Genomic DNA, 57,671 nt, shown 5'->3' with positions numbered 1-57,671 from the left:
CGCCGTGGAGGAGAATTACAATGCCCATCCCGAAACTGTTTTCGGTCACCCGTCGTCGTTTGCTGACCGGTTCGGTGCAGGCCGCGGCGATGATCGCCGCACTTCATTTTGGTCCGGCCCTTGCCCAGGACACGTCGCGCGCCGTCATCGCCCAGGCCTATGACGCGCAGCCGCGCAATCTGCTCGCCTTTCGCGGCGGCAATTTCCCCTGGATCAAGAACGTATTCGAGACGCTGACCTTTACCGATCCCGAGACCTTCGAGCCCCAGCCCGAACTTGCCACAGACTGGACGCTGTCCGACGACGGCATGACGTTGACGCTCAACCTGCGCGACGATGTCACCTTCCATACCGGCCGCAAGATGACATCGGCAGATGTGAAATACAGCCTCGAGACCGCGGCGCTGCCGGAAACGGCCTCGCAGATCGGCTTCATCGCCCGCAGCTTCAAGGCTATCGACACGCCGAGCGACACGCAGGTGGTAATCACTTTCTCGCAGCCGACATCGAATGTCTGGGACCTGTTCGAGGAAACCCCGATCATCGACAGGGAAACCTATGCCGAGCGCGAGGACGGCTCGAAGGTGATCGGCACCGGTCCCTATAAATTCGTGAGCTGGACGCCGGGCGCCGAACTGCAGCTCAGCCGCTACGACGACTATCGCGACAAGGATGCCGCCCAGATCCGCGATCTCGACTACGCCATCATCGCCGACCCGACGGCGACGATCGCCGCGGTCCGCTCGGGCCGCGCCCAGATCGGCTACGGCATGACGCCGCGCGATGTCATCGAGTTCGATCGCAACCCGATGTACACGATCGTCAGCACCGCCGGCACGATCTATCCATTCGGCGTCAATGTCGAAGAGGGGCCGTTCGATCAGAAAACCGTCCGTCAGGCCGTCGGCTATGCCATCGACCGCCAGCGCATCGTCGACCAGGTATTCGACGGCGCCGGCACGCCGACCGACCTGTTCTGGTCCCCGTCCTCTCCCGGCTATACCGAGGAACAGGCGAACCGCTATTCCTACGACCCCGAAAAGGCCAGCAAGATGCTGGAGGAGGCGGGCGCGAAGGGCGCTAAAGTCACGATCACCATCCCCGCGATCCCCGCCAACCGCTCGATCTTCGAGATCGTGCAGAACAATCTGCGCGAAGTCGGGCTCGAGCCGGAGGCCAGGGTCCTCGATGTCGCCGAATACGACCAGCGGCAGGTGGCCGGCGACCTCGGCGAGGCCTTCATTCTGATCCATGGCCAGGTCGGCTTCCAGACCGCGACGCTGCTCTCCTCGCTGCCCTCGCTACGCAAGGGCAACCCGTCGCATTTCTGGAGCGATGAATATGAGACGCTGCGCAACGCGGTCTCGGCGGCATCGACGACCGACGACCAGGCAAAGGCGGTCGAGGCGCTCTCCGACTACATGCTGGACGAAGCCTTCACGCTCGCCCTTCTTCAGGCACCGTCCCCCAGCGTCGTTTCCGCTGACCTTGAGGGCGTATCGTTCTCCAGGCGGGGCTACATCCTGTTCAAGAACGCCACCTACAGGTAAATCCGATGTTCGGCTTTCTCCTCCGCAAGCTCCCCGCGGTGATCCTCGTCGCCTTCGTGTCGTCGATCATCGCCTTCACCCTGCCGCGCCTTGCGCCCGGCGACCCCGCGATCACGGTCGCCGGCTCGGACGCGACGCCGGAGCAACTCGCCGCCGTGCGCGAAGAGCTCGGCCTCAACGAGCCGATGCCCGTGCAATATGTCCACTGGCTCACGGGTGCGCTGCAGGGCGATTTCGGCCAGTCCTACGTCATGCGCCGGCCGGTTTCCACCGTCATCGCCGACCGGCTGGAAAGCACGCTCGAGCTTGCGGGACTGGCGACGATCATCATGATCGTCATCGGCTTTGGGCTTGGCGTGCTTGCGGGAACGGAGCGAACGCGCTGGGCCAGAGCCGTGCTCGACGTGGCCACGACAGTGCTGCTGGCAACGCCGCCATTCCTGACAGGCCTTATCCTCATTCTCATTTTCGGGATCGCCTTCCAGCTTCTGCCGGTATCGGGTGAAGTCAACCTGTCGAAGGATCCGGTGATGGGCTTCAAGTTCCTGCTCCTCCCCGCAATCGCGCTGGCGCTGCCGCAATCGGCCATGATCGCCCGTTTGCTGCAGACCACGATGAATTCGACCCGCGGCGAGGATTTCGTCGATCTGGCCAAGGCCAAGGGCGTGCCGCGCGGCCGGATCGTGCGCAAGCACGTGCTGCGCAACAGTCTCGGCCCGGCGATTGTCGCCATCGGGCTCAGGATCGGCGATCTGCTCGCCGGGGCCATCATCATCGAGGCGATCTTCGCCCGAAACGGTCTTGGCGCGCTCGCCATCTATGCGGTGCAGAGCCGGGACTACTATGTTCTGCAGGCGCTGATCCTGGGGGCCGTTATCGTCGCGGTCCTGATCCAGCTCCTCTCCGAAATTCTCATCGCCGCGCTTGATCCGCGCATCCGGCTGGAGGGCTGAAACCATGTCCAAAACATCCCTCGATGAAACCGCAGCCGATCATCACAACGACCACAGATGGTCTTTGCACCCGGCCCTTCGCCGCTACGCAGAGGCGCTAACGACGCCGAAGGGCATCATCGCCGTCGCCATCATCGTTCTCCTGACGGGCGGCGCGCTGCTTGCGCCGGTGCTGTTTCCGGGCGGCTACGACCAGCAATCGCGCGATTCGCTGCTCGGCGTCAGCCTCGCCCATCCCTTCGGCACCGATGAACTCGGGCGCGATATCTTTGTGCGCAGTATCTACGGGCTCAGGACCGACCTAAGCCTTGTCTACACCGCCGTGCCGCTTTCCATGGTGATCGGAACGCTGCTCGGCCTGTTCGGCGTGATCTCCGCCCGGCTCGGCACCTTCGTCCAGCGGGGACTGGATGTGATCGCCGGCTTTCCGGGCCTCATCCTCGGCATCTCCGTTGTGATCATTTTCAGTGCCGGCTGGCAGGCGCTGGTGATCGCCATCACCATTCTCGGCCTGCCGGCATTCGGCCGTCTGGCGCGCGCGACGATGCTGTCGCAGATGCAGCGCGAATACGTCACCGCGGCGCGCACGCTCGGCGCCACGAAATGGCAGATCATGGTCCGCCACGTGCTGCCCAACGCGGTCGAGCCGATCATCGTCCAGGGCGCGATGTTCGTCGTCGCCGCAGTGTTCATCGAAGCGGCGCTCTCGATCGTCGGCCTTGGCCTGCAGCCGCCCGAGCCTTCGCTCGGCACGCTCCTCAATGTCGGCATGCGCTACATCTCGCGCGCGCCAACCTATGTGATCGGGCCGACCGCCATCCTGATCCTGCTCGCGCTCGGTTTCAGCCTTCTCGCCGATGCGCTGAACGCCGCCGTCAACCGCTCGGAATAGATCATGACCGATATTTCAACCGATCCCTTGCTCCGGGTCGATAACCTCACCACTGCCTTTGGCAGCCGCGATGCCGGCATTACCGCCGTGCGTAATGTGTCGTTCGAGGTCGGACGCGGACGCGTGCTCGGCATCGTGGGCGAGAGCGGGTCGGGCAAATCCGTCACCGCACGCTCAATCCTGCGCCTTCTTCGCAGACCCGGCCATGTCCGCGAAGGCTCAGTAAAGCTCGCCGGTCGCGAACTGCTGACGCTTCCCGAAGAGGAGATGCGCAAGATCCGGGGCAAGGACATCGCCATGGTGTTCCAGGATCCCCAGTCCGCGCTCAATCCGGTGATGCGTGTCGGGGACCAGATCGTCGAGGCGCTGGAGGTCCATGGCGTCAAGGGCCCGGCCGCACGCGAGCGGGCCAAGGAACTCTTGCGCCAGGTCGGCATCCCCGACGTCGAGCGCAATATAGACAATTATCCGCACGAATTCTCCGGCGGCATGCGCCAGCGCGTGGTCATCTCGATTGCGCTCGCCAACCACCCGAGCGTGCTGCTCGCCGATGAGCCGACGACCGCGCTCGACGTCACCATCCAGGCGCAGATCCTGCGGCTCCTCGTGAAACTGCGCGACGAACTCGGCGTCTCCATTGTCATGATCACCCACGACATGGGCGTGGTCGCCGAGCTCTGCGACGATCTCGTGGTGATGTATGGCGGCCGGGTGGTCGAAACCGGGCTCGTCAGCGATGTGCTGACGGCGCCGCGTCACCCCTATACGGCCGCGCTGCTGCGCTCCGTGCCGCGCCTTGACGCCGACGACACGCATGAGCTTCCCGCCATTCCCGGCCAGCCCCCGATCCCGGCCTTCCTGCCGACGGGATGCGCGTTTCATCCGCGCTGCTCGCATGCCATCGAAATCTGCCGGGAACAGGTTCCGCCGCTTTCGCTGTTGCAGCCCGGCCATCGTTCAGCCTGCCACGTGGCGCAGGCGGGTAAAACCGACCTCGCCCCGCCGCCGTCCGCAGCCCTCCCCGCGCGGGCGGCGGTGCCCGATAACGCGAAGCCCTTCCTGAAAGTCATCGACCTCAAAACCGATGTCGCCGCCGGTTCCGGCGGCATGTTCCGCAAGCATACCCCGGTCTACGCTGTCGACGGCATCTCCTTCGATGTCTATCTCGGCCAGACCTTCGGTCTCGTCGGCGAATCGGGCTGCGGCAAATCGAGCCTGTCGCGCTCGCTGGTCGGCATCAACCAGCCGACCTCCGGCTCGATCGAACTCGATGGTCGCGACGTGACCGCCATGTCCGCCGAGGACCGCCACTTCATCAATCGCCGCGTCCAGTATGTCTACCAGGACCCCTCCGCCTCGCTCAATCCGCGTCGCACGATCTCGCAATCGCTGGAAGAGGCGCTCGCCGTGGTCGGGCTGAAGGGTCGCGCCGCCAGAGCGCGCGCCGCCGACCTGATGAACACGGTCGGTCTCGCGCCGCATTTCCTCAGCCGCTATCCGTTCGAGATTTCGGGCGGCCAGCGCCAGCGCGTCGGCATCGCCCGCGCGCTCGCCGTCAAGCCGAAGCTCCTGATCTGCGACGAGCCGGTTTCCGCCCTCGATGTCTCGATCCAGGCACAGATCATCAATCTTCTCGATGACCTGAAGAGCGAACTCGGACTTGGCTACCTGTTCATCGCCCACGACCTTGCGGTGGTCAAGCATATCTCCGACATGGTCGCGGTGATGTATCTCGGCCGGCTGGTGGAAACCGGAACCACGGACGATGTCTACCACCATCCCCGCCACCCCTATACCCAGGCCTTGCTCTCGGCGACACCCGAGGCCGATGTCGCCCGCCGGGACCGCGAACGCATCTATCTTGGCGGCGAGCTGCCCTCGCCCGCCAACCCGCCCTCCGGCTGCCGCTTCCGCACCCGCTGTCCGATCGGGCCGCTTTATCGTTCCGACCGTCAGATCTGCAAGGACAGCGATCCCGCACTTGCCGAACGGGACGGGCGCTCAAAGGTTGCCTGCCATTTTGCCGCCGAGCGTGATGCCCTTATGCTCGCGCAAGCGCAAGAACCGGAGGGTGCAGAGCAAGGATGAAGCAAAACGCCGAACCACGCCGCCGCCGCAGCCTCAAGGGCGAGAGCCGGCGCCAGGAAATCCTCGATGCCGCGACCAGGCTGTTTTCCCATGGCGGCTTCCACACCGCGAGCCTTGCCGATATCGCCGAGGCCGTGGGTCTGACGCAGGCCGGCCTGCTGCATTATTTCCCCTCCAAGGCGGAATTGCTGCTTGCCGTGCTGCGCCAGCGCGAGGAACGCGTTCTGATCGACGAGAACGCCGATGCCGCCAACAAGAACATCGCCTATGCCGAGGCCTTCGTTGAGACGTTGCGGCGGAACGAGAAAAACCCGGTGATGGTTCAGCTCTTCGCCATTCTGTCGCATGAGGCGATCTTCACCGACCATCCGGCCCATCCCTGGTTCAAGGAGCGCTATGCCGCCGTGGTCGCCAAGGCGACCGACCAGCTTGCGGCGACGATCGACGAAACCAGGCTGCCGCCCGGCACGAGCGTGGAAAGCATCGCTCGGCTGATGATCGCCGCCGCCGACGGGCTGAGACTGCAATGGCTGCTCGACCCGAAAGCGCTCGAACGGCCGAAGGTGATGAACGAGTTCTTCGCCCTCCTCGCCCCCTATATCAAGAAACCGGGCTGACGGCCCTCACGACCGATCCTCTCAAGGAGACAATCATGCGCGCCGTCATGGTGATGTTCGACAGCCTCAACCGCCTGTTCCTGCCGGCCTATGGCGCCACCGACGTGGACCTTCCCAATTTCCGCCGGCTGGCCGAGCGGAGCGTGACCTTCGACCGCTGCTATGCCGGCTCCATGCCCTGCATGCCGGCACGGCGCGAGATGCATACGGGCCGCTACAATTTCCTGCATCGCGGCTGGGGGCCAATCGAACCCTTCGACGACAGCGTGCCGGAAATGCTGAAACAGGCCGGCATCTACACCCATCTCGTCACCGACCACCAGCACTACTGGGAGGACGGCGGCGCGACCTATCACAACCGCTATTCCAGCTACGAATTCTTCCGCGGCCAGGAGGGCGATGCCTGGAAGGGCGAGGTCGCGGATCCCGTGATCCCGGAAACCGTGACCTGGCGCAAGGGCCGGCTCTGGCGGCAGGACTGGATCAACCGCAAGTACCTGAAGACCGCCGCCGACTTTCCGCAGACGCAGACCTTCGATGCCGGCCTCGGTTTCATGCGCACCAATGCCGGTGACGACAACTGGTTCCTGCAGATCGAATGCTTCGACCCGCATGAGCCGTTTTTCACCGACGACGCCCACAAGGCCCGCGTCGGCGCGGAAGAGGCCGGGCTTCATTACGACTGGCCGGACTATCGTCCCGTCCTCGAGGACGCGGAAACGCTCGCCCGCCTGCGCAAGTCCTATGCGGCGCTGCTGACCATGTGCGACGACAATCTAGGCAGGGTGATGGACCTGATGGATGAACAGGACATGTGGAAGGATACGATGCTGATCGTATGCACCGACCATGGTTTCCTGCTCGGCGAACACGGCTGGTTCGGCAAGAACATCCAGCCCTGGTTCGAGGAAAACATCCACACGCCGCTGTTCATCTGGGACCCGCGCGCCAAAACGGCGGGGACGCGCTCGGATGCGCTGGTGCAGACGGTGGATTTCGGCCCGACCCTGCTCGAATATTTCGGCGTCGAACGCACGCCCGACATGGAGGGACGTCCGATCGCGCCGGTTCTTTCCGGCAGCGCGCCGCCACGACCGCATGCGCTATTCGGCGTTTTCGGCGGCCATGTCAGCATCACCGACGGCCGCTACGTCTACATGCGCGCGCCGAAGAGCCCGTCCAACAGCCCGCTCCATGAATACACGCTGATGCCGACGCGCATCGACCATCGCTTTGCCGTCGCGGACCTCAAGGAGGCTGCTCTCTCCGCCCCGTTCGGGTTTTCCAAGGGGGTTCCGCTGCTCAAGGTTCGGGGCATGGCAATGGGCAATCCCTATGCTTTCGGCAGCCTGCTCTACGATCTTGAGACCGATCCCGAACAGCGCAATCCGCTCATCGATGACGACCGTGAACGGATGATGGCGCAATGGCTTGTGGAAGCAATGCGCGAGGCCGAAGCACCGCCAGAACAATATGAACGCCTCGGCCTGCCGCAGACCGGCAATGTCGGGCCCGAACACCTGCTTGTCCGAAAACAGCGGACGCTCTCGCTCGAAACCCTTGAACAAGACTGGAAATCCGCACCGGAAACCGATTTTTCACCGAAACTGCGGCAACCGCTGAACACGCTCGACGAGGCCCTTCTGGAGCAGGCCGCCACAGCCCTCGGCCTCCCCTCTTCCGGGCCGTTTATCGAACGCTTCGGCTATCTTTCCCTCTGGCAGATCTCCGTCATGCTGCCGAGCGTCTCACCGGAACGACTGAAGGCGTTTGAACGGACACGCAGCCAAGGCGCAAGACAACTGTCAAGTTGAAAACCGAAACCCAATTTTGGACCGGCTCTCCTCGGCTAGAGAATACATTCGTGGCGCGTTTCGACGGCTTGCCGGTCGACGCCCATGCCATCGCCGCCAGCCCGGCAGGGCTGACCGCCGCAGCGCAGCCAAAATTGCGTTGGGCCAGAACACCTCACCATCAGGCCGCTTCGGACCACTCGGCCTGGAGATCCACGGCCAGACGCTGGCAGAGTTCGCCGGCATCGGCAGCCATGAGAAGCGCATAGCGACCGGCGGGCGCGACCCAAGTTTGACGTGCGGCATTGTAATAGGCGAGATCGCGCGGCACGCTGAGGTTGGCCACGGACCGGGCTGCGGATGCTGTTCCGGCGGAGGCAAAAAACGCGAAAACGGTCTACCGGGCCGACCTGGATTGAACTGACGAAGGTTTGCGAGAAGTTCACCACATAGGGTTCGGTTCCTTGCTTCGCTGTGAGCAAAAAGGGCGGGTGATATCGCAAATCAGGATGCATGCCGATGTTCGGCCCTTTGCAAGTTCCGCGAGCGCCTGTGACGAAACCGGATGGCTCAGGGCGGGCCGTTTCGGGCAGGATCACATCCAGATGACCGCGACAATAAGCGAGCGCAATCACGTTCATCCCGACAACTCCATCGTTTCACGCAGCCGTACGATCCGCCCGACGGTTCACGCGGCGTCGACCGTAAGCTGCGTCTGCGTGCCCAGGCTCTCAATTCCGAGCCTGATCGTCTGGCCGGCCTTAAGATAGGTCGGCGGCTTCATGCCAAGGCCAACGCCCGGAGGGGTGCCCGTGGAAATGATGTCGCCGGGTTGAAGGCTCATGAACTGCGATATGTAATGCACGAGGAATACCACGTCGAAGATCATCGTCCGGGTCGAGCCGTTCTGGCGCACCACGTCATCGACCGAAAGCCACATCTTGAGGTCCTGCGGATCGGCGACTTCATCCCGCGTGACCAGCCAGGGACCGATCGGGCCAAAACTGTCGGCGGACTTGCCCTTGGTCCATTGACCGCCGCGCTCGGCCTGGAATTCCCGCTCCGAAACGTCGTTGATCACGCAATAGCCAGCAATGTGATTGATTGCGTCCTCCCGCGAGACATAGCGCGCCTCATCGCCGATGACCACGCCGAGCTCCACCTCCCAATCCGTCTTCACGGATTTGCGCGGGATGATGACATTGTCGTTGGGGCCGGTGATCGCGCTCGTCGCCTTCATGAACAGGATCGGTTCTTCCGGGATCTCGGCGTTCGTCTCGGCAGCGTGATCGGCGTAATTCAAACCGACGCAAATAAACTTGCCTGTGCCGGCCACACATGGTCCGTAGCGCTCCGGGTTTGCGACCAGCGGCAGGCTCTCGGGGGTGATAGCCTGCAATTTTGCAATACCTGCATTCGTCAGGTTTGCGCCGGCGACGTCGTCTATCTCGGCGCTGAGATCGCGCACCTGACCATCTTTATCGATAACGCCGGGCTTTTCGGCGCCGGGCGTTCCGTATCGTACCAGTTTCATATCAAGCCCTTCGACAGGTTGAAGCGGGCGGGGCTGCTGTTGTGAAATGCACCCAAGCCAAACGGTTGCGATCTCCGGCGAGAGTCGGCGTGAACCGACCGGAGAATAATCAATCAGGCATTCGCCCAGCCTCCGTCGATGACGATCGCATTGCCAGTCATGAAAGCGGATTCGCCGCTGGCAAGATAGACGACCAGTTCAGCGACCTCTTCGGCCGTCCCCAACCGCCCCATCGGCTGACGCGCGACAAAGGCGGCGCGGGCGGTTTCGTAATCGCCTTGGGCGCGCATGCGATCCTGCAGGGACGGGCTTTCAATGGTGCCTGGGCAGATGGCGTTGGCGCGAATGCCGTCGCCGATATAGTCAAGCGCCACCGATTTCGTCAGGCCGATCACGGCCGCTTTCGTGGTGCCGTAGATAAAGCGGTTCGGTGCCGCCAGCACGGTCGAGGCCACCGACGCCATGTTGATGATCGAACCGCCCCCCTTCGCGATCATCCCCGGCAGGAAGGCCCGGATCATGCGATACATCGCCCGGACGTTCAGATTGACGGAGAAGTCGAAGGCGTCCTCGTCGCAATCCAGGATCGCGCCGTGATGGACGTAGCCCGCGCAGTTGAACAGGATATCCGGTGGAGGGGTCTCGGCGGCGAAAGCTTTGATCTGCGCCGGGTCCAGCACATCGAGCCTGGCCGTCCGGACATTGGCATAACCGGCCAGGCTCTCGAGCTTGGCGTCATCGATATCCGTCGCAAAGACCTGGGCGCCCTCGCGCACGAAGGCAAGCGCCGTGGCGCGCCCCATTCCCTGCCCTGCGGCGGTGACGACCGCAGTCTTGCCCTGCAGCCTGCCGGCCCGACCGTTTTCGATAGACATGATTTTCCTTTCCTCCGCGCGCCGCCGAACGAATCCGGCCCAATTGCTTTATATATTACCGTTGATCCGACGACACTCAGCCGAACACGGGCATCCTTGGATTATGTGGAGCAGCGCCCAATTCGGAGCGCTGAAGACGGCACGGCCGCGCCCATGTTCTGCGGGCGTCTTCGGACAGAACCAGCCCATGTCCCGGGCGGTCAGGCGCATAGATATAGCCGTCGCGGATTTCGATCGGCTGCTCGACAAGATGATCGAAATTCTGGAACGAATACTCCAGCCATTCAACTTCCGGCAGCGCGACAGCCATATGAACCCCGATTTCGAGGAAGGTGTTACCGATTGTAACGGGCACGCCGATTTCGGCGGCGAGCCAGCCGATCCGCATGACATCGGTGACATGCGCATGGACATTTAACAGATCGGCGGCGAAGGCATCAAGCAGCAGACGTTTGCCCGAGACATCAAGATATTCCCCGGAATTGATCTGTGTCCAGGTTACGGCATGCCGCAAGGTCCGCAGCCCTTCGTAATCATGGCGAAGGATAGGATCCTCTACCCAAAGAAGGTTGTGTCCGGCGGCGCGTATGGCCTCGAGCTTCACCAAAGCTTCCTTTGAATTCCACGCCTCGTTCGGATCGATCATGATCTGCGCATGCGCCGGCACGCATTCTTTCAAAAGCTCAAGCCGCCTCAGGTCGCGGTCGAAATCCTGGTGCCCGACCTTGATCTTGAAAGCTTCGTAACCGAGCGATGCCGCATGTGAAAACAACCCCACGAAATCGTCGTCGCTGAGATGGAAGTCGAGTCCCGATGCATAGGCGCGAACGCGATCGCGCCGGCTACCGAGCAGGATGTGAAGCGGCAGGCCGGCTTCCTTGGCCGCCAAATCCCATAAGGAAACCTGTATCGCCTCGTTGAACGGCAGCGAGTACGCCCGCTGATTACCGCCGCGCGGGCGGTTGACGCGGTGCACCAGCGAAAGCGCGCTCTGCCCCATGAGCGTCGGCCAGACTTCATTGGTGAAGATCGTCTCGATTTCCTGCTGATCGGGAAGCGTCGAGAAAAGAACCTGAATGAAGCCGAGGCCGACATGGCCGTTCTCCGATATCAGTTCGAGCGCGGCCACGTTGACATCGTCGGCACGTACCTGACTGTCGCCGATAACTCTATCGCGGGCGAACTGAAAACGGGTTATACGGAAATCTATAATTACCATCTCGAAGCTTTCTGATCGCTTTATATACAACACTGATCTATCAGAGAACAACTGATACCAAACACGAGGAGGTGCTGCAAGTGGCCCAGACCGCAAAAACAAAGCCATCCGCGCCCACCGCCCGGGCGCGTCTGAGCGATATTGCCTATGACCGTATTCTCGAAGGTCTGTTTGATCGCCGCGTTCCGGTGGGCGCCTTTGTGTCTCAGGGAGAACTGTCCTCGATCATCGACGTTCCCATCGCGCCGCTTCGCGATGCGTTAAGAGTCCTGGAGTCGGAGGGAATTCTGACCATTCATCCGCGTTCAGGCATCCAGTTCGTCAGGCCCGGCCTTGAACTGACGCGAGCGACCTTCCAGTTCCGCGCCATTATAGAGCGTTCGGCCGTGCGGGAATTCGCGGAAACCGGAGACGAAGAGGTGATGCAGAGTCTGGAACTGCAACATTCAAGGCTCATTCGGCAGATCGAGCGCCACGGCGTCAATGAAGATATCGTGTCCGAAATTGACAGGCTTGAAAACGCATTCCATAGCGCGATTGTCGAAGCGCTGCGCAATCCCCTGATTGAAACGACCTATCGCAGAATTCACAACTATCTGCGCCTGCTGCGCCTTGAGAGAAAGATGACCGCGCCGCTTCTTCTTCGTACATTGAGCGAGCATCTCGATATTCTCGACGCCTGCACCAAACGCGATGCGGACGCGGCCGAAGCTGCGATCCAGGCTCATTTCCGGGCGGCTATCCATAGAAATGTCGGCCTCATATAGCTGACGTTTCGAGCCTCAACACTGGCGCGTAGAAGCCCGACGGTTACTCCTCAAACGCGCCTGGAGGCTCGGCAGCGGTTAATCCTTCTCGCAACCGCAGCCACCCTTCGGCTAAAGCGTGTAATTCCCCTTCCTCCTGCATTGAATTACGCGGGAGGCCGGATTTACGCTGCCCGTAGCGCAATCAAGCCGGCGGGCCTGCGACCGGCCTTTGTAGTCCTTACAGATTTTTGTCGGCGTCAGCATGCCTGACGTAAGGTAGAACATGCGAAAGCCTGACCATGCACTTAGATCCGCCAAACTAATCTATCAGGCGCAGGCCTGTTAATGACCTTGAGGTTCTCGCTCACGAGATGGCCCCGCCGGATGAACCGGTTAAAGTTCAACGATTTGTTCTAAGAAATCGGCACACCGCGTCGCTCCAAGCGAGCAACAATGTAACCTCGTGAGCAAAATCATCTGGTCGATCCAGATTTCCAAAGCTTGTATTGATCTATCAGATTGTATATTAGATCGATGATTGATGTTCGAAGGAGGAGGAAAACATGGCTCTCGAACTGAAGCGTCGCAAATTTCTTGAAATGACGGGCGCACTGGTCGGCACTACCGCGCTCGCGCCGCGGTTTGCCGCGGCCCAGACTGCCGCGATCAGCTACTGGCACCATTTTGCAAGCCAGACGGAGATCGCCGGTCTCGACAAGGTGCTGGCGCTTTACAAGGAGCAGGGCGGCGGCCCGGTTCGACCGGAAAGCATCCCGAACGTCGAATACATGGCCAAGATGACAACGGCGGTGATTGCCAACAGCCGTCCCGATACAGGGCAGGTGATCGCCGAGCGCTTCGCCGATCTCTACGCCATGGGCGCGCTGGTGGATCTCACCGACCGCATCGACACCTGGCCGCTGAAGGACGACTTCCCGGACAATCGCTGGGACGGCGTGCGCAAGGATGGAAAGCTATACGGCGTTCCGGCCTTCGCCTTCGTCGACTGGATCTACTACCGCAAGGACTGGTTCGACGAAGCCGGGATCGCGCCGCCGACAACCTTCGCCGAGTTCCGCGATGCCGCGATCGCCATGACCGATCCGTCAAAGAACCGCTACGGCTTCGGTATGCGCGGCGGACCGCTCGGGCAGAAGTTCGTGATCGATCTGATGGAAGCTTATGGCTCGCCGGTGATGACCGATGGCGAGATTAGCATGAACCGCGAGGCCGCGATCGAGGCGTTGCAGTTCTGGGCAGGTCTTTACACCCGCGATCATGCGGTTCCGCCAAGCGCGCCAAACGATGCCTACCGCCAGTTGATCGAGGGCTTCACCACCGGGCAGACGGCGATGGTCTGGCACCACACCGGTTCGCTGCAGGAAATCTCGGCGGCGCTCGAGCCCGGCGTCGAATTCGGCACCTTCCCCGTGCCGCGCGGCCCAGCCGCTCATGTCTCGCGCGTGGCCTATGCCTATAACGGCATCATGAGCGAGGAACATATGGACGCTGCCTGGGACTGGATCTCCTTCTGGGGCCATCCCGATGCGGCCGTCGCGTTCATGGAAGAGACCGGCTACTTCCCCGCATCGCGCTCGGCCACCGCTGACCCGCGCATCGCCGACAATCCGATCTATCAGGCCGCGACCGAAACGCTTGAATTCGGCACGCTTCCGCCGAGCTTCCCCGGTTTTGCCGGCTGGGGCGAAAACACCGTTCTGCCCGATTTTCAGGCGGTGCTCGTCGGCAACATGACGGAAGAACAGGCGGTCGATGACATGATCGACAAGCTCCAGCAGGCCGTTCAGTAAAATCCGACGCATTCCGGCCTCGCTGCCTTCCCGGCTGGCGGGGCCGCACGGCCCCAACGCGGCCTGATGCCAAGAAGAACAAGATGAGGGGCGGCGCCATGCGACGTCTGCGCCCCTTAGAATCCCATTGAGCGGAGGCGAAAGATGTTGGCCAGCGGCCCGTCCCGAATTCTAGGCAATCTTTCAGAAACCCGTTTCTGGATGTATCTGCTGCTCGTGCCGAGCCTCGTGCTCATCCTCGCAGTGGTCATCTATCCGACCGTCTTCGGCATCGAACTCAGCTTCCGCGAATACCGCTTGACCCGGCCCGATCTCGGAACCGGTTTCGTCGGTTTCAAGCATTTCATCCGAATGTGGAACGATCCGGTGTTCTGGGTCGCGCTGAAGAATACCGCGATCTGGACCACCGCGGCGATCATGCTGGAATTCATTCTCGGCCTTTCGGCAGCGCTGGCGCTCAACCGCAACCTGCCGGGCACCAAGGTGATCGCGGTGCTCATCCTGCTGCCATATTTTCTGCCGAATGTGGTGGCCGGGCATATGTGGTCGCTGCTGCTCGACCCGCGCCTCGGCGTCATCAACGACATACTGGTGAAGATCGGCCTGCTCGACAGCTACAAGGCCTGGTTCGCCGATCCCTCGACGGCACTTGGAGCCGTGATCCTGGTGGAGGCGTGGCACGGCTTTCCGTTCTTCGCCCTGCTGCTGCTCGCCGGCATGAAGGGTATTCCGGACGATCTCTACCGCGCCGCCGGCATCGATGGCGCCGGCGCCTTCGCCCAGCTTCGCCTGATCACCTTGCCGATGCTGCGCACCATCATCGCCGCCGCCGTCATCCTCCGGGTCATCACCCTGATCAACTCGCCGGACCTGCTGCTGATCCTCACCGGCGGCGGTCCCGGGCGTTCCACCGAGGTGTTGTCGCTCTATGCCTTTCAGACGGCCTACAAGGCCTTCGACTTCGGCTATGCCGGCGCGCTGTCGGTGGTCATGTTCATCCTGCTCATGGTGTTCGCCTGGGCTTATGTGCGCATCTCCAAAGTGAACGAGGACTGATCATGCGCAATATCGATACTCAAAAGCGCGTCTGGGACATCCTCGCCTATGCGGTGATGGGCGTGCTCACGGTCTTCTGCCTCGGCCCCATCGTCTGGACGGTGCTGACCTCGCTGAAACCGGAATCCGACATCGTCACCAGCCAGATGATCTATATCCCGAAAAGGATCACCTTCGAGCACTATCGTGACCTCTGGACCCAGTCGAGCTATCCGACGCTGGTGTTCAACAGCTTCGTGGTCACGGTCTCGACCGTGCTGATCAGCCTCGTCACTGGAACGCTCGCGGCCTATGCGTTCTCGCGCTTCAATTTCCCCGGCCGCACCAAGCTGATGCTCGGCTATCTGGTGATCCGGATGTTCCCGGCGGTGCTGATGATCATCCCGCTGTTCATCCTGTTCCGCAATTTCGGCATCCTCGACACCAAGTTCGCGCTCGCCATCGCCTATACCAGCTTCCTGCTGCCGCTGTTCGTGTGGATGATGAAGGGCTTCTTCGACGCCGCCCCCCGCGAACTGGAGAACGCCGCGCGCATCGATGGCTCGACAAGGCTCGGCGCGATGATCCGCATCGTCATGCCGCTCGCCCGCAACGGGCTGGTCGCGACCTCGGTGTTCGTCGCGATCGCGGCGTGGAACGAATATCTGTTCGCGCTGATGCTGACCAGCGGCCAGGGCGCGCGCACTTGGCCTGTCGGCCTGCAGCTCATGGTCGGCGAGTTCCAGCTCCCATGGGGGATGCTCGCCGCCGGCGGCGTCATCAGCATCATCCCCGTCATCATCATGTTCGCCATCGTCCAGCGCGCGATGGTCTCCGGTATCACCGCCGGCGCAGTGAAAGGATAAGTCATGGCTGGTCTCGAACTCAAAGGGGTCCGCAAGAGCTTCGGCGCATTGGAGGTTCTCCAGAGCATCGACATCGACCTGCCGGATGGCGGCTTCCTGGTGCTGCTGGGCCCGTCCGGCTGCGGCAAGTCCACGCTGCTCAACATCATCGCAGGCCTCGAGCCGGCAAGCGGCGGCGACATCAACATCAACGGACGGCGCGTCAACGACGTGATGCCGAAGGATCGCAACATTGCCATGGTGTTCCAGTCCTACGCGCTCTATCCGACCATGACGGTCGAACGCAACATGGGCTTCGGGCTGGAAATGCGCGGTGCCGATCCGAAGGCCCGCGAGGCTGCGGTGAAGGCGGCCGCGGAGCTTCTGCAGGTCGATCATCTCCTGTCGCGAAAACCCTCGCAGCTTTCCGGCGGCCAGCGCCAGCGCGTCGCTATGGGCCGCGCAATCGTGCGCGAGCCGGAACTGTTCCTGTTCGACGAACCGCTGTCGAACCTCGACGCCAAGCTCCGCGTCGAAATGCGCACCGAGATCAAGCGTCTGCACGACAAGCTGAAATCCACCATCGTCTACGTCACCCACGACCAGGTCGAGGCGATGACGCTCGGCACGCTGGTGGCGGTGATGAAGGATGGCGTGCTGCAGCAATGCGCCGATCCCCAGACCGTCTATGACCGGCCGGCCAACCGCTATGTCGCAAGCTTTATCGGCTCGCCCTCGATGAACTTCCTGCCGGGCGTGATCGAGACGACCGCCGGCGGCGCGCGGTTTGCGCCCGAGGGCTATTCCGGCGCGGCGATTCCGGCCGTCGATCCGGCGATGGCCGGATGGGATGGCAAGCCGGTGATTGCGGGCATCCGCCCCGAGGCATTCTCCGCCGCCACCCGGCCGAACGGGGTTCAGATCGAGGCGCTGGTCGAAGTGGTCGAGCCGACCGGACCAGACACGATGGTAGTGGCTCGCGTCGGCGAAACGGAACTGACGGCACGGCTCGAAGCCCGCCAGCGGCCGCCGACCGGCAGCGCGATCACGCTTAACGTCGATCCCGCCGACATCCGCTTCTTCGATCCAAAAACCGACGCGTTGATCGCCTGAACGGTGCCGTCACGGCCTATCGCGGCGTGAACGGCACGGACAGGGTCTTGAGAGCTTCGCCTTTGCCCTATTCCAGCAAGGCATCGGCGGCTGGCGGCCATGGCGCTTCCGCCGCGTCGAGATTGCGATCGAGCGATGTGAGCTTCGCCGTGCCGATCAGCGCGGACGCTGCCTGCGGATGGGCAAGCGCGAAACGCAGGGCAGCCTGGGGCAACGATACGCCTGCGGCCTTGGCGCGGCGCTCCAGTTCGCCGACCCTGGCGAGGACATCGTCCGGCGCGGGGCCGTAGTCGTAATGCGCGCCCGGCACGGGTCCTGTCGCCAGAATGCCGGAGTTGAAGATGCCGCCCAGCACGAGGCTGACCTGCTTTTCGCGGCAGAGCGGCACCAGTTCGTCTTCCGCCGACCGGTCGAGCAGCGTCAGCCGGCCCGCCAGCAGGATCACATCGATCTCCGTCTCGGCCATGACATCGAGACAGACGCGGTTTTCGTTGACGCCGAGGCCGAAAGCGCCGATGCGACCGGCCGCCTTGAGCTTTTGCAGCCGGTCGATGCCCGAGCCCATCAGGTCCGCCATGTGCCGGCCATTGTCATCGCCATGGGTGTAGGCGCCGATGTCGTGGACGTAGATGATATCGATGCGCGCGGTGCCAAGCCGTTCGCAGCTCTGCTCGAAGGCCGCCTCGATGCCGTCGCCGGAATAGTCGTAGCGCACGGTATTGGGCAGCGGTTCGATGAAGCCGTCGGCCTCCGCCAGCGCCTGCCCCGGCGAGAGCAACCGCCCGACCTTGGTGGACAACACGTAATCGGCCCGCTCGCGGGTCTTGAGGAACCGGCCAAGCCGCTCTTCGGAAAGGCCACGCCCGTAATGCGGCGCGGTGTCGAAATAGCGAATGCCGCGTTCCCAGGCGCGGGCGAGAACGGCCTCGGCCGCCTCATCCTCGACTTTGCGGAACAGATTGCCGAGGCCCGCGCAGCCAAAGGAAATGTCGGTGACCTCCACCGCCGTGCGCCCGATCCGGTTGGTTTTCATGTGCGTGCCTCCTCTTCGACAATCCGTCTCAGCCGCGGCTGATCGCCGGTGACGCCGAGCGCCCTGCCCCAGTCGATGAAAGCGCCAATGCGGCGTTGGGTCTTCTCGCCATGGTTCTGCGCGATATCCGAAAGCCGGTGCACCAGAAACGGATTGGCGAAACGTTCCAGCGTGGTTTCGACATAGTCGCGCGCCTCGTCGCCATAGCCGGCGGCATGGAAGGTCGGCAGAACTTCCTGCTCATAAAGATCGGCCAGATCGGCGCGGATGGCCGCATCGGCGATTTCGTCACGCACCAGCCTCCCCTCTTCGCCCCCGCGCGCAAGCCAATTTGCGACCAGATAGGTGTGGCCGAGGTTGAGAACATGCAGTTTCAGCGTCTCGATCTGCTTGAGATCGGGCACCACCCGGATGGCGGGGTGTGTGCAGGGCACGATCAGGTTCGGCGCGTCTTCGATCGCCCAGAGCGCATAGGGTTCGGCCACCGCGCCCGCCGGCTCCAGCGGCTCGGAGACGATGCGATCAACCAGCGAATTGGCGAAAACGACCTTTTCGGCCACCCACGCCGCAAAATCGCCAGAAAGCGGAGCGGAAAGCTCGAGAACCCGCGCGCGCAGCCTCTCGCCGTTGCGGGCGATCAGTTCGGCGGGCATGACCGTCAGCGGCCGACCGCCGGCCAGAAAGCGCGCGAACAAAAGCTGCGTCAATTTCGCGGGATAGGACATGGCCTGATCGAAATACGGCAGTTCGTCTGCGGCCTGCGGCTTCCAGCCGGAATCGCCCGTATTCGAGAAAATGATCTCGGCCTCCTCCACGGCGACGCGGACAATCTCCGGCCAATCCGTTTCCGTGGTGAGCGCGCGGGCGATTGCCGTGACGCGCACCTCCCGCTCGACCGGCGCGCCATTCTCGATCCCCTTGATGAGCACCGGATAGCCGCCGGGCGCGGCGAGCGCCTCAAGCCGTTTGCGCCGCGCCGGGTCGCCGCTTGATTGCACCACAGTCACCGGTCCCAGCGCCTGCCCCTCAGCCATCGCCTCGGAGATGAACAGATCGGCATGGGCTTGCAGAAACCGGCTGGTGCCGAATTGCAGAATAGGGGTGATTGACATGAACTCCTCCGCGTCGCTATTGTTCTTAATCATAACATACAATCTGTCAAGCGGCAGATCTGGGAGGACGGCATGATCGACGCGCACCAACATTTCTGGACCCTCGGCCGGGGCGACTATCCATGGCCGAATGAAACGGTCGCGCCGATCTTCCGCGACTTTTCACCTGACGATCTTCAACCGCTTCTGGTGCGGGCAGGCGTGAAGCAGACCGTGCTGGTGCAGGCCACTGATACGGTGGCGGAGACCGAGTTCCTCCTCGATCTGGCGGAAAGACATGACTTCATTGCCGGCGTCGTTGGCTGGGTGGACCTGTCCGCCGCCGATGCAATCGCCGAAATCGACCGGTTGCGGGCCAATCCCCGACTCAAGGGCTTCCGGCCGATGTTGCAGAATATCGAAGACACCGACTGGATTGTGAGGGCCGATGTCCAGCCCGCCCTTGCCCATATGGCCGAAACCGACCTGCGCTTCGACGCGCTGATCCAGCCTCGTCACCTGCCGGTCCTCTCCGAGATCGCGCGCCGCCATCCCGGCCTGCAGATCGTGATCGACCACATCGCCAAGCCAAAGATGGGCGATGGTCGGACGCCGGATATCGATTGGACGGAGGGCATGCGGCGGCTTTCCGACTACCCCAATGTCTGGTGCAAATTGTCCGGCATGATCACCGAAATCGGCCCCGAGTGGCAGCGCGCCGACATCGCCCCCTTTGCCGCGACCGTGCTCGACGCTTTCGGCCCGGAGCGGGTCATGTGGGGATCGGACTGGCCGGTGGTCAATCTGGCGGGTGAATACCAGCGCTGGCTGGAAACAGCATATGCATTGACCGCCGACAGAAGCGAGGCGGAGCGCGCCCAGATATTCGCCGAAACGGCGACCCAGTTCTACGGATTATAGCGCCTGGCCGCTTGTGCCTGCACCATACCGAAGCGCATCTTAGCGCCGAAGCACGCGCCAGGGGCGAGCATGATCGCCTGGCCATTTGCAAGGCCCGCCTTCCGGCCATCGGGCGGCGCGCTTGCCGGCAGCGAGAAACCGAGCGCCTGCCGATCAGCGCTGCGCGTCATCCAGCGCACCGAATAGGGCAGCTCACTGGGCCGATGACGGACGAAATCGGCCGATCCGTCTTCATGAATTTGCCGGGCCTCGGCCCAGCCGTCCGCGTCTGCGGGCGGACGCATCGTCATCACCATTTCCGGCTCCACCCGCTGATCTTGCCCGATATGCCGGTGGTAGACCGGATGGGCCGCTATCGCGTCGTGAAAAGCGCGCACATCCTCCGGCGCGTCCGGCGCGAGTACGGCTTGGCGAAGGGCGATTTTGCCGCGATCATCGATCAGCCCGTCGGTAATCACCGCGCCATTAGCGGGCCGGAAATTGATGTGGCCGAGATAAAAGAAGGGCAGAACCGATCCGCCCTTGTTTTCGACCTCGAAACCGACATCAAAGGCGCTTTCGCCGGCAGCAAGCCGCAAACGCGGCCGCATTTCGAAATAATGGCTGAAGGCGCGGCGCTCGGTTGCAAGGCCGCTCAGTTCCACCCAGTCGCCCTCAGCGCCAGAGCCCAAGGCAAGTTGCGCGCGCTCATAGGGCATGTTGGGCAACTCGCCATGCAGCGGGTGATCGTCTTCGGGACCGGGATTGCCCATGGCCGTGCCGCCGCAGTGAAGAAAGAACGCGCCATAAGTGGCAAGATAGTCCCGCGTCGGCAGGGGTTGATCGAACCATGTCTGCATGGTCAGCCGGCGGCCACCGAACTCCGCATCCCATATCTGCTGGCCCTGAAAGGGCAAAAGCACGGTCCGGCCCGCGCCGTTTTCAATCTCGAGCGCGGCAACACCAGCGGGATAGCGAAAGGCATGAACGACAATGTCGCCGTGTCGCGCCAGGAGCCTCCGCGCGGGAGCGAACATATCGTCGTAGAGCTCGAACACGGGCATGCTACATCACCGCCCCGATCTGCCAGGGAATGAACTCGACCCGGCCGAAGCCCTGCGCCTCGCTCTTGGTCGGGCGTCCGGAGGCGACGTCGAGCATCATGCGGTAGATTTCCGCGCCCTTTTCGGCCAGCGGCACGCCGTCGATCACATCGCCGCAATTGATATCCATATCCTCGCCCATGCGCGCCCAAAGGTCGTTATTGGTGGCGATCTTGATGCAGGGCACCGGGCGATAGCCCGAAACAGAGCCGCGCCCGGTGGTGAAGACGATAAGATTGGCGCCCGAGGCCACCTGGCCCGTCACCGAACAGGGGTCGTAGCCGGGGCTGTCCATGAACACGAAGCCGTGCCTGTCGACGGGCTCCGCATATTTGTAGACCGCCTCCAGCGGGGCCGATCCGCCCTTGGCGACCGCGCCGAGGGATTTTTCCAGAATGGTGGTGAGCCCGCCGCGCTTGTTGCCCGGCGAAGGATTGTTGTCCATCTCGCCGCCATTGCGGGCGCAGTAATCCTCCCACCAGGCGATGCGCTCCATCAGCGCGGCCGCCACCTCCGGCCTTGCCCTTCGGGTCAGCAGATGTTCCGCGCCATAGATTTCCGAGGTTTCCGACAGGATCGAAGTGCCGCCCTGCGCCACCACCATGTCCGAGGCGATGCCGAGCGCCGGGTTGGCGGTGATGCCCGAAAGCCCGTCCGAACCGCCGCATTGCATGCCGATGACCAGATGCTCTGCGGACACCGGCTCGCGGCAGGTCGCGTTTGCCGTTTCGGCAAGCTTGCGCAGCGCGGGCAGCGCCGCCTCGACGGTCTTGCGCGTGCCGCCGGAGTTCTGGATCGTCAGAAACTGGAAGCGGCTCGGGTCGCGCAACTCCTTCCTCGCCGCCAGCACGGGCAGCTGCATGACTTCGCAGCCGAGCCCCACCAGCAGGATCGCGCCGAAATTCGGATGCTGCGCGTATCCGGCAAGCGTGCGCATCAGCGTCTCGTAGCCCTCGCCCTGCCCGGCCATGCCGCAGCCCGATCCATGCGCGATCGGCACCACGCCGTCGACATTTTCGAGGTCGGCCAGAAGGCCCGAGCGCTCGGCCTCCTCGGCAATGAAATGGGCGACCGAGCCTGAACAGTTCACCGTGGTCAGGATGCCGATGAAATTGCGCGTACCGACCCGTCCATCCGGGCGCTTGTAGCCCATGAAGGTGTCGCGCACGGATGCAGGCGCGATTGGCTGAATCTCCGAGGTGCCCGCATCGCCGCCGCGCTCCGTGCCGACGCCGAGATTTTGGGTATGCACATGGGCGCCCGCTGCGATATCGACTGTCGCGACGCCGATGATCTGGCCATATTTGCGCACGAACGCGCCTTGCGGAATGGCCTCAAGCGCCATTTTGTGGCCGCGCGGAATGGCTTCGCTCGCCCCCGTCTCGCCGGGTTTCAGATCGACGAGCGCGATGCCGACATTGTCCTCGGCGTGGAGCCGGAGAATGCTGGACTGTTCTCCGCTCATGGCCGCACCACGGCCTTGATCAGCCCGCTGCGGTCGGAGGCGAGCGCGGCGAAGCGCTCCGGCAGGTCGGCCAGCGGCAGTTCGGCCGAAAGAAGCGCATCGGTGTCTATCTTTCCGCTGCGGATCGCCTCCATGACCCGCATGAAGTCGGCTTTCAGCGCATTGCGGCTGCCGATGATGCGGGTTTCGCGCTTGTGAAACTCCGCGTCATTGAAGGTGATGTCATCCTTGACCACGGAGACGAGCACATAGGTCGAGCCGTGGGCGAGAAGCGGAAACCCGGCCTCGATCGCGCGGGCCGAACCCGTGGCGTCGAATACGATGTCGAAGCCCGAGGCCAGGTCCCCCGTCAGAATGCTGGCCGGGTCGCTGTCACTGTGCAAATGTTCGAAGCCGAATTTATCAGCCGCCATGGTCAGACGCTCCTTGCTCAGGTCGAGCAGATGCACGTCTGCGCCCGCAAGCCGGGCGAACAGCGCAGCACCAATGCCGATCGGCCCAGCGCCGGTGACCAGTACCCGGTCGCCTTCTGCAATCCCGGAGCGCGCCACCGCATGTGCGCCGATGGACAGGAATTCCACCATCGCCGCCTGTATCTCGGTCAGCCCCTCGGCGGGATAGAGATTGCCTTCCGGCACGGCGATGCGCGCGCCCATGCCGCCATCGCGATGAACACCGAGCACCTCGATCTTCTCGCAGCAATTCGGCTTGCCGCGTTTGCAGGCGTGGCAGGACCCGCAGGAGACATAAGGATTGACGACGACGAGATCGCCCATCGCGAGCCCGGCGGCATCGGCAACAAGCCTGCCGCTCAGCTCATGGCCGATGACGCGCGGATAATTGAGATAGGGATGCTTGCCCTCGAAGATATGATAATCCGTGCCGCAAATGCCGACCGCGCAGATATCCACGAGTGCCCAGCCTTCAGGCGCTTCCACCGGCAGCGGCGTCTCGCGCAGTTCGAAAAGGCCGGGTTCGACGCAGACGCCGCAGGTCATGACGTCGGTTTGCATTTTCTCGGGGCGGTTCATTGCAATTGTCCTTGGTTCCGGGGTGTCCAGTCCAGCGGAAGTTCGCCCTTGATGATCAGGCTCAGAATATCGTCCTTGGTGACTTCTTCGATGCCGTGTGCGCCGACCTGCTCGCCCCGGTTCATCACGATAACGCGGTCGCACAGATCGAACACGTCATGCATGTCGTGGCTGACGAGGAAAATGCCGATGCCCTCATCACGCAATTGTCGGATGAGATCGGCAACCATGGCGGATTCGGAAGGGCCAAGCGCGGCGGTGGGCTCGTCCATGATCAGGATCTTGGCATTGAAATAAAGCGCGCGGCCGATGGCGATCACCTGCCGCTGGCCGCCGGAAAGGCGCGCGACGGGATCACCGAGATTGCGGAAATTCGGGTTGAGCCGAGCCAGCACCTGTTTCGCCTCCGCCATCATCCGCCGGTCGTCCAGATTACCCCAGCGGGTTTTCAGCTCGCGCCCCAGGAAAAGGTTGGCCGGCGCGTCGAGATGGTCGGCCAACGCCAGCGTCTGGTAGATGGTTTCGATGCCATGGCGGCGCGCATCATGCGGCGTCTCCAGCCTCACATCCTTTCCCTTGACGCGGATTGTCCCGCTGCTCGGCACCATGGCGCCCGAAAGGATGCGCATCAGGCAGGATTTGCCTGCCCCGTTATGCCCGAGAACGCCGACCACCTCGCCGGGGTAAAGATTGAGCGACACACCATTGACGGCGTTGATGCCGCCGAAATGCTTTTCGATGTCAATCATCTCAACAAGCGGGGTCATGGGACTTGTCCTGCATCATCGTACATTGGTTGATCGCGCGGGGCGCTAGCGCCCCGCGCGAGATTGCTGCCTCAGTAGAGAACGTTCTGGGCTTCGTCGCTATCGATATTGTCCTTAGTGACAAGCACGACGCCGGTATCGATCTGGGGCTCGACGGACTTGCCGTCCATCAGCTCCATGATCGCCTGAACGCCCTTTTCGCCCATCTGGAACGAGCCCTGCACCAGAATGGCGTTGAGCGTGCCGTCCTTGACGAAGTCCTGCAGGTCCTTGTTGCCGTCAAAACCGATGGCGGCCACCTGTCCGGCCTTGCCGGCCTGCTTGATGGCCCGGCCCATGCCGACGGCGGTCGGTTCATTGGCGCCGAAAATGCCCTTAAGGTCCGGATTGGCAGCGAGAACGTCAGTGGTCTGGTTCAGCGCCGTCGCCATTTGCGACTGCGAGTAATAGGGACCGACGATCTCGATCTTGGAATCCGCCTTGATCTTGTCGACGAAGCAGCCGACGCGGCCGATTTCAGAACCGACGCCCGCCACATAGGACATCACGGCAACCTTACCTTCGCCGCCCGTCAGTTCGATCATCTTGTCGGCGGCAAGCTCGCCGGCGGCGCAATTGTCGGTCGACAGGAAGGTCTGGTAGGTGCCCTTGCCGGCGTCCGAGAGAGCCGAGTCGATGATCGCGACCGGGATGCCGGATTCATTCGCGCGCTTGACGGCGGGCACCAGTGCATCCGGGTCGGACGGTGCCAGCACGATGCCGGCAACGCCCTTGTTGACGGCATTGTCGACCATGTTCACTTCCGCCGCAATATCGGATTCGGCAGCCGGACCGTCGAAGGTCATGGTGATGTCCGACTGGCCCTCAACGGCGGCGGTTGCGCCCTTGTTGACGTTCTGCCAGAAATTGGAATTGGTCGTCTTGACGATGACCGCGATTTCCGTCGCGCTCGCCGTGGCGAACGGCACGGCGGCGATGGCACTGGCTGCAAGCACTGCTTTCAAAATCGTCTTCATGGTTTCTCCTCCCTTTAAAGACATGATTTGACTGGTTTATCGGCGGTTGCTGCGCAACTGGTCGATGAAGACGGCCAGAATGACGACAAAACCGATGATGATCTGCTGGATGAAGGCCGATACGCCGGACATGTTGAGCCCGTTGCGCAGCACGCCGATGATGAAGGCGCCGATCATGGTGCCCGAAATGCCGCCGACGCCGCCCATCAGCGAGGCCCCGCCGATCACCGCGGCGGCGATGGCGTCAAGTTCGTACATCACGCCCTCATTGGGCTGGGCGGTGACGAGACGCGACATCAGGACGTTGCCGGCAAGACCAGCGAGCGCACCGGACAGGGCATAGGCTGCGATCTTGGTCGCGTCGACATTGACGCCGGACAGCCTTGCCGCCTCCTCGTTGGAGCCGGTGGCATAGATATGGCGGCCGAGCGCGCGCCGGCGCAACAGATAGGCAGCGCCAATGGCAACGACCAGAAGCAGGATCGCCGGATAGGGAATCCCCGGAAACACGACCTTGGAAAGACCGTTCTGCAGCTTCTCCACATGGCGGAACAGCGCGCCGTTGCCGAGAACGCCGAAAGCCTCGCCAAGCTGGGAAATCGGCGCAGCACCCGTCAGCTGCAGGGCCGTTCCGCGGGCGATCATCATCATGCCGAGCGTTGCGACGAAGGGCGTGATCCGCATCTTGGTGATGACGACGCCATTCACAAAACCGCAGAACGCGCCCACCAGCACCGCCGCCGACATGGCAACCGGCACCGGCATACCCGCCTTGACCATCAGCCCCGCAGCCGTGCCGGACAGCGCCAGCACGGAACCGACGGACAGATCGATACCGCCGGTGATGATCACCATCGTCATGCCGATGCCGAGAAGACCGATCACGGATGTCTGCAACAGCACCGTCAGCCCGTTGTTGACGGACAGGAAGGCCGAATTGCCGAAGGCGAAAATCGCGATCAGCATCGCCAGCGTCATCAGGGCGGATAGCTGGTGAAACGTACCGGCGCTGATCCTGCCAATTCTTCCCAGGGGATGCGGCTCCTCCGCTGCCACCGACATAGGCTCCTCCGAATTCGGTGCAATATAATTAAGTACAAAACTATCCATGGAAACGCGGTTGTCAATTGTTTTTTATCATTGTCGACAAAACAAACCGCGTGCTAGAGCGGAAAAACGCGGAGAAACAGGCATGGCAAGAACCGACGAGCGTTTCCGGGAAGCCTATAACCAGCTTCTGGATTATTGCGCCGGCAGGCAGACGGGCGATCAGTTGCCGGCCGAGCTGGCACTGGCGCAACAGCTCGATGTCAGCCGCACGGTCGTGCGCTCCGCCCTCGAGCGGCTCAATGCGGAAGGCCTCATCAGCTGGGAGGGCCGCTCCAAAACCCTGCTCCGGCTTCCCGAGGAGGCAGACAAGCTTGCCGTGCAGTCCACACAGCCGTCGGAGGATGAGCTGGAGCGCCAGTTTCTCGACTGGGTCCTGCGCTTCGACGTGCCGCCCGGCACGGCGCTGAACGTGACGGAACTGTCGCGCAAGTTCGGCGTGCAGGCCTATGGGCTGCAAGAGTTTCTCGCCTCGCTAAGCCGTTTCGGGCTAGTGCGCCGGCGGCCCAGGGGCGGATGGGAACTGGTCGGCTTCACTCGCGACTTCGCGATCGAGCTTTCCGACTTCCGCACTATACTCGAACTCAACGCCGTCTCGCATCTCGTCGCCCTGCCGCCGACCCATGGTATATGGAAGCAGCTGGACGACCTTAGAAACGACCACATCCGGCTCGCCGAGGATATCGATCGGCGCTATCACGATTTCTCGTTGCTCGATGAACGCTTCCACGCCGCGATCGGCAGCGTCGTGAAGAACCGTTTCGTCACCGAGTTCCAGAAAGTGATCACGCTCGTCTTCCACTACCACTATCAATGGGACAAGAAGGACGAGCGCGACCGCAACCTCGCGGCCATCGGCGAGCATCTGAGAATTATCGATGCGCTGAAAGCGCGCAAGGAACAGGCCGCCCTGGCGGCGGCCCGCGACCACCTCAAGACGTCGAAACAGACACTCCTATCCTCACTGCGCATTCACGCCTTGAGTTGAGAAGCGCTACTTCCTGGGGGCAGAGCACCTTTTGGTACGATGCCGTCCTGTGTGGTCGGCGCATACCTGGCACTCGGCGCCAAACCGGCTGCCCCCGTTGCCAATCGCCTCATGATGCCGGCGAGAAGAGCCGACGGCCACTTATCTTTCCTGTTCAGTTTCCCCAGCCATTTCGCCGTCTTGCGGGACCGATGCGCGATCGCACAGGGACCGCCACTGCGTGGCATATGCGGCCCATGGCTCGGCCAGGAAAAGACCGCGCTTGACAGCACCCCCATGTTGTGAAAACCTAGTTGCGCAAACGATAAACCAATCAAGAGCAAACGATTGCTCAACGGAGTTCGCCCGTTTGCGCCGGGAGGATAAATTTGACGGAACGTGTCTCCAAGCTGCAATCGACGGGCGCGTATCAGCGCAGCACGATCCGCGATGTCGCGGCGAAGGCAGATGTCAGCGTGACCACCGCCTCGCGGGCTCTGAACGGCACGGGGCGCATGTCTGATGAGACGCGTGAGCGTGTGCGCGCTGCCGCTGCCGCGCTTGACTACCGGCCAAATTCGATTGCGCGTGGGCTTGTCCAACAGCGCTCGTTCACGCTTGGTCTTCTGACCAATGACACGTACGGCCGCTTTACGCTGCCTGTTGCCGCCGGGCTTTCGGCAGCGATGGCCGACCGCGGCGTATCGGTTTTCCTGAGTGCGGGGGAATATGAGCCGGAGAGCCTGAAGCTTAATCTCGGCGCCATGGAGGAGAAGCGCGTCGATGGTCTTGTGATTACCGGAAAACGTATCGATCGCGGTCTTCCGATCGACCTGCCGCCGCTCGGCATGCCAGTGGTTTACGTCTATGCTTCTGCGCCTGAGGGGGCGGTCAGTTTCGTACCCGATGACCTCAATGCGGCGAAGAATGCCGTCGACCATCTGATCGGGCTTGGACGGCGAAAAATCGCGCATATTACCGGACCACGGTCTTTCAAGGCTGCTAACCTGCGAGAGGCCGGATGGCGTTCGGCCCTTGCTGGAGCGGGGCTCGAGCCCTTTGGCGATGCGATTTTCTCCGCCTGGACGGAGGCCCATGGCTACGACATGGCACATGCGCTGATCGAGGCCGGCGAGCGGCCGGATGCGATCTTCTGCGGCAATGATCAGATCGCGCGCGGCGTCATCGATGCCTTTGCGCTGATGGGTATCCGTGTGCCGGACGATATTGCCATTGTCGGTTTCGACAATTGGGAGGTTTTTGCAAAGGCCACGCGCCCGCCGTTGACGACGGTCGATATGGGCCTTCCCGACCTTGGAAGAAGCGCAGGGCTTGCACTTCTGGACATGATCGACGGCAAGCCGGTGGAGCCTGGCATTCGCGAGACGCCCTGCACCCTTGTCGTCAGACAATCTTGCGGCGCCAAGACCGACTGAGCTTTGCGCCGGGAAACCGCCCCGACGGTGCGGATTACCGGTTTGAAGGGGAGGAACGCGCATTTTGCGCAAACGTTAGCTCAACCCAACTCGGGCTGCTGCGTGAGATCAAATGGGAGGTAATTGGAATGAGACTCAAGGTTTTACTCGGCGGCATAGCCATCGCTGCCATCGCCCTGCCGGGGCTTGCCCAGGCGGAGACATTTTCGCTCTGGACGCGTGCCGACAGCTCGGTGTTCATGCCGAAGCTTGTCGAGGCCTTCAATGCCAAGGGGGGCGATCAGGCCGAACTCCAGATCGTGCCGACGGCCGAACTGGTGCAGAAATATGCCGTCGCCTCGGCCGGCGGCTCGCAGCCGGACGCGCTGTCGCTCGACCTGATCTACACGCCAGCCTTCGCCGAGGCTGGGCAGTTGAAGGACATGACCGCGTTCACCAAATCGCTGCCATTCTACGACAGCCTGTCGAAGGCTCATCTGAGCGTCGGCACCTATGACGACAAGATCTATGGCCTGCCATTCTCGGCGGATGCCTCGGTGCTGATCTGGAACAAGAACCTGTTCAAGGAAGCCGGTCTCGACCCTGAAAAGGGACCGCAAAACTGGGCAGATATCCTCGCTGACGCCGAGGCGGTCAACGCGCTTGGCGATGACACCTATGGCTATTACTTCTCCGGCAACTGCGGCGGCTGCAACATCTTCACCTTTACCCCGCTGATCTGGGCGTCGGGTGGTGACATCCTGCAGGACGACGGCACCGAGGCGACGCTCGATTCGCCGCAAGTGAAAGAGGCGATTGATTTCTATCGCGGCATGGTGATGGACGGCCTGGTGCCGGCCGGTTCGCAGACCGACGGCGGCATGAATTTCTTCGCCGCATTTGCCGGCGGCAATATTGGCATCACGCCCTCGGGTTCGTTCGCAATCGGCGCGCTCAACAGCCAGTATCCGGATCTCGACTATGGCGTTACCTACCTGCCGGGGAAGGACGGAGGCTGGTCGTCATTCGCGGGCGGCGACAATTTCGTGGTCTCCGCCAAAACCAGCGACGCGAAGCTCGCGGCCGTCGAATCCTTCCTTGAATTCGCCTATTCCCTGGAAGGACAGAAGATCCTCGCCCAGAACGGTTCTCTGCCCGTGCGCGACGATATCGCCGAACAGGCGCTCGAGGGGCTCGATGCGCGCTACCTGACGGCGGCGAAGGCGATGGCCAAGGGCAAGACCCCGTACTCCACGGTGTTCAACGACATCATCAATTCGACCCAGAGCCCCTGGACCACGATGCTCAACAAGGCGTTCTTCGCCAACAGCGAGGAGGCGGTGCAGGCCGCGATCGATGAGGGTCAAGAAGAGATGCAGTCGATCATCGACGCATCGCGCTGACGCCAGCCTCACGGGCGGTCTCAGCCGGCAGCGGCGGAGACCGCCCGCTCTTTCGCTTTGAGAGGAATTCCCCATGTCTGACATCGCAATGGCGGAGGCGGTTCAGCCGACACCAAAGAAGCGACGGCGGCGAAACCGGCAATGGGCCGGCCTTCTCTACGTGCTCCCGGCGCTGGCCCTGGTCGCCATGTTCTTCATCGTGCCGCTCTGCATGACGATCTGGATGTCGCTGCACAAATGGCCACTGATGGGCGTTCCCCGCTTTATCGGCCTTGCCAATTACGAGCGGCTGTTGTCCGACAAGAACTTCTGGTCCTCAATGTGGTTCACCGCCGAATATACAGTTGTGGTGACCGTGGCCCTGCTCGGCATCGCCCTCGGCCTGGCGTTCATCGTCCAGGGACAGGGGCGGTCGATCTCGGCGTACCGGACCATCTATTTCCTGCCGGTGGTCACCGGCTTCGCGTCGGCGGCACTGCTCTGGTCCTGGCTCTCCAATGTCGACACCGGCCTGTTTTCACCGCTGCTTGAAGATTTAGGCCTGACCGAGGGACGGATCAACATCCTGGCCAATTTCACGCCCGCCTTCTGGTCCGTCATCATCATGGTCGTCTGGAAGATGTCCGGCTTCTTCATGGTCATCCTGATGAGCGGCCTGCAGTCGATCCCGAGCGACTATCAGGAGGCCGCGCGGATCGACGGCGCGAAATGGATGCAGCGGTTCCGCTACATTACCATGCCGCTGATCCGCAAACCCTTCGCTCTGGCGCTGATCCTCTGCGTCTCCGGCTCGATGCTCGCCTTCGACCAGTTCTACATCATCTTGAATGGCGGCCCGCACGGGCAGACCGTGACGGCCGTCTACGAAATCTTCAATGAAAGCTTCGTGTCCTTCCGCCTTGGCTATGGCGCGGCGCTCTCCATGGTCCTGCTGGCTGTGCTGCTGGTGTTGAGCGTGCTGCAGCTTGTGCTCCTGAGCGACAGGGGAGATAAGCGATGACCGCAGCCACGTTCGATCCAACCATGGCTGCGGCACCGACGCGCCGGGGCCGGTTCCGCATTCATCGGCTGATCTTTCATGTGACGGCCGTGCTCGTTGCCGCGTTGTTTCTGGCGCCCCTGGTCTGGTGCATCCTCGCCAGCTTCCGCTCGCCCGCCGAATCCGGAAAGCCACCGCTGCCGCCATGGCCGACCGATGGCTTCAGCCTGTCGAGCTATGCCCGGCTCGATGGTTATGGCCAATCGGTGCTGCACTATATCGGCAATTCGCTGTTCGTCGCGCTCGGAACCGCGAGCCTGACCATCCTGGTCGCGATCCTCGCGGGATACGGGTTTTCGCGCTTCCGCTTTCCGCTGCGCGGTGTGGTCTTCATCCTGATCCTGTCAACGATGATGGTCCCGTTCCAGTCGATCCTGACGCCACTGTTCCTGCTTCTCGCCAAACTCGGCCTGCAGAACAAGCTCGTCGGGCTGGTGCTGATCTACACCACGCTCCAGCTTCCCTTCTCGGTGTTCATGATGCGCAATGCATTCGATGCCGTGCCGAAGGAAATCGAGGAGGCCGGACGCATGGACGGCGTCAAGGGCGTGCGGATGCTGATCCAGGTCATGGGGCCGCTGGTTCTGCCGGGTGTCGTCACTGTCGGCCTGTTTGCCTTCCTCAACGCCTGGAACGAGTTCCTGGCCGCGCTGGTACTGCTCACCGACCAGACCAAATTCACCCTGCCGGTGCTGATGACGTCGGTCCGCAGCGGCCGGTTCGGCTCGATAGACTGGGGCACGGTTCAGGCCGGCGTCACGGTGATGATGATCCCCTGCATGATCCTGTTTCTCATTCTTCAACGCTCTTACATCCGCGGCCTGACGGCTGGCGCGGTCAAGTAACCCTATCGCTTCAGGAAAGGCTTTTCCGATGAACGAAAGTGCTCCAACCCAGATGATTGACGTATTGGCGCCGAAGTCCAAGTTCCGTCCGCCCGCAGTAAACCAGATTAACGTCGGAGGCTTCTTTGGCCCGCAGATCGACATGATCGCCACCAAAACGGCCAGGCTTCTGTTCGACCGCTGTATCGAAGCCGGCATGCTCGATCAGGTCGATCCCGACCGGCCCAATCCAGGTCTGAAGATTCCCTATCAGGACGGAAATACGGTCACGACGCAGATGTTCTGGGATTCCGATTTCGGCAAGAGCATTGAAACGGCAGCCTATGCGCTCAACCGGAAACGCGATGCGGAACTTGAAGCCCGGATCGACGAAGTCGTTAATGCCTACGCCCGCTTGCAGGCCGATGACGGCTATCTCAATTCGTTCTTCCTGCGCATTGAACCTGGCTCACGCTGGGCAAATCTGCGCGATCAGCACGAGCTCTACAATGCCGGTCATCTGATCGAAGGCGCCGTCGCCTATTATCAGGCGACGGGAAAGCGGAAGCTCCTCGACATCATGTGCCGCTACGCGGATCTGATCGACCGGACTTTCGGTCCGAAGGCCGACCAGAAGCATGGCTATCCCGGCCACCCGGAACTGGAGCTGGCACTTGTAAGGCTTGGCCGCGCCACCGGCGAGCAGCGCTATCTTGATCTTGCCAAATACTTCGTCGACGCGCGTGGTCAGCAGCCGCATTATTTTGATGCGGAGGCTGTGGCCCGCGGTGGATCGCCGGGTGACTTCCACTTTGGGAATTACGAATATTGCCAGGCGCACAAGCCGGTGCGCGACCAGCGTGAGGTCGTTGGCCATGCGGTCAGGGCGGCCTATCTTTATGCCGGAATGGCCGATGTCGCCACCGAGTTTTCCGACGACAGCCTCGACCCGGCCCTTGAGGCTCTATGGTCGCATCTGACCGACCGCAACCTCTATGTCACCGGCGGCTTCGGTCCTTCCAAAGACAATGAGGGGCTTACCTTCGATTATGACCTGCCGAATGAAACGGCCTACGCGGAGACCTGTGCTTCCGTTGCGCTGGTGTTCTGGGCAAGCCGCATGCTGGGCCGCGCGCCTGATGCCCGATTTGCCGATGTTATGGAGCGGGCGCTTTACAACGGTGCGTTAGCGGGCCTGTCCGCGGACGGCACGCATTTCTTCTACGATAACCCGCTGGAAAGCTACGGCGACCACCATCGCTGGCGCTGGCACCGCTGCCCCTGCTGCCCGCCCAACATCTCCCGCCTGATCGCCTCGATCGGCACCTATTTCTATGGCGTGGCCGAGGATGAACTGGCGCTGCACCTTTATTGCCAAAATACCGCCGAGTTCGAAATTGCCGGCGCCAGAATTGGCGTAGCGCAGGAAACGGTTTATCCGAAGGATGGCCGGATCACGGTGACGCTGACACCGGAGACACCCGTTGAGTTCACCCTTTCCCTGCGCGTGCCGGGATGGGCCAAGGGCTTTTCACTCGCTGTCAACGGCGAAGCGTCCGATGCAAAGCCCGAAAACGGCTATCTGCGCCTCCAGCGTCGCTGGACGGCGGGCGACAGGGTTGAACTGGACCTGCAGATGGAGCCGGAAATGCTCTACGCCCATCAGAAGGTCGCGCCCGACCAGGGTCGCGTTGCACTTCTGCGTGGCCCTCTGGTCTATTGCGTGGAGGAGACCGACAACAACGCTCCGCTCAACGCCTATGTGCTGAAGGACGACGCTCGCATGCGCCTTGATCATGCCGAAGGGCTTGGCGATGCTGTCGCGCTCGAGATCGAGGCTATTTTCGAAAGTCAGCCAACCGATGCGCTATACGTCACAACGCCGCCGGAGCGGAAATCCGCCAGCTTGAAAGCCATACCCTATTATCTGTGGGACAATCGCGCGCCGGGCGCAATGCTGGTCTGGCTGCGAAGGGAGGCGTGACCATGAGCCAGGCAGAACGACTGAAGCCGGATCGCAATCCATCGGGGCTGGCGCTCAGACGGGTTTCCAAGTCCTTCGGGGCGGTGCAGGTCATCCATGATGTCAACCTGGACATAGAAGGCGGCGAGTTCGTCGTCTTCGTCGGCCCATCAGGATGTGGAAAGTCGACCCTTCTGCGGCTGATCGCCGGCCTTGAGGATGTCACAAGCGGGGACGTGCTGATCGCAGGCACGGATGTGACCGATGAAGACCCGTCAGACCGCGGCATCGCAATGGTCTTCCAGACCTATGCGCTCTATCCACACATGAGCGTGGCCCAGAATATGGGTTTTGGCCTCAAGGTCGCCGGGCGACCGAAGGCGGAGGTCGAGGCCAAGGTGCGACAGGCTGCCGATATCCTGAAATTGACGGACTATCTCGACCGCCGGCCCGGCCAGCTTTCCGGCGGCCAGCGCCAGCGTGTTGCCATCGGCCGGGCGATCGTGCGCGATCCGGAGATTTTCCTGTTTGACGAACCGCTCTCCAATCTCGATGCGGAGCTCAGGGTCGGCATGCGCATCGAAATCGCCCGGCTGCACCGTGAACTCGGCAATACGATGATCTATGTCACCCATGACCAGACCGAAGCGATGACGCTTGCCGACAAGATCGTCGTGCTGCGCGGCGGCTATATCGAGCAGGTCGGCTCACCGGCGACGCTTTATGATGACCCCGACAACATGTTTGTCGGCGGTTTCATCGGCTCGCCAAAGATGAATTTTCTCGCCGGCGTCATCAAGGGCGACCATATTGAAGTCGCCGGCGCCACGCTGCCCTGCCCGAAGCTTGAAGCCAAACCTCGGGACGGAACCCGCGTTTCAGTTGGCATTCGGCCGGAGCACTGGCAGCCAGCAAGGGATGACGAAGACGGACTGCCGTTCACGGTTGACTTCGCTGAATTTCTCGGCGGCTCAAGCTATCTCTACGGCACAATCGGCGGCACAGCTTGCACGGTAGAGGTGGAGCGAACCGAAATCGTTGACGCTGGTTCCATCCTGCCACTGCTTGTCCAGGCCGAGCATGTATATGTTTTCGGTGAAAACGAGGCCCGGATACGATAGATGAACTGATGCGCGGCCTTGGTGAAGGGGGCAGAAACGGCGAACAGAACGTCAGCGCGTTTCAGTTTTTAATGGAAGCGTATCCAGCATTTGCAAGGTAATTTGCGCACTCTTGCGGTTTGATGGTCGTAACAAGGCCTCCTATGGCACGCCATGTTTCCTCGACGGTTCGCTTCTGGCCCATACGCATCCAGTGTTTGATCTTGGCGAATGCCTGTTCAATCGGATTGAGATCGGGCGAATAGGGCGGCAGGAACCATAGCCTTGCGGATCGCGGCTGACTTGTGGCTGCCGAGATTGTCTATGACGACGATATACCGGGCTTGAGAGCGGGCACGAGGATCTGCTCGACATAGGCTTGGAAGCACTGGCCGTTGATCGGACCGTCGAAGACGCAAGGGGCCGTCAGCCGGTCGCAGCGCAACGCGCCGATCACGGTCAGGGTTCGCCAATGGCCATACGGCGCAAAGCCGCGAAGGTGTTTGCCGCGTTTGCCCCATCCCCGGAGCGGGGCCATATTGGTCTTGATCCAGGTTTCATCGATGAACACCAGCCTGCCGGGGTCGAGGCCAACCTGCAAAGTCTGCCAGCGTTGACGCCGTCTGGCGATGTCGGCGCGCGCCTGCTCAAGGACGAACAGTATCTTTCTTGAAGCTGAGGCCCTCGCGCCGCAGGAACTTCCAGATCGTATCGTGCGAGACCTTTACCCCACGCGCAGCCAGTTCATCCTTTAACCCATGCAGCGTCAGATGCGAGGTCTGGTTGATGCGCTCGATGATGAAGGCCCGGTGCGGCTCCAGAATGCGCTTGCGATGGCCGCCCATCTTGCCGGGCGCCACCGAACCTGTGGCACGGTAGCGCTGCGACCACTTCACCGCAGCAGACACGGAAACCCCAAAGCGGGAAGCGACCGCGCGGCAGCTCTCGCCATCCTCAATGGCAAGAACCACGCGCTTTCGAAGATTATCGGAAAGAGGTGCCATCATCAGATGCTGGCCTCCTGCCCAGCCAGCATCTTGAATCACAAGATCAGCAAAAAGGGGAATCCCTTTGATTTCGTCAAACACAGAATCGCTCTAATAGGCTTCGCGATAAAGCCTTGCTGCATCGGCTTCGTTGAGATCGGCGGGATTGTTGATCAGCAGGCGAGTCTGCTTCATCGCGTCACGCGCGAGCATCGACAGATCCTGCTCGGGGACATCGACATCCCGTAATCTGAGCGGCGCTCCCGACTGCTCCATCAGCGCCTGCATTGTCGTGACGAATTGTGCCGCGCGCGCCTGGATGCCCTCGTCCTTTGGCTTACAGATCACGTCGGCCAGTTCTGCGTAAAGCGGCGCAGCCGCCCTCATGTTGAAACGGAGCACCGGGCCCAGCATCAGGGCATTGGTCAAACCGTGCGGCAGATGGTAGCGGCCACCCAGGGGATAGGCCAGTGCATGCACCGCGCCGACAGGACTGTTGGCGAACGCCTGTCCCGCAAGCGTCGAGCCCAGCAGCATGGCCTCGCGGGCGGCGCGGTCCTTACCGTCCGTGCAGGCCCTGATAAGATTGGCAGACATCAACCGAAGCGCTTCCCTTGCAAGAAGGTCGGAAACGGGGTTTTTCTTGTGCCTTCCGGTATAGGCCTCGATCGCGTGAACCATGGCATCGATCCCGGTCGCCGCCGTTTGCGGACGGGGCAGTCCAACCGTCAGTTCGGCATCAAGAAGAACGCGGTCGGCGTAAAGCTGGGGCGCCACGATCCCCATTTTCTCGCTCTCGCCGGTGGTCAGGATGCTGATATTGGTCACCTCCGATCCGGTCCCCGCAGTCGTCGGTATCTGCACCAGCGGAACGCGACCGCCAGCAATTTTGCCGATGCCGTAGAGCTCCCCCAGCCGCTGTTCGCTCGCAAGCATCACGGCTGCAAGTTTCGCTACATCCATGGACGAACCGCCGCCCAAGCCGACGACGATATCCGCCTCTGCTTCCCGACCTTGGGCAACACCGTCCATCAACACGCTTTCAGGCGGATCGGCTATCACCGCATCGAATATCGTTACCTTGAAGCCGGCTTCGTCCAGCGATTTCAGGGCGGGCGCGAGAAGGCCGGACTCCCTCAGAAACCGGTCGGTGACGAGAAGCAGAGACCGTTGTGAAAACCAGTCGCCCAGAAGCGTCCCCAGGCGTGACGCACCGCCCCATTCGAAGTGGAGCGCCGCAGGCATATGAAAGGTGAAGGATGCAGGTTCCATGACTGTCTCTTGCGGGTGCGGGACTTGTTCACAGCGCGAGCCGCCGACGCTGAAGGCCGAATATGTCGCGGCCTATTGGTTTTTATCGTCAAGCGCCCCGATATCGGGCGGGTCCAGCGCTCTGACGGGAGCCGGATCGGCGACAGGCCCGGAAAGCCTCACGAGGCAGGTTTGCGCCGAACATCCCTGTGTCAGCGAAGATGTGCCTCGATCCAGCGTCAAAACATTCGGGTTGCCGTGTCGCTCGCCCCCTGCCCCGTCCGGATCGTACCAGGCGCCGGTCGAAAGCTTGACCACGCCCGGCATGATATCCGCCGAAACCCGGGCACCGGCGAGCGCCCGCCCGCGTTCATTGCTGAGTTCCACCAGATCGCCAGTCACGATGCCGCGCGCGGCGGCGTCGGCTTCGCTGATCATGACCGGCTCGCGACCGGCGATCTTGCCTGCCCGGCTGTGCGCGCTGGCATCAAGCTGGGAGTGAAGTCGGCGAGAAGGCTGATCGGACAGCAGGTGAAGCTGGTCGGCTTCGGCCTCGCCAAGCCATTCCGCCGGCGGAAACCAGCTGGCATGGCCGCGGCAGTCCGACAGGTCGAAGCCTGCGATCTGCTTGCTGAAAAGCTCGATTTTGCCTGACGGCGTCGGCCTTTTATGGGTTACCGGATCGTCCCGGAAGGCTTCCATCATGACCGTCGGCCGCGCCTCGCGCGCGAGCAGCACCAGCCCCTCCTCCCAGAAATCATCAAACGCCGGAAGTTGGCAGCCTTTGCCGGCAAGCCGTTGGCGCGTTTGCTCGTAGATGTGGTGCAGCCAGTCGATTTCGGTGCGTCCTTCGGTGAACGCTTCAGTGATATCAAGCCTCTCGGCCAGCCCGCAGAAGATTTCGTAATCGCTGCGCGATTGCCCAAGACTTTGCGCGGCCTGTCGCATGGCCACGAGATGGCCCTCGCGCGTGGCAAAGCCGATATCATTGCGCTCCAGAACGGTATTGGCCGGAAACACGATGTCGGCGCGGCGGGCCGTCGGCGTCCAATACTGTTCATGGACGATGATCGTCTCGGGTCGCGCCCAGGCCCGCTCCAGCCGTTTGAGATCCTGATGATGATGGTAGGGATTGCCGCCAACCCAGTAGATCAGCCTGATATCGGGATAGCTGTGGGTTTGCCCCCCGTATTGAAACGGGCCGCCGGGATTTTCCAGCATTTCGGTGATCCGCGCGACCGGGATGAAGTCGCGGACCGGGTTCTTTCCCTGATCGAGCGTCGGACCGGGAACGGCCGCAAACGGGCTGCCGAGCGCATTTGTCGTGCCGTAGCCGAAACCAAATCCGCCGCCCGGCAAGCCGATCTGGCCGACAATGGCGGCCAGCGTGACCAGCATCCAGCAGGGCTGTTCGCCATGGCTTGCCCTTTGCAGCGACCATGCCATGTTCAACATCGTGCGCGTGCCCGCCATCTCGCGGGCGAGCGATTCGATGCGTTCGGCCGGAACGCCCGAAATCGCCTCGGCCCACGCCGGCGCGCAGGGCTCGCTTCCGTCACGCCCCATCAGATGGGCCTCCACCCGATCAAAACCGGTGCAGTGGCTTTGCAGGAAAGCCCGGTCATGCAAGCCTTCACGGACAATGACATAGGCGAGCGCCAGCATCACGGCCGTGTCGGTGTTGGGGCGTATCGGTATCCACTCGGCCTCGGGCACATCGAGATTATCGCGCACCGGGCTGAAATTGACGAATCTCACCCCGCGCTCGCGCATCGCCTGAACGCCGCTGCGGGTGAAGTGCGTGCGCACCCCGCCGGGCGAGACCTGGGTATTCTTGCGCGGAATGCCGCCGAAGGTCACGAACAGTTTCGTATGTTCGGCCATCACGTCCCAGGTCGTATGTTCCGCCATCAACCCCTTCATCGGCCCGATGATATAGGGCATCAGCGCATGGGCGGCGCCAAGGCTGTAAGTGTTCACATGCGGCACATAACCGCCGAGACAGTTCATGAATCGGTGTACCTGGCTCTGTCCGTGATGGAACCGCCCCGCGCTGGCCCAGCCATAGGAGCCGGCGAATATCGAGGCATTGCCGTGTTCATCGATCACGCGACTTATCTCGGCGGAAGCGAGATCGAGAGCCTCGTCCCACGGAACCTCGACCATCCGCTCGCCGCCGCGTTCGCCGGGCTCTGCGCCCGGTCCATTCTTCAGCCAGCCTTCGCGCACCGCCGGACGCTTCACCCGCAGAGCGCGCAGCTCGGGCTGGTCAAGATCGAGACCGATGCCCGCCGGATCCTCATCGTCGGCGAGCGGCCGGGCGCGCACCGAGCCCGAAGCGTCGGTGTCGACCTCGAAAATCCCCCAATGCGATGAGGTATAGCGTGGCATCGCGCCTTTCCTTTTCTGACACTCTCAGGCCTTGTTTCAGGCCGTAACCTCAAGTTTCGGCGAACGCTTCAGGACATCATCGTTGAGCGCAATGCCGAGCCCCGGCGTGTCGGGAACATCGAAATAGCCGTCGCGGGGCTGAAGGTCGATATCGCAGAGTTCGACATTATAGGCCTTCATGGCATGGCTGTGATGCTCATGGATCAGAAAGTTCGGGATTGCCGCCTCAAGATGCAGCGAGGCCGCCGTCGCCACCGGGCTGCCGCAGACGTGAACCTGCACGGTCACGTCATAGATATGCGCGTAGTCGCACATCTTCTTGGCTTCGGTAAGGCCGCCAACCAATCCGATGTCGGGCTGCAATACCTCCAGGCTCTGCTCTTCGAGATAGGGCCGCACGCCCCAGCGGGAGAAGATGCGTTCACCGGCCGCAAGCGGGATCGTCGTGCGCCCGGCCACATAAGACTGCATGCGCGAATTGGTATAGCTGACCGGTTCCTCGAAATAGTAGATGCCGAACTCCTCAAGCGCTTCGATGAGTTGCACAGCGGCAGGGCCGCTTGTCAGACTGTGCACCTCGAGAATGATCTCCCCTTCCGGTCCCAGCGCCTCGCGCACGGCCGCCATGCGGTCGCGGAACAGATCAAGCTGGGAGCGCGTGAAATAGGTGACATGGCGGTCGAGGCGGTTGCCTTCTGCATCCATGTTGATCGGGTCCACCTTGACGCAGGTGAAGCCTTGCGCGCGGGCGGCGCTTGCCGAGCGGCCATAGTCCTCGGCCGAACCAAGCTGCAGATAGGTGTCGCCCCAGCCAAGCTGGAGCTGGCTGGCATAGGTGCGCAGGCGATCGCGCGTCTTGCCGCCCAGAAGCTGGTGGCACGGCACGCCGAGCGCCTTGCCCTGAATGTCCCACAGCGCGGTGTCGATACCGCTCAATCCGGCGAGGACATGAGTGTTTGCGGACTGTCCCCAGAAACTGCCGCGATAGACATTCTCCCACAGGGCCTCGCGCCGCATCGGATCGGCGCCGATGAAGAAACGTTCGGCAATTTCCCGTGCCGCCTGCGCTCCGGCCGCATGTCCGATGCCATAGGCCAGTCCCACCTCGCCGACGCCGGTCAGGCCTTCATCGGTATGGACGCGCACCAGAACCGGGTGCCACGGGATCGCGATCCCGTCGGGCATCTGGACGTCGAATATTTCCACCTTGCTGATTTTCATGGGCGGACACCTTTTCTGGAAGAATTGAAGGAACGCAGATAGCGCAGGAGCGGGACCACGATGGCGACGAGCGTCAGGGCTAGGATCACCGCGGAGAAGGGTCGGGTCACAAACGGCAGATAGGAGCCTCGGCCGTATTCGAGGGCGAGGCGCAACTGCTCTTCGGCCATGGGGCCGAGGATAATGCCCAGGATCAAAGGCAGGATCGGAAAGCGCGCCACCCTCAAACCGTAGCCGAGAACCCCGAACGCCAGCAGCGTGTAGACGTCGAACATGCGGTTGTTCAGGACATAGCTGCCAATGACGCAGAGCACGAAAATGACGGACACGATATACTGCGTGGGGATCGTCAGCACCCGGATGATCGTGCCGATCAGCAGGTGATAGAATATGGTGCAAAACGCGAAGGACACGAAGAAGGCGACAAAGATGAATGCGACATAGTCGCCGTTCATCACGAACAGCAACGGTCCGGGTTCGACATTGTGCAGCATCAGCGCCGATAGCAGCATGAGCGTCGAGGCATCGCCCGGAATGCCCAGCGTCAGCATGGGAATGAGCGAACCACCCATCGAAGCGTTGTTGGCCGCCTCCGGCGAGACAATTGCCTCGGGCAATTCTCCTGTTCCAAACTTCTCGGGCGTCTTCGAACTCGCCCGCGCCTGACTATAGGCCAGTATGTTGGACAGACCCGGCCCGACGCCCGGCAGAATTCCGATCCCAATGCCGATCAGCGTGGAGCGCAGCAGCGCCCATTTCACGCTCAGAACCTCTGTAAAGGCGCGCGCGAACTCCGGGAGCTTGAAAGCGGTCTGCAGCCGGTTCACCGTCGCGCCGATGCGGTCCGTATCGAGAACGAGCTGCGGCAGTGCGAAGGCGCCGACCAGAGCGGGCAGCACATTGATGCCGCCTTCGAAAGCGGCGACGCCAAAGCTGAAACGCGATGCGCCGACGCCAGTCGAATAGCCGATCATCGAAAGACAGACACCGAACATTGCAATGGCCACCGCCTTGAGCGTGTCGCCCTCCGAAAGGCTGGCAATGGTGAGAAACGTGAAAATAACGATGGCGAAATATTCCCACGGGCCGAACTGCATCGCAAAACGCGACAGCGCGGGCGCAATCAGCACCAGCGCCAGACCGCTGATGACGCCGCCGATCATCGAGGCGTAGACGCCGAGACCGAGGGCGCGGGAAAGCTGCCCCTTCTTGGCCATCGGATAACCGTCGAGACAGGTCGCGGCCGCGGCCGGCGTGCCCGGAATGTTGAGCACGATCGCCCCGACCAGCCCGCCCGAGATGGCGCCACAATAAACGCCCATCAGCAATCCGATGGAGCTCTCGAAATCCATCGTGAATGTCAGCGGCACCAGCAGCGCCAGCGCCATGGTGGATGTGAGGCCCGGAATGGAACCGATGACGAGACCCGCCGCCACGCCGGCCGCGATCATCACCAGCAGCATGGGGTTTGCCGCCAGATCGCCGAGGGCCGAAAAGATATAACCGCTCATGATCCTTGCCTCATCCGCCCAATGTCATTTCAGGGAGAAAACTCTCCAGCCCGTAGACGACCACGAGATAGACGAACGCCGTCACCGCAACCGCGACCAATGCGGAGATCGCCAGGGATCGCGCATCGCGCTTGCCCAGAAGAAATGCGGTCGCCGTCATGAAAATGACCGAGGAGAGCATGAAACCGAGCGATCCGAAGGCCAGAACGAAAAGGACGGCGGCGATAAGGAACAGTACGCGCCGGCGACTGAAAATTTCGCCCCAGGCGGGGATGTACTGATCGGCGAACCGCTTGCTCCAGACGACGGAACGGATCAGCAGAACCGCGAACAGGACCAGCGTCGCCACGATGAAGACCATCGGAATTGTGCGCGGCGAATAGAACTGGCTGACATTCGTGGCGCTCTGGATCTGCGGCAGTTGCGCCGCCAGCCCGAGCACGAGCAGGGTAAGCCCGCCCGTTATCAACAGGTCGATGGATTTCATGAGTTCTTCCCGAGTGATCTGACGACCGCCGCCGTATGGCCACGGCGGCGGTGAGAGAGCCGCTGAGAGCGCGGCTCGCGCTTCACGCTCGCGTCACTGGACCGAGTACTTCTTTATCAGATCCTTGTAGACCTTCATCTCGGCCTCGTTATAGGCTTCCACTTCGGCGGCATCCTTGTACATCGCCTGAAAGCCCTTTTCCTCGAGCGCCGCGGCACACTCCTCGTCGGTGGCGGCCTTCTCCCAGGCGTCTCGCAAGACGTTCAGCGCTTCTTCAGGCGTGCCCTTGGGCGCCCAGGTAATGATGTTGACGCCGTAGGACACGTCGACGCCCTGCTCCTTGGCGGTCGTCGCGTCAGGCATCTGCTCGACGCGTTCGTCGGCAAGTATGGCGATGGGCTTGAGCTGGCCGGCCTCGATGTAAGGCTTGGCGGTCGCGAGATCCATCGTGGCAAGGTCGAGATTGCCCTGAAGGATGGCCACCACGCGGTTCTTCGATCCGGCGAGACCGATGATCTGTGTCTGAGCGATATCCATGTCGTCGGCTTCCATCACGATCAGGGACGCGAAATGCGAAAGCCCGCCGAGCGCTGCGCCGACCTTCAGCTCGCCCGGATTTTCCGCGATATAGGCCTTCATGCCGGCAAGGTCGTCGAACGGAACGTTGGCGTTTGCGAACACACCCCATGGACCAAAGGCCGCCTGGGCAACCACGTCGTAATCGGAAGGCGCGTGCTCGGTCACGCCGCGCGCCGACAGCGCATGCAGCGACTGATGCTGCCACAGCAGCTTGTAGCCCGTCGGACGCTCCTTGACGACGGTATCCTCGGCCACGGCGCCGGCACCGCCCGTAATGTTGCGGACGAGCACTTTTTCCGGAAGCACCTTGTCGAGGCAGCCAGCGAAAACGCGCGCGGAGATGTCGGACCCGCCGCCCGGGGCATAGGCTGCGATCAGTTCGATCGGCTTGCCGGGGAATGTCTGTGCACCGGCCATCGGCGCCGTCATGGCTACCGCCGCCACCGCAACCGTGGCACTCAGAGTTTTCGCTTTATTAAACATGGTTCTCCTCCCTTTGTTGTTTTGATTGAACTGCTCCCTCAGTCCGAAACATCGGCGTCCTAGCGCTTCACTTCTCCCGTTTCGGACTGAATGACTCCGGTCTCGTAAGCCGTCTCGAAAGCCCGCGAGGTGTGCTGCATCAGGGCCTGCGCCAGCCGCGCGCCATCGCCGGCGCGGATGATGTCGATGATTTCGCCATGCTCGGCGTTGGATCGCTCCTGACGCTCCCGCGTGCGCTGGCCGATGGCAAAACACAGATAGATTCGCATCTGCAGGTTCATCGCGATCTCGCAGAGCACGGCGTTGTTGCTCGCTTCGATGATGGCCTCATGGAAACGGCGGTTGATCTTGGCCCATCCAAGCATGTCGCCGGCTTCGCACAGACGGCCCATTTCCTCGTGATAGCGCTGGATCTCCGCTAGTTGCGCCTGCGTGATCCGCTCCACAACCTGCACGGCCATCTTGTCCCACAGCCACCCCATGACCTCGACAAGCTCTCCGGCCTCGCGCGCGTCAGGCAGGCTCAGAACAGCCCCGGCATTCGGGCGGGTTCTCACGAGACCGCGGGCGGCAAGCATCTTTATCGCCTCGCGCAACGGCGTGCGCGATACGCCCAACACGTCGCTCAACGCCTTTTCGGTCAACCGGTCGCCGCCGCGAAGCTCGCCCGTGGCGATCAGGTCATTGATCATCTCGACCACCCGTTCCGGGAAGGGTGTCACCTGCATTTCAGCCAGTGTGGAAAGCCCGTTATTGCCACTCATCACCATGATCGCCTGTCCGTCTTTCAATCGCATATTGCATACAATATACGTAAATGGTAATGGATTGCATACAATATGCAACAGCTTTTTTGAGTGGAGGACAAAATGACTGTGGAACAGAACCGTCATGCTGCGGTAGCCGAGACGATCGACAGGGTCCGCGCGATCTGCGGATCCGGCGACATGAGCCGCGACAAACTGGGGCGGATTGAAGAGGTGCTGCTGGAGCTCGCCGCGCAGGAAGACCTTTTCCCCGACAGGGAATTCGGAATTCCGGCGGACGAGAAAATTCGTCTCTATCGCCTGGCAGAGGACCCGGACGGCGGCTTCGCGCTTTACCTTCACGCGGCCAATGTGCCTGCCGAAGTCGCTCCGCATAATCACGCGACCTGGGCCGCCATCGCGGGCATCGGCGGCGAGGAGACAAACTTTCTCTATCAGCGGAAGAATGGCGACGCACCGGTTCTCACCGGCCAAAAGCCAATCCGGAAAGGCGAGTCGATCTCACTCATGCCCGACGACGTCCATTCCATTCGCGCTGGGGGAAAGGAACCGCTGAAGAACCTGCATCTTTATGGCCTCGCCATGGAGAAGCTTCACGACCGGGAATTCTGGGACGCCGGGCGCGCAGTCTGGACCCAGGTGCCGCCGACCTCCGGCATCATCGAACGGAGGTCCGCATGACGCAGCGTCTGACCGCTACAGAGGTCCGCAATCTGGCCGCAAAGGGCGGAGAATATGCATTGCTGGATATGCGTGAGGAAGGCGATTTCAGCGAGAAGCGTCTTATGCTGGCCTCCTGCCTGCCGCTCAGCCAGCTGGAGCTGCGCGCCCGCTTGCTGGTTCCGCGCCTCTCCACGCCTGTCGTCATCATGGATGGTGCCGGCGAGGGACTCGCGGAAGTCGGCGCCGATCGGCTTTCCGCGCTCGGCTACGAAGACATCGCCATCCTCGACGGCGGGGTTTCGGCCTGGGAGGCTGCGGGACTACCGGTCTACAGCGGCGTCAATGTTCTGACGAAGGCCTTCGGAGAGGTCGTTCACCGTCAGTGCGGCACGCCGGACATATCCGCCAGTGAACTCAAGGACTGGATTGATGACGGCCGGGATCTCGTCATTCTGGATGCGCGCCCCTATGCCGAATATCACGAGCACACCATTCCCGGTTCGATCTCCGTTCCGGGCGCGGAGCTGGCGGCCCGCGCGGCGGAACTTGCCCCCTCGCCGGATACCACCATTGTCGTCAATTGCGCAGGCAGGACCCGCTCCATCATCGGCTGCCAGTCATTGATCAATGCGGGCATCCCCAACAGGGTGCACGCCCTGCGCAACGGCACGATGGGGTGGAAGCTGGCGGGTTTCATCCCGGAAACCGGGGCAACGCGCAATGCGGCCGCAAGCGAAACGCTCGACGCCGACGCGCTGCGCCTTCGCGCGCGCAATCTTGCGGAAAAATTCGGCGTCGCGATGCTCAACCCGCAAGACCTCGAAGCATTGAAGGCACCTGGAGACCGCAATGTCTATCTGTTCGATGTACGCACGCCCGACGCGTTTTATGCCGGGCATGTGGCGGGCAGCGTAAACGCCCCCGGCGGACAACTGGTGCAGGCCATGGATGACTATGTCGCCGTGAGAAACGGCATTGTTGTGCTGGTCGACCCACTGCTCATGCGGGCGGTCATGACCGCCTCCTGGCTCAATCAGGTGTCCCAATGCGAGACTTATGTCCTCGATCCTTGTCCTCCGCTTGGCGAAACCGGCAAGCCAAAATCGGCCGTCCGCAACTTGCCGGCGATACCCCCCATGACAGTTGCCGATCTGGCGGAACAACGGCGCACGAATGCGACAACGGCAGTCGTTGACTATTCCGTTTCTGTTCGCCATCGCGAGGGCCACATTCCGGGCGCCTTCTGGGCGGTACGCGGACGCGAAGCCGCGCTCGCCGAAGCCCTGGGACCCATCGACCAGATCGTGCTGACCGCTGAGGACACGGACCTGTTACGGCTGGTTGCTCCAGAGATCGTCAAGGCAACAGGCGCGGTTGTCTCCTGCCTCGCGGGAGGCATCGAAGCCTGGAAGGACGCGGGCTACCCGCTCGAAACCGGCATGACAAAGCCAATCGGTCCGGTGAATGACGTCTGGTACAAGCCTTTCGAGCTGGACGACCCGCAAGCCGAGAGAAAGGCGGCCGAAGCCTATCTGAACTGGGAGGTCGAGCTGACCGAAAAGGTTGCCCGCGACCTTGTCGATTTTCGTCCAATGACCGCTGCAGGAAAGCATGAAGGATGAGCGCAACCCGGGTTCCGCTTCTGTGCTTGATCGACCTGCCCGCCGAGGCGGTCTCGGCCCTGCGGGAGCGCTATGAACTGCTGCAGCCCGAAGACGGCGCCTTCGATCGCTGTCGAGGCATTGTTACCGGCTATGGCGGAAAGGTGGACGCGGCCCTGCTGACGCGCTGCCCGAGCATCGAGATCATCGCATGCTTCACCTCCGGTCGTGATATGGTCGATACCGGGGCAGCTTCCCGGAAGGGTATCGATGTCGTCTCGAACGGGGCGGCGCTGGCAGGCTCGGTCGCCGATCTGGCCCTTGCCTTGATGCTTGCAAGCGCGCGTGAACTGCCCGCGCTTGATGCCCATGTCAGATCCGGCCGGTGGCGCGAGAAGCGCTACCGCCCGGGCATACTTCTGTCCGGGCAGCGGCTCGGGGTCGCGGGCTACGGCGCTATCGGCCAGGGTATCGTCAACCGCGCGATGGCCTTCGGCATGAAGACGGCGACGTTCACGCGCCGACCGCCGTGCGACAATGCTGTCCGGCATTTCAGCGACCTCAAGGTTATGGCCTCCTGGGCAGACTGGCTGGTGCTGGCCTTGCCCGGCGGCCCCTCGACCGACGGCATCGTGAACGAGGACGTGCTGAAGGCGCTGGGAACCGATGGCACGCTCATCAATGTCGGTCGCGGTTCCCTGGTGGACGAAGCGGCCCTCATCGGGATGCTCGAGACCGGCCAGATCAGAGGCGCCGCGCTCGATGTCTTCGAAGATGAACCGACGCCGAATCCCGCCTTCGCCAAGCTTGAGAACGTCATCCTTTCTCCGCATCAAGGCGCAAACACCTCCGCCGCGCTTTCGCTCAGGAGCCAAGCCCTGCGTGAGATGCTCGATAACAAGTTCCATGATGCGGCGGGCAAGCAGAACGATTGAATGCGAGCCGCCGCAAAGCAGGAATATCGGGGTCCGATAGCCGCGCTGGAGATAAACCATGGCGACGAAGCGTAGGCGCAAGACCGATGCCTTCGAGGCGATCCACAGTGCGGTCGCAGGCATGGCAGCGGTGCCCCGGAACTACTGCGCCAGAGTGTGATCAGATCGGGGCCCGCTTTCTTGCAGCGTTTTGAGGAGCACTCCATACGCGCTGTCAATATCCTCCCGCAGGGCAGAGACGGCGCCCACGGCATCGCCCGCGCAGATTCGCTCATACAGAGCGCGGTGCTGCCGGTTCGAGGCCTTGTAGTGACCATGGCGTTGCAGCAGGTGGAACTGCGGATTGATCCGGAGCCAGAGCGTGCCGATGATCTCAAGCATGAGCGCGGAGCCCGCCTGCGTGTAGATCGCGAAGTGGAATTCGTAGTTGCGGTGGATGAAGTCGCGCACCTGCCCCTTGGCTTCCGCATCTTCCATGCTTTCCAGCAGGGCCTCTAGTTTAGCCTCGAACGCCGGCGTCCGGTTCGCGACAGCCCAGGTGACGGCCGAGGCCTCGATCTCGGAGCGGACTTTACGCAGGTCCTCAAGCTGTCGCACACCGAGCAAAGGCACGCCGATCGACCGACCGGACACGACCGTCAGCGCTCCGAGCGCCATTAGCCGGGAAATCGCCTCGCGCACCGGCATCGGGCTGACATTCAGCGCCTTGGCGATGCTCGCCACGGTGACCGATTCTCCCGGAGCGATCTCGCCCTGGAGGATCAGGTCGCACAGGCGCTGGTGCACCAGCGCCTGAAGCGTCTCCTTTTTCAACGGCGTCACGTTTTCGAGCATGGTGAATCCTCTTGTTCCACAAACAAGGCTACGAAATTTCCCATCAAAGAGAAAGAGGTTTTGACTTTTGATCAAAGATATTTAATCTCTAGTCCTGTCGGGTGACCTGGAGAGTCGCCTATCAAGGGAGGAAGCCATGATTGGACGTTTATTAGCCGGCGCAGCCTGCGCCATCGGTCTTGCAGGGGCAGTGCAGGCGCAGGACGCCGAGCCCTATAAGATATTTCTGTCGATGAGCTACATCGGCAATGACTGGCAGGCCGAAGCCTCGAACATGATCAAGGCGCTGGCCGCATCCGAGGATTACAAGGACCGCGTCGACCTTGAGGTGCAGGTTGCCGGCCCCAATGCCCAGCGCCAGATCCAGCAGATCAATGCCATGGTGCAAGCCGGCGCCGATGCGATCGTGGTCTACCCGATCTCGCCCACGGCATTGAACAGCGTGGTGCGCAGCGCCTGCTCGCGCGGTGTGACGATCATCGCCTACGATGCCGAGATCACCGAGCCCTGCGCCTACAACGTCACCATCGATCAGGCCGAAGCGGGTCGCAAGACCGCCGAATGGCTGGTCGACGAGATGGGCGGCAAAGGCGACGTGGTGATGGTAACCGGCGTTCCCGGAACATCGGTCGACACCGCCCGCACCTCGGCAGCCAAGGAAGTGTTCGCTGAACACGAGGGCATCAATGTCGTCGGCGAGGCCGTGGGCATGTGGAGCCAGGCGGTGGCGCGGACAGAGCTCAACAAGCTGATGGCGACCCGCGACTGGTCCGATATCGACGGGCTGTGGATGCAGGTCGGCTGCTACACCGCCAACGCCATGCAGCTCGAGGCGGGCCAGGCGCGCGAAGACCTTCTGCCTTGCGCGGGCGAGGGTTCGAACGGCGGGCGCATCCAGATGCTGCCGGTCGATGCCGCAGTTGACGGCGCCGCAACGCCCTATGCGCCGATGGGCGCGGCGCGGATTTCCTATGCCTCGCCGCCTTATTCCGGCGCGCTGGCGCTGAAGCTGGCGGTCGACAAGCTCGACGGGGCGGATATCCCGCAGCACACCACCCTGCCGCTGCCGCTGGTCACCAACGATACGGTCGAGTTGTGCGAAACCGGTAGCTGGGAAGAACAGAAGGCAGGCTGCAACGCCTTCCAGCCAAGTCTGGTTTCAAACCCGGGTTGGTTCGCCTCGATCTTCTCGGAAGAGCTGCCGCAACTCGGGTTGAATGCCGCGCTTGTGGGCCAGCCTGAGCGCTGAATCTGCGCCCCGATCCGGCGGCAGTTTGCCGCCGGACCCCTTCACAGCATTCTCGAGGACGCCATGTCATCCGCACCCGCTGTCGCGGTCTCCGGCCTGACCAAGGCCTACGGGCCGACCGTTGCCAATGACCAAGTCGAATTTTCCGTTGCCAAGGGCCACGTTCATGCGTTGCTGGGCGAAAACGGCGCGGGCAAGTCGACCACGATGAAGCTGCTGTCGGGCCTCGTGCGGCCGGACGCCGGCAGCATCCGCATCGACGGGCGGGAGGTCACGTTGCGCTCGCCGCGCGACGCCCATGCGGCGGGCGTGCAGACCGCCTTCCAGGAACTGACCCTGGTGCCCGACCTGACAGTGCTCGATAACATGCTTCTGCCGCGCGCGCCCTGGACGCCGCTCGGCACGCTGAACCGCGGCCGCACCCGCCGCGCCGTATCCGCCCATTTCGAAGCGCTTGATCTCGCCGTTGACCTTGATGCGCATGCCAGCGAACTGACCCTCGCTGCGCGCCAGAAAATCGAGATCGCCCGGACACTCTATCGCAAGCCACAGATCCTGTTGCTGGACGAACCGACCTCGGCCCTTTCGGGCAGCGACGTCGACTGGCTGGGGCGCATCATCGCCGATGCGGCGGCGCGAGGGATCACGGTGCTGTTCATCTCGCACCGCCTGCCCGAAGTTAGGGCTTTTTGCGACACGCTCACCATCCTGCGCAATGGCCACTCGGTGCATTCGGCGAAGGTCGCCGATGTCACCGATGCCGAAGTGGTCGAGATGATCATTGGACGTTCGGTCGAGAACGCCTTCCCGCCGCGGCGCGACCCGCGCGACAGGCATGGTGAAACGCCAGTCCTGGCGACGCGCGGCCTGTCGGCCGGGCCAAAGCTCAAGGAGGCAGATATCGCACTTCACCAAGGCGAGATCCTCGGCATCGCCGGGCTGCAGGGCATGGGCCAGGAAGCGTTGTTCTCTGCTCTTTTTGGACAGGAACACCTAAATGCGGGTCATGTGGAACTGGATGGCGCTCCCCTGCACCTGCGCTCGCCCGCCGACGCGATGCACCCGTCCGTCGCCATCGGGCTCGTGCCCGAGGAACGCAAGACACAGGGCCTGTTTCTCAAGCTTTCCGGACGGCAGAACGCCAGCCTGCCGGTGCTGGACCGCTTCCGTCGCGGCCCGCTGCTGGATGATGCAGCCGAGGCGCGCGCCGCCGCCGGCGCCTTTACCGCCGTCGAGGTCGACGGACGTGCGCATTACCTGCCCGCCGGCGCGTTTTCGGGCGGCAACCAGCAGAAGATCGTGCTGGCGAAGTGGCTGGTGGCGCAAAGCCGCATCCTGCTGCTCTTCGACCCCACGCGCGGCATCGATGTCGGCACCAAGGAACAGCTTTACGCGCTTCTGCGCGCCTATTCCGACGCGGGCGGCTCCATTCTGCTGCATTCGACCGAGATTCCCGAACTGGTGCACCTCTGCGACCGGGTCGGCGTGCTTTACGAGGGCCGCGTGAGTCGTTGGCTTGAAGGCGACGGCCTGACCGAGAAGGCCATTATGGAAGCAACGCTTGGGGGCAGCGATCCGCTGCATGCCGATATGCACCGCCCCCGTAAGGAGATCCCGGCATGACCGATCATCCTGTTGACTCTGTCCGGCATACCACTCGGTGGCCGGGCCTGCGCAGCCTGAAACGCAGCCAGGCGGTCATCGTCGCGGCCCTGGTGTTTGCCGGGCTCATGATGCTGAACAGCTTTCTCAGTCCCTACCCGCTGAGCTATTTCGACATTTCCTTTCTGGCAAGCGGCGGGGCCACCACCGCCATTGCCGCCGCCGGGCAAACGCTGGTGATCCTTTCCGGCGGCTTCGACCTTTCTGCAGGCGCCGTGGTATCGCTGGTCAACGCGGTCCTTGCGACCTCGATGGACCCAACCAACGCTGCGGCATCCGTGCCGCTTTGGACGGCCATCGGCATTGCGATCGGCATGGGCGTCGGCGCGGTGAACGGTTTTTTCGTCGCGTTCATGCGGTTGCAGCCGATCGTGGTGACGCTGGCGGTCATGTTCATCGTTCAGGGCGTGACCCTTCTGGTGATGGCAATGCCCGGCGGCTTCATTGCACCTTCCCTGGCAACCGTCTATCTCGGTGACACGCTGCCGGGCCTTTTACCCGCGCCGCTGACGCTGCTTGGCATTCTGATCCTGCTATGGCTCTGGCTCAAGCGCACAGCCTTCGGCGTGACACTTTATGCGGTGGGGAGTGATCCCGAGGCCGCCCGCGCGACAGGCCTTCATACCCGCGCAGTGATTTTCTTTACATACATGCTTGCAGGCGGACTCTACGGTCTGGCCGGCGTGTTTGTCAGCGCCCAGACCGGCAGCGGTGATCCGCTGGTCGGCAACGCGCTGCTGCTGCCGACCTTTGCCGCCGTCGTCATTGGCGGAACCCGGCTCGGCGGCGGCAAGGGCGGCATTCCCGGCACGATTCTCGGGGCCTATATCCTGATGATCGTGGTGAACCTGCTGCTGTCGCTCAACGTCTCGGCCTATTACGCCACCATCGCGGAAAGCGCCGTGTTATTGATCGCGGTTCTGGCGGGTTCGATGAGCAAGGACAGCCCGCTATCGCAGCGCTTGCGTGAGCTGAAGGACGCGCTCGCCGCACGCCGTAGGGGCTGGCTGGTGTCGCAACGACCGAAGGCGGATCGCAGGCTCGCCTTCACGCAGCCTGCAGACGCCGCGCTCAAGCTGAGCTTCTTGCAACGCCACGGCGCGACGCTGCGGCATGCTCTCCCCGCATGGATCTGCCTCGTCCTGGTACTGATCGCGACGCATCTGGTTCTCGGAGGCGTGTTTACCGGATGGCGCTACTGGGACTCGCTGCTGGTACTTTCAAGTTTCCTCGCCATTCTGGCGCTGGGACAGGGCGCTGTGATCCTGACCGGCGGGCTCGATCTGTCGCTGCCATGGTGCATCGCGCTGTCGGGCGTGTTGATGACCGGGCTTGTCGGCGGTCAGGACGCAGGTCTTCTGATCGCGCTGCCGGTGGTCTTTGCCGTGGCGGCGCTGATCGGGCTGGCGAACGGGCTCGGCGTGGTGGCGCTGGGGCTTTCGCCGATCGTGGTGACGCTGGCGATGAACGGCATTCTGCAGGGCGCAGCGCTGATCTGGTCCGGCGGCACGCCGGCGGGCTTTGCCCCGCCCGCGCTGCGCTGGCTAATGACCGGGAAGATCCTTGGCGTGACCCCGGTTATCCTGTTCATGATCGCCTTTGCCGCGCTGGCGATCCTGCTTCTGGGACGTACTGTCTTTGGTCGCCACGTTTATGCCGTCGGCAATAGTGCGCTCGCCGCGCGTCTGTCGGGCGTGCGAAGCGGGCGGGTGATCGTCTCGGTCTATATCCTGTCGGCGCTTTGCGCTGCGCTGGTCGGCATATTACTTGCAGGCTTTTCCGGACAGGCGAGCCTGGGCATGGGCGACGACTATCTGCTGCCCTCCATCGCCGTCGTGGTTGTCGGCGGCGCGCTGATCACCGGCGGACGCGGGCATTACGCCGGCATGCTGGGCGGCGCGCTGCTGCTCACAGCGATGCAGACGCTGCTTGCGGGCACTGCGCTGCCCTTTGCCTTCCGATCCGTGTTCTTCGGCCTCGTCATCCTGATGGCCGTTATCGCACTGCGCGAATGAAGGAGATTGCCATGAACGACACCCCCCGCATGATTTTGCCCGGCCTTTCCGGAAAACGCATCGCGATCAGCGCAGGCGCAGGCGGAATCGGCCTCTGCATCGCCCGCGAGCTCGCCCGCCAGGGCGCCCGGCTGGCGATCTGTGACGTCGATCCAGCGGCGCTGGAGGCTGCCGCCGCCGCACTTGGCACCGAAGTCGCGATGCTGGCCGACGTCTCGGACGAGGATCAAGTCGCGGCATTCTTCAAGGCCATAGAGACCGGCATGGGCGGGCTCGATGCGCTGGTGAACAATGCCGGGATCGCCGGCCCGACCGGCGGCGTCGATACGATATCAACCGCCGACTGGCGACGCTGCATCGATATCTGCCTGACCGGGCAGTTCCTCTGCACCCATTATGCCGTGCCGATGCTGCGCGCGGCGGGTGGTGGGGCCATCGTCAATATGTCCTCCTCCGCAGGCAGGTTCGGCTACGCCTTTCGCACCCCCTACGCCTCGGCCAAATGGGGCGTCGTGGGCTTCACCCAGAGCCTTGCCAAGGAGCTGGGCCCCGACAATATCCGCGCCAATGCAATCCTGCCCGGCATCGTCGCCGGGCCGCGCATCGAAAAGGTGATCGCCGCCCGTGCCGAGCAGACCGGCATCAGCCACGAGGCGATGACCGAGCGCTATCTTTCCAATGTCTCGCTGCGGCGCATGACCCCGCCGGCGGATGTCGCCGACATGGCCGCCTTCCTGATCGCCGATACCGGCCGCAACCTGTCGGGGCAGAGCTTTCCCGTCGACGGCAATGTGGAGACGCTGTCATGACCACCCCCGTCGCCTGCGTCGGCACCGGCCTGATCGGCCGCGCCTGGTCCATCGTCTTCGCCCGCGCCGGCCACGAGGTGCGGCTCTGGGACGAGAACGCCGAAGCGCCGCATGCCGCGCGCGCCTTTGCTGCGGAGATGCTGCCCGAGCTGGAACGGCTCGGCCTCATCGATTGTGACCCCGAGGAGGCGCTTGCGCGCATCCGCCCCGTCGCCACGCTCGAAGAGGCGCTGGAGGGGGCGGAACACGTGCAGGAAAGCACGTTCGAGGAGATCGGCGTGAAGCGTGCCATCTTCGCGCGGCTCGACGCGATCGCAGGGCCGGAAACGGTTCTGGCCTCGTCGTCCTCCGCTTTGCTGCCGTCGGCGATCTCCGAGGGACTTGCGGGGCGTCGCCGGGTCATGGTCAACCACCCGATCAATCCCGCCTATCTGGTGCCGGCGGCGGAGCTGGTGCCCGCGCCATGGACCGATCCGGCGCTGGTCGAGCGCACAGCGACCATGCTGCGCGCTGCGGGAATGCGCCCCATCGTCATGCAAAAGGAGATCGATGGCTTCGTCATGAACCGGATGCAGGGTGCGCTGTTGCATGAGGCTTTCCGGCTGGTTGCCGATGGCTATGCCAGCGCGGAGGACATTGACATCGGCCTCAGCGAGGGACTTGCCCTGCGCTGGTCGTTCATCGGCCCGTTCGAGACGATCGACCTCAACGCCCCCAAGGGCGTGCGGCAATATGTCGAACGTTACGCCGGCATTTATGACGGCCTTTCCGAGCAGCGTCCCGCCGACTGGCGCGGCGCCGTGCTGGACCGCATCGAGGCAGAGCGCCGCGCCGCGCTTCCCGCAGAAAACATCGCCGACCGGCAAGCCTGGCGTGACCGGCGGCTCATGGCACTTGCCGCCCACAAACGGCAGGCCGCAAACGAAATCGGAAACTGAGACCATGCCTGACAAAGTGATCATTACCTGCGCCGTGACCGGCGCCATTCACACCCCGACCATGTCGCAATACCTGCCGATTACCCCCGACGAGATTGCCGAGGCCGCCATCGGGGCTGCCGAGGCCGGGGCCGCGATCCTGCACCTGCATGCGCGCGATCCAAAGACCGGCAAGCCCGATCAGTCGCCGGAAGCCTTCGCACCCTTCCTCGGCCGCATCAAGCAGTCGACCAACGCGGTCGTGAATATCACCACCGGCGGCTCGCCGTACATGACCGTGGACGAGCGCACCAGACCGGCCGCACGGTGGTCGCCCGAGGTCGCCTCGCTCAACATGGGATCAATGAATTTCGGCTTTTTCCCGCTGTTGGCGAAATACAAGGAGTTCAAGCACGAATGGGAACGTGAGCACCTGGAAGGCTCGCGCGACCTGGTGTTCCGCAACTCGTTCAAGGATATCGAATATGTGCTGGAGACCTGCTACGGCAACGGCACCCGCTTCGAGTTCGAATGCTATGATATCTCGCATCTCTACAACCTCGCCCATTTCGCCGATCGCGGGTTGGTCAAGCCGCCCTTCTTCGTGCAGTCGGTCTTCGGGCTTCTGGGCGGCATCGGCACCCACCCGGAGGACGTGATGCACATGAAACGGACCGCCGATCGGCTGTTCGGCAGCGATTTCCGCTGGTCGGTGCTGGGCGCGGGCAAGGACCAGTTCCGCATCGCCGCCCAGGCGGTGAGCATGGGCGGGAATATCCGCGTGGGGCTCGAAGACAGCATCTGGATTGCCCGCGGCAAGCTCGCGGAGAGCAACGCCCAGCAGGTCGCCAAGGCGCGCGCCCTTGTCGAGGGGTTGGGGCTTGAGATCGCCACCCCGGACGAGGCCCGCGCAATGCTGGCGCTCAAGGGCGGCGACGCGGTGAATTTCTGACAGGGAGGAAGACGGTTATGAAGATCGACATTTTGCTGGACGTAAAGACCACGCTGGGCGAAGGTCCGGTCTGGGACGTGGAAAGCCAGCGGCTCTATTTCATCGATTCGATGGATGGACGGGTGTTCCGTTGCACCGCCGAAGGCACCGAGTTGCGCGCGTGGGACGTGCCGGGCAAGATCGGATCCATGGCGCTGCGCAAGGATGGTTCCGGCGCCATCGTGTCGCTGGACAAGGGCTTCCATCTGCTGGATTTCGAAAGCGGCGACTGCCAGTTGCTGTACGACCCCGAACCGGGAATGGATACAACTCGTCTCAATGACGGCAAATGCGACCGTAGGGGACGGTTTTTCGCCGGTTCCATGGATATGATGGAGGAAGGCCGGAAAGGCGCGCTCTACCGGGTCGACCCGGACCTCAGCGTCACCAAGATCGATGACGGCATCATCTGCTCGAACGGGCCCTGCTTCTCTCCTGACGACAGCACCTTCTATTTCACCGACACCTGGACCGGCGAGGTCTGGGCGTATGACTACGACATCGAGACCGGCGCGGTCTCGAACCGTCGGACCTTTACCAAGGTCGACACCGAGAACGGCGGCGCGGCGGATGGGGCAACCGTCGATGCCGAGGGCTATTACTGGCTGGCGCTGGTCTACGACGGACGGCTCTGCCGCTACGCCCCGGACGGCACGCTCGACCGCGAGATCGAAATGCCGGTAAAGAAGGTAACCAGCGTACAGTTCGGCGGGCCGAACCTCGATGTGCTCTATGTCACCTCGATGGCCAAGCCCCCGCTGCCGCGCTTTCCCGGCGACGGCGTTCTGCGCGGAAGCCTGTTCGCAATCACGGGGTTGGGAATAAAGGGGCTTCCCGAACCACGCTTCGGCGGTTGACGGGCGGCGCCAAGGCGTGATCCAGCACATGGCGATTTCTAGTTGGGGCCGGAACAAGAGCAGTTCAAAATCCTGCGCTAGACCGTGCGCGGCGAAACCGGTTCCGATCTTCAGACCAAGGCGCTACGGGCCGTCAGGTGCCGCATCCCCCGGCGGCGGGGTGG

The 57,671-nt window shown here is 62.5% G+C and carries 51 protein-coding genes and 1 pseudogene; 29 read left to right on the top strand and 23 right to left on the bottom strand.

Annotated elements, in window-relative coordinates; all coding sequences use genetic code 11:
- Window positions 1–20: 20 nt before the first annotated feature.
- From V6765_RS21365 to V6765_RS21340, 6 genes are read left to right on the top strand one after another with little or no spacing between them, the layout of a single operon-like run.
- Complete coding sequence (locus tag V6765_RS21365) at window positions 21–1,550, top strand: ABC transporter substrate-binding protein (RefSeq protein WP_448432570.1); 1,530 nt, start codon at window positions 21–23, stop codon at window positions 1,548–1,550.
- A 5-nt stretch (window positions 1,551–1,555) separates the two neighbouring features.
- Window positions 1,556–2,503 (top strand): ABC transporter permease, encoded by a 948-nt coding sequence (locus V6765_RS21360; RefSeq protein WP_448432568.1) that lies wholly within the window; start codon window positions 1,556–1,558, stop codon window positions 2,501–2,503.
- Window positions 2,504–2,507: 4 nt separating this feature from the next.
- A complete protein-coding gene (locus V6765_RS21355) occupies window positions 2,508–3,395 on the top strand; it encodes an ABC transporter permease (RefSeq protein WP_448432566.1) in 888 nt (295 codons plus the stop codon).
- Between the two features lie 3 nt (window positions 3,396–3,398).
- Window positions 3,399–5,483 carry a dipeptide ABC transporter ATP-binding protein gene (locus V6765_RS21350; RefSeq protein ID WP_448432564.1) on the top strand — a complete coding sequence of 695 codons (2,085 nt, stop codon included), beginning with the start codon at window positions 3,399–3,401 and terminating at the stop codon, window positions 5,481–5,483.
- Complete coding sequence (locus tag V6765_RS21345; protein ID WP_448432562.1) at window positions 5,480–6,100, top strand: TetR/AcrR family transcriptional regulator; 621 nt, start codon at window positions 5,480–5,482, stop codon at window positions 6,098–6,100. Before V6765_RS21350 ends, V6765_RS21345 begins: the two co-directional genes overlap by 4 nt.
- A 35-nt stretch (window positions 6,101–6,135) precedes the next feature.
- Window positions 6,136–7,914: a sulfatase-like hydrolase/transferase gene (locus V6765_RS21340; RefSeq protein ID WP_448432559.1), complete on the top strand. Its 1,779-nt coding sequence runs from the start codon at window positions 6,136–6,138 to the stop codon at window positions 7,912–7,914.
- A 160-nt stretch (window positions 7,915–8,074) separates the two neighbouring features.
- Here V6765_RS21340 and V6765_RS21335 read toward each other — a convergent pair whose 3' ends face one another.
- The 5 genes from V6765_RS21335 to V6765_RS21315 form a co-directional block, all read right to left on the bottom strand.
- Window positions 8,075–8,239, bottom strand: coding sequence for a hypothetical protein (locus tag V6765_RS21335; RefSeq protein WP_448432558.1), 165 nt, complete (start codon window positions 8,237–8,239; stop codon window positions 8,075–8,077).
- A 96-nt stretch (window positions 8,240–8,335) separates the two neighbouring features.
- Complete coding sequence (locus tag V6765_RS21330) at window positions 8,336–8,467, bottom strand: hypothetical protein (RefSeq protein ID WP_448432777.1); 132 nt, start codon at window positions 8,465–8,467, stop codon at window positions 8,336–8,338.
- Between the two features lie 114 nt (window positions 8,468–8,581).
- Window positions 8,582–9,427, bottom strand: coding sequence for a fumarylacetoacetate hydrolase family protein (locus tag V6765_RS21325; protein ID WP_448432556.1), 846 nt, complete (start codon window positions 9,425–9,427; stop codon window positions 8,582–8,584).
- A 113-nt stretch (window positions 9,428–9,540) separates the two neighbouring features.
- Window positions 9,541–10,302 (bottom strand): SDR family oxidoreductase, encoded by a 762-nt coding sequence (locus V6765_RS21320; RefSeq protein ID WP_448432554.1) that lies wholly within the window; start codon window positions 10,300–10,302, stop codon window positions 9,541–9,543.
- A gap of 76 nt (window positions 10,303–10,378) precedes the next feature.
- The gene (locus V6765_RS21315; RefSeq protein ID WP_448432776.1) at window positions 10,379–11,521 is read right to left on the bottom strand and encodes a mandelate racemase/muconate lactonizing enzyme family protein; all 1,143 of its coding nucleotides are present in this window, start codon (window positions 11,519–11,521) and stop codon (window positions 10,379–10,381) included.
- Window positions 11,522–11,601: 80 nt separating this feature from the next.
- Here V6765_RS21315 and V6765_RS21310 point away from each other — a divergent pair, with 80 nt between their 5' ends.
- The 5 genes from V6765_RS21310 (at window position 11,602) to V6765_RS21290 (ending at window position 17,074) form a co-directional block, all read left to right on the top strand.
- Complete coding sequence (locus V6765_RS21310) at window positions 11,602–12,288, top strand: GntR family transcriptional regulator (protein WP_448432552.1); 687 nt, start codon at window positions 11,602–11,604, stop codon at window positions 12,286–12,288.
- A gap of 545 nt (window positions 12,289–12,833) precedes the next feature.
- Entirely contained in the window at window positions 12,834–14,081 is a 1,248-nt protein-coding gene (locus V6765_RS21305; protein WP_448432550.1) for an extracellular solute-binding protein, read from the top strand.
- A gap of 144 nt (window positions 14,082–14,225) precedes the next feature.
- Window positions 14,226–15,137, top strand: coding sequence for a carbohydrate ABC transporter permease (locus tag V6765_RS21300; protein WP_448432548.1), 912 nt, complete (start codon window positions 14,226–14,228; stop codon window positions 15,135–15,137).
- A 2-nt stretch (window positions 15,138–15,139) separates the two neighbouring features.
- Entirely contained in the window at window positions 15,140–15,982 is an 843-nt protein-coding gene (locus V6765_RS21295) for a carbohydrate ABC transporter permease (protein WP_448432546.1), read from the top strand.
- Between the two features lie 3 nt (window positions 15,983–15,985).
- A complete protein-coding gene (locus V6765_RS21290) occupies window positions 15,986–17,074 on the top strand; it encodes an ABC transporter ATP-binding protein (protein ID WP_448432544.1) in 1,089 nt (362 codons plus the stop codon).
- A 67-nt stretch (window positions 17,075–17,141) separates the two neighbouring features.
- On the opposite strand, the gene V6765_RS21285 is transcribed toward V6765_RS21290, so the two are convergent.
- Together V6765_RS21285 and V6765_RS21280 are read right to left on the bottom strand one after the other, a co-directional pair.
- On the bottom strand, window positions 17,142–18,107 hold the full coding sequence (locus V6765_RS21285) for an aldo/keto reductase (protein WP_448432542.1): 966 nt from the start codon (window positions 18,105–18,107) through the stop codon (window positions 17,142–17,144).
- Window positions 18,104–19,219, bottom strand: coding sequence for a mannitol dehydrogenase family protein (locus V6765_RS21280; protein WP_448432540.1), 1,116 nt, complete (start codon window positions 19,217–19,219; stop codon window positions 18,104–18,106). Before V6765_RS21280 ends, V6765_RS21285 begins: the two co-directional genes overlap by 4 nt.
- A gap of 72 nt (window positions 19,220–19,291) precedes the next feature.
- Here V6765_RS21280 and V6765_RS21275 point away from each other — a divergent pair, with 72 nt between their 5' ends.
- Window positions 19,292–20,119: an amidohydrolase family protein gene (locus tag V6765_RS21275; protein WP_448432538.1), complete on the top strand. Its 828-nt coding sequence runs from the start codon at window positions 19,292–19,294 to the stop codon at window positions 20,117–20,119.
- Here V6765_RS21275 and V6765_RS21270 read toward each other — a convergent pair.
- The 6 genes from V6765_RS21270 to V6765_RS21245 form a co-directional block, all read right to left on the bottom strand.
- Entirely contained in the window at window positions 20,107–21,162 is a 1,056-nt protein-coding gene (locus tag V6765_RS21270) for a DUF4432 family protein (protein ID WP_448432536.1), read from the bottom strand. The two genes, V6765_RS21275 and V6765_RS21270, sit on opposite strands and share 13 nt — an antisense overlap.
- A 1-nt stretch (window position 21,163) precedes the next feature.
- The gene (locus V6765_RS21265; RefSeq protein ID WP_448432534.1) at window positions 21,164–22,666 is read right to left on the bottom strand and encodes a UxaA family hydrolase; all 1,503 of its coding nucleotides are present in this window, start codon (window positions 22,664–22,666) and stop codon (window positions 21,164–21,166) included.
- Window positions 22,663–23,697 carry a zinc-binding alcohol dehydrogenase family protein gene (locus V6765_RS21260; RefSeq protein WP_448432532.1) on the bottom strand — a complete coding sequence of 345 codons (1,035 nt, stop codon included), beginning with the start codon at window positions 23,695–23,697 and terminating at the stop codon, window positions 22,663–22,665. Before V6765_RS21260 ends, V6765_RS21265 begins: the two co-directional genes overlap by 4 nt.
- A complete protein-coding gene (locus V6765_RS21255) occupies window positions 23,694–24,464 on the bottom strand; it encodes an ATP-binding cassette domain-containing protein (RefSeq protein ID WP_448432530.1) in 771 nt (256 codons plus the stop codon). Before V6765_RS21255 ends, V6765_RS21260 begins: the two co-directional genes overlap by 4 nt.
- 71 nt (window positions 24,465–24,535) lie before the next feature.
- Window positions 24,536–25,480 carry a substrate-binding domain-containing protein gene (locus V6765_RS21250; protein WP_448432528.1) on the bottom strand — a complete coding sequence of 315 codons (945 nt, stop codon included), beginning with the start codon at window positions 25,478–25,480 and terminating at the stop codon, window positions 24,536–24,538.
- A gap of 36 nt (window positions 25,481–25,516) precedes the next feature.
- The gene (locus V6765_RS21245; RefSeq protein ID WP_448432526.1) at window positions 25,517–26,542 is read right to left on the bottom strand and encodes an ABC transporter permease; all 1,026 of its coding nucleotides are present in this window, start codon (window positions 26,540–26,542) and stop codon (window positions 25,517–25,519) included.
- Between the two features lie 130 nt (window positions 26,543–26,672).
- Here V6765_RS21245 and V6765_RS21240 point away from each other — a divergent pair, with 130 nt between their 5' ends.
- From V6765_RS21240 to V6765_RS21210, 7 genes are all read left to right on the top strand, one after another.
- A complete protein-coding gene (locus tag V6765_RS21240; RefSeq protein WP_448432524.1) occupies window positions 26,673–27,575 on the top strand; it encodes a GntR family transcriptional regulator in 903 nt (300 codons plus the stop codon).
- 368 nt (window positions 27,576–27,943) lie between these two features.
- Entirely contained in the window at window positions 27,944–28,990 is a 1,047-nt protein-coding gene (locus tag V6765_RS21235) for a LacI family DNA-binding transcriptional regulator (protein ID WP_448432522.1), read from the top strand.
- A gap of 128 nt (window positions 28,991–29,118) precedes the next feature.
- Window positions 29,119–30,372 carry an ABC transporter substrate-binding protein gene (locus V6765_RS21230; RefSeq protein WP_448432520.1) on the top strand — a complete coding sequence of 418 codons (1,254 nt, stop codon included), beginning with the start codon at window positions 29,119–29,121 and terminating at the stop codon, window positions 30,370–30,372.
- Window positions 30,373–30,445: 73 nt separating this feature from the next.
- Window positions 30,446–31,372, top strand: coding sequence for a carbohydrate ABC transporter permease (locus tag V6765_RS21225; RefSeq protein ID WP_448432518.1), 927 nt, complete (start codon window positions 30,446–30,448; stop codon window positions 31,370–31,372).
- Between the two features lie 23 nt (window positions 31,373–31,395).
- The gene (locus V6765_RS21220; RefSeq protein WP_448432775.1) at window positions 31,396–32,256 is read left to right on the top strand and encodes a carbohydrate ABC transporter permease; all 861 of its coding nucleotides are present in this window, start codon (window positions 31,396–31,398) and stop codon (window positions 32,254–32,256) included.
- Window positions 32,257–32,308: 52 nt separating this feature from the next.
- Entirely contained in the window at window positions 32,309–34,219 is a 1,911-nt protein-coding gene (locus tag V6765_RS21215; protein ID WP_448432774.1) for a glycoside hydrolase family 127 protein, read from the top strand.
- A 2-nt stretch (window positions 34,220–34,221) separates the two neighbouring features.
- A complete protein-coding gene (locus V6765_RS21210; protein ID WP_448432516.1) occupies window positions 34,222–35,319 on the top strand; it encodes an ABC transporter ATP-binding protein in 1,098 nt (365 codons plus the stop codon).
- Between the two features lie 61 nt (window positions 35,320–35,380).
- Here the strand turns inward: V6765_RS21210 and V6765_RS21205 are convergent.
- The 9 genes and pseudogenes from V6765_RS21205 to V6765_RS21165 form a co-directional block, all read right to left on the bottom strand.
- A pseudogene (locus V6765_RS21205) lies at window positions 35,381–35,836 on the bottom strand (transposase).
- A 109-nt stretch (window positions 35,837–35,945) separates the two neighbouring features.
- Window positions 35,946–36,386, bottom strand: a complete 441-nt coding sequence (locus tag V6765_RS21200) for a helix-turn-helix domain-containing protein (protein ID WP_448432514.1) — start codon at window positions 36,384–36,386, stop codon at window positions 35,946–35,948.
- A 9-nt stretch (window positions 36,387–36,395) separates the two neighbouring features.
- Window positions 36,396–37,556, bottom strand: a complete 1,161-nt coding sequence (locus tag V6765_RS21195) for an iron-containing alcohol dehydrogenase (protein WP_448432512.1) — start codon at window positions 37,554–37,556, stop codon at window positions 36,396–36,398.
- 72 nt (window positions 37,557–37,628) lie between these two features.
- Complete coding sequence (locus tag V6765_RS21190; protein WP_448432510.1) at window positions 37,629–39,926, bottom strand: molybdopterin-dependent oxidoreductase; 2,298 nt, start codon at window positions 39,924–39,926, stop codon at window positions 37,629–37,631.
- A gap of 36 nt (window positions 39,927–39,962) precedes the next feature.
- Window positions 39,963–41,147 (bottom strand): mandelate racemase/muconate lactonizing enzyme family protein, encoded by a 1,185-nt coding sequence (locus V6765_RS21185; protein ID WP_448432508.1) that lies wholly within the window; start codon window positions 41,145–41,147, stop codon window positions 39,963–39,965.
- Entirely contained in the window at window positions 41,144–42,658 is a 1,515-nt protein-coding gene (locus V6765_RS21180) for a tripartite tricarboxylate transporter permease (RefSeq protein ID WP_448432506.1), read from the bottom strand. Before V6765_RS21180 ends, V6765_RS21185 begins: the two co-directional genes overlap by 4 nt.
- Before the next feature lie 10 nt (window positions 42,659–42,668).
- Window positions 42,669–43,145: a tripartite tricarboxylate transporter TctB family protein gene (locus tag V6765_RS21175; RefSeq protein ID WP_448432504.1), complete on the bottom strand. Its 477-nt coding sequence runs from the start codon at window positions 43,143–43,145 to the stop codon at window positions 42,669–42,671.
- Window positions 43,146–43,238: 93 nt separating this feature from the next.
- Window positions 43,239–44,207, bottom strand: coding sequence for a tripartite tricarboxylate transporter substrate binding protein (locus tag V6765_RS21170; protein ID WP_448432502.1), 969 nt, complete (start codon window positions 44,205–44,207; stop codon window positions 43,239–43,241).
- A 59-nt stretch (window positions 44,208–44,266) separates the two neighbouring features.
- Entirely contained in the window at window positions 44,267–45,004 is a 738-nt protein-coding gene (locus V6765_RS21165; protein ID WP_448432500.1) for a GntR family transcriptional regulator, read from the bottom strand.
- A gap of 72 nt (window positions 45,005–45,076) precedes the next feature.
- Here V6765_RS21165 and V6765_RS21160 point away from each other — a divergent pair, with 72 nt between their 5' ends.
- Genes V6765_RS21160 through V6765_RS21150 form a run of 3 tightly spaced genes read left to right on the top strand, consistent with a single transcriptional unit; the run spans window position 45,077 to window position 48,173 of the window.
- Window positions 45,077–45,655 (top strand): hypothetical protein, encoded by a 579-nt coding sequence (locus V6765_RS21160; RefSeq protein ID WP_448432498.1) that lies wholly within the window; start codon window positions 45,077–45,079, stop codon window positions 45,653–45,655.
- Entirely contained in the window at window positions 45,652–47,259 is a 1,608-nt protein-coding gene (locus tag V6765_RS21155; RefSeq protein WP_448432496.1) for a rhodanese-like domain-containing protein, read from the top strand. The genes V6765_RS21160 and V6765_RS21155 overlap by 4 nt, the downstream gene beginning before the upstream one ends.
- Entirely contained in the window at window positions 47,256–48,173 is a 918-nt protein-coding gene (locus V6765_RS21150; RefSeq protein WP_448432494.1) for an NAD(P)-dependent oxidoreductase, read from the top strand. Before V6765_RS21155 ends, V6765_RS21150 begins: the two co-directional genes overlap by 4 nt.
- 141 nt (window positions 48,174–48,314) lie before the next feature.
- Here the strand turns inward: V6765_RS21150 and V6765_RS21145 are convergent, their stop codons facing one another.
- Entirely contained in the window at window positions 48,315–49,007 is a 693-nt protein-coding gene (locus V6765_RS21145) for a GntR family transcriptional regulator (RefSeq protein WP_448432492.1), read from the bottom strand.
- Between the two features lie 136 nt (window positions 49,008–49,143).
- Here V6765_RS21145 and V6765_RS21140 point away from each other — a divergent pair, with 136 nt between their 5' ends.
- From V6765_RS21140 to V6765_RS21110, 7 genes are all read left to right on the top strand, one after another.
- Window positions 49,144–50,256: a sugar ABC transporter substrate-binding protein gene (locus V6765_RS21140; RefSeq protein ID WP_448432490.1), complete on the top strand. Its 1,113-nt coding sequence runs from the start codon at window positions 49,144–49,146 to the stop codon at window positions 50,254–50,256.
- A 63-nt stretch (window positions 50,257–50,319) separates the two neighbouring features.
- On the top strand, window positions 50,320–51,879 hold the full coding sequence (locus V6765_RS21135) for a sugar ABC transporter ATP-binding protein (RefSeq protein ID WP_448432488.1): 1,560 nt from the start codon (window positions 50,320–50,322) through the stop codon (window positions 51,877–51,879).
- On the top strand, window positions 51,876–53,933 hold the full coding sequence (locus V6765_RS21130) for an ABC transporter permease (protein WP_448432486.1): 2,058 nt from the start codon (window positions 51,876–51,878) through the stop codon (window positions 53,931–53,933). The genes V6765_RS21135 and V6765_RS21130 overlap by 4 nt, the downstream gene beginning before the upstream one ends.
- 11 nt (window positions 53,934–53,944) lie before the next feature.
- A complete protein-coding gene (locus V6765_RS21125) occupies window positions 53,945–54,742 on the top strand; it encodes an SDR family oxidoreductase (protein ID WP_448432484.1) in 798 nt (265 codons plus the stop codon).
- On the top strand, window positions 54,739–55,680 hold the full coding sequence (locus tag V6765_RS21120) for a 3-hydroxyacyl-CoA dehydrogenase (RefSeq protein ID WP_448432482.1): 942 nt from the start codon (window positions 54,739–54,741) through the stop codon (window positions 55,678–55,680). The genes V6765_RS21125 and V6765_RS21120 overlap by 4 nt, the downstream gene beginning before the upstream one ends.
- A 4-nt stretch (window positions 55,681–55,684) precedes the next feature.
- Entirely contained in the window at window positions 55,685–56,611 is a 927-nt protein-coding gene (locus V6765_RS21115) for a 3-keto-5-aminohexanoate cleavage protein (RefSeq protein WP_448432480.1), read from the top strand.
- Window positions 56,612–56,628: 17 nt separating this feature from the next.
- Complete coding sequence (locus V6765_RS21110) at window positions 56,629–57,507, top strand: SMP-30/gluconolactonase/LRE family protein (RefSeq protein WP_448432478.1); 879 nt, start codon at window positions 56,629–56,631, stop codon at window positions 57,505–57,507.
- Window positions 57,508–57,671 lie beyond the last annotated feature (164 nt).

It is taken from the genome of Martelella sp. FOR1707 (genome assembly GCF_053484265.1).
This window is presented reverse-complemented; position numbering and strand designations above follow the sequence as displayed.

Bases quoted from the DNA above. Each gene is read 5' to 3' on its own strand.
- V6765_RS21365 (WP_448432570.1), top strand. From the start codon at position 21: ATGCCCATCCCGAAACTGTTTTCGGTCACCCGTCGTCGTTTGCTGACC.
- V6765_RS21360 (WP_448432568.1), top strand. From the start codon at position 1,556: ATGTTCGGCTTTCTCCTCCGCAAGCTCCCCGCGGTGATCCTCGTCGCC.
- V6765_RS21355 (WP_448432566.1), top strand. From the start codon at position 2,508: ATGTCCAAAACATCCCTCGATGAAACCGCAGCCGATCATCACAACGAC.
- V6765_RS21350 (WP_448432564.1), top strand. From the start codon at position 3,399: ATGACCGATATTTCAACCGATCCCTTGCTCCGGGTCGATAACCTCACC.
- V6765_RS21345 (WP_448432562.1), top strand. From the start codon at position 5,480: ATGAAGCAAAACGCCGAACCACGCCGCCGCCGCAGCCTCAAGGGCGAG.
- V6765_RS21340 (WP_448432559.1), top strand. From the start codon at position 6,136: ATGCGCGCCGTCATGGTGATGTTCGACAGCCTCAACCGCCTGTTCCTG.
- V6765_RS21325 (WP_448432556.1), bottom strand. From the start codon at position 9,427: ATGAAACTGGTACGATACGGAACGCCCGGCGCCGAAAAGCCCGGCGTT.
- V6765_RS21320 (WP_448432554.1), bottom strand. From the start codon at position 10,302: ATGTCTATCGAAAACGGTCGGGCCGGCAGGCTGCAGGGCAAGACTGCG.
- V6765_RS21315 (WP_448432776.1), bottom strand. From the start codon at position 11,521: ATGGTAATTATAGATTTCCGTATAACCCGTTTTCAGTTCGCCCGCGAT.
- V6765_RS21305 (WP_448432550.1), top strand. From the start codon at position 12,834: ATGGCTCTCGAACTGAAGCGTCGCAAATTTCTTGAAATGACGGGCGCA.
- V6765_RS21300 (WP_448432548.1), top strand. From the start codon at position 14,226: ATGTTGGCCAGCGGCCCGTCCCGAATTCTAGGCAATCTTTCAGAAACC.
- V6765_RS21295 (WP_448432546.1), top strand. From the start codon at position 15,140: ATGCGCAATATCGATACTCAAAAGCGCGTCTGGGACATCCTCGCCTAT.
- V6765_RS21290 (WP_448432544.1), top strand. From the start codon at position 15,986: ATGGCTGGTCTCGAACTCAAAGGGGTCCGCAAGAGCTTCGGCGCATTG.
- V6765_RS21285 (WP_448432542.1), bottom strand. From the start codon at position 18,107: ATGAAAACCAACCGGATCGGGCGCACGGCGGTGGAGGTCACCGACATT.
- V6765_RS21280 (WP_448432540.1), bottom strand. From the start codon at position 19,219: ATGTCAATCACCCCTATTCTGCAATTCGGCACCAGCCGGTTTCTGCAA.
- V6765_RS21275 (WP_448432538.1), top strand. From the start codon at position 19,292: ATGATCGACGCGCACCAACATTTCTGGACCCTCGGCCGGGGCGACTAT.
- V6765_RS21270 (WP_448432536.1), bottom strand. From the start codon at position 21,162: ATGCCCGTGTTCGAGCTCTACGACGATATGTTCGCTCCCGCGCGGAGG.
- V6765_RS21265 (WP_448432534.1), bottom strand. From the start codon at position 22,666: ATGAGCGGAGAACAGTCCAGCATTCTCCGGCTCCACGCCGAGGACAAT.
- V6765_RS21260 (WP_448432532.1), bottom strand. From the start codon at position 23,697: ATGAACCGCCCCGAGAAAATGCAAACCGACGTCATGACCTGCGGCGTC.
- V6765_RS21255 (WP_448432530.1), bottom strand. From the start codon at position 24,464: ATGACCCCGCTTGTTGAGATGATTGACATCGAAAAGCATTTCGGCGGC.
- V6765_RS21250 (WP_448432528.1), bottom strand. From the start codon at position 25,480: ATGAAGACGATTTTGAAAGCAGTGCTTGCAGCCAGTGCCATCGCCGCC.
- V6765_RS21245 (WP_448432526.1), bottom strand. From the start codon at position 26,542: ATGTCGGTGGCAGCGGAGGAGCCGCATCCCCTGGGAAGAATTGGCAGG.
- V6765_RS21240 (WP_448432524.1), top strand. From the start codon at position 26,673: ATGGCAAGAACCGACGAGCGTTTCCGGGAAGCCTATAACCAGCTTCTG.
- V6765_RS21230 (WP_448432520.1), top strand. From the start codon at position 29,119: ATGAGACTCAAGGTTTTACTCGGCGGCATAGCCATCGCTGCCATCGCC.
- V6765_RS21225 (WP_448432518.1), top strand. From the start codon at position 30,446: ATGTCTGACATCGCAATGGCGGAGGCGGTTCAGCCGACACCAAAGAAG.
- V6765_RS21220 (WP_448432775.1), top strand. From the start codon at position 31,396: ATGGCTGCGGCACCGACGCGCCGGGGCCGGTTCCGCATTCATCGGCTG.
- V6765_RS21215 (WP_448432774.1), top strand. From the start codon at position 32,309: ATGATTGACGTATTGGCGCCGAAGTCCAAGTTCCGTCCGCCCGCAGTA.
- V6765_RS21210 (WP_448432516.1), top strand. From the start codon at position 34,222: ATGAGCCAGGCAGAACGACTGAAGCCGGATCGCAATCCATCGGGGCTG.
- V6765_RS21195 (WP_448432512.1), bottom strand. From the start codon at position 37,556: ATGGAACCTGCATCCTTCACCTTTCATATGCCTGCGGCGCTCCACTTC.
- V6765_RS21190 (WP_448432510.1), bottom strand. From the start codon at position 39,926: ATGCCACGCTATACCTCATCGCATTGGGGGATTTTCGAGGTCGACACC.
- V6765_RS21185 (WP_448432508.1), bottom strand. From the start codon at position 41,147: ATGAAAATCAGCAAGGTGGAAATATTCGACGTCCAGATGCCCGACGGG.
- V6765_RS21180 (WP_448432506.1), bottom strand. From the start codon at position 42,658: ATGAGCGGTTATATCTTTTCGGCCCTCGGCGATCTGGCGGCAAACCCC.
- V6765_RS21175 (WP_448432504.1), bottom strand. From the start codon at position 43,145: ATGAAATCCATCGACCTGTTGATAACGGGCGGGCTTACCCTGCTCGTG.
- V6765_RS21170 (WP_448432502.1), bottom strand. From the start codon at position 44,207: ATGTTTAATAAAGCGAAAACTCTGAGTGCCACGGTTGCGGTGGCGGCG.
- V6765_RS21165 (WP_448432500.1), bottom strand. From the start codon at position 45,004: ATGCGATTGAAAGACGGACAGGCGATCATGGTGATGAGTGGCAATAAC.
- V6765_RS21160 (WP_448432498.1), top strand. From the start codon at position 45,077: ATGACTGTGGAACAGAACCGTCATGCTGCGGTAGCCGAGACGATCGAC.
- V6765_RS21155 (WP_448432496.1), top strand. From the start codon at position 45,652: ATGACGCAGCGTCTGACCGCTACAGAGGTCCGCAATCTGGCCGCAAAG.
- V6765_RS21150 (WP_448432494.1), top strand. From the start codon at position 47,256: ATGAGCGCAACCCGGGTTCCGCTTCTGTGCTTGATCGACCTGCCCGCC.
- V6765_RS21145 (WP_448432492.1), bottom strand. From the start codon at position 49,007: ATGCTCGAAAACGTGACGCCGTTGAAAAAGGAGACGCTTCAGGCGCTG.
- V6765_RS21140 (WP_448432490.1), top strand. From the start codon at position 49,144: ATGATTGGACGTTTATTAGCCGGCGCAGCCTGCGCCATCGGTCTTGCA.
- V6765_RS21135 (WP_448432488.1), top strand. From the start codon at position 50,320: ATGTCATCCGCACCCGCTGTCGCGGTCTCCGGCCTGACCAAGGCCTAC.
- V6765_RS21130 (WP_448432486.1), top strand. From the start codon at position 51,876: ATGACCGATCATCCTGTTGACTCTGTCCGGCATACCACTCGGTGGCCG.
- V6765_RS21125 (WP_448432484.1), top strand. From the start codon at position 53,945: ATGAACGACACCCCCCGCATGATTTTGCCCGGCCTTTCCGGAAAACGC.
- V6765_RS21120 (WP_448432482.1), top strand. From the start codon at position 54,739: ATGACCACCCCCGTCGCCTGCGTCGGCACCGGCCTGATCGGCCGCGCC.
- V6765_RS21115 (WP_448432480.1), top strand. From the start codon at position 55,685: ATGCCTGACAAAGTGATCATTACCTGCGCCGTGACCGGCGCCATTCAC.
- V6765_RS21110 (WP_448432478.1), top strand. From the start codon at position 56,629: ATGAAGATCGACATTTTGCTGGACGTAAAGACCACGCTGGGCGAAGGT.